General features: G+C 64.7%; 42 protein-coding genes and 2 pseudogenes (1 of these 44 running past the window's edge). 28 read left to right on the top strand and 16 right to left on the bottom strand.

All coding sequences use genetic code 11. The features are described from left to right. Positions 1-883 precede the first annotated feature (883 nt). Both HZB49_RS05140 and HZB49_RS05145 read left to right on the top strand, forming a co-directional pair. The gene (locus HZB49_RS05140; RefSeq protein ID WP_291611087.1) at positions 884-1,309 is read left to right on the top strand and encodes a cache domain-containing protein; all 426 of its coding nucleotides are present in this window, start codon (positions 884-886) and stop codon (positions 1,307-1,309) included. Between the two features lie 55 nt (positions 1,310-1,364). Beyond that, positions 1,365-3,065: a methyl-accepting chemotaxis protein gene (locus HZB49_RS05145; protein WP_291609433.1), complete on the top strand. Its 1,701-nt coding sequence runs from the start codon at positions 1,365-1,367 to the stop codon at positions 3,063-3,065. 237 nt (positions 3,066-3,302) lie between these two features. Here HZB49_RS05145 and HZB49_RS05150 read toward each other — a convergent pair whose 3' ends face one another. Continuing rightward, a complete protein-coding gene (locus HZB49_RS05150; protein WP_291609434.1) occupies positions 3,303-5,009 on the bottom strand; it encodes a methyl-accepting chemotaxis protein in 1,707 nt (568 codons plus the stop codon). A 363-nt stretch (positions 5,010-5,372) separates the two neighbouring features. Here HZB49_RS05150 and HZB49_RS05155 point away from each other — a divergent pair, with 363 nt between their 5' ends. The 4 genes from HZB49_RS05155 (at position 5,373) to HZB49_RS05170 (ending at position 11,865) form a co-directional block, all read left to right on the top strand. After that, positions 5,373-6,755, top strand: coding sequence for an ethanolamine ammonia-lyase subunit EutB (locus tag HZB49_RS05155; protein ID WP_291609435.1), 1,383 nt, complete (start codon positions 5,373-5,375; stop codon positions 6,753-6,755). Between the two features lie 151 nt (positions 6,756-6,906). Then, on the top strand, positions 6,907-8,502 hold the full coding sequence (locus HZB49_RS05160; protein ID WP_291609436.1) for a B12-binding domain-containing radical SAM protein: 1,596 nt from the start codon (positions 6,907-6,909) through the stop codon (positions 8,500-8,502). Positions 8,503-8,533: 31 nt separating this feature from the next. Further along, a complete protein-coding gene (eutC, locus tag HZB49_RS05165; RefSeq protein WP_291609437.1) occupies positions 8,534-9,271 on the top strand; it encodes an ethanolamine ammonia-lyase subunit EutC in 738 nt (245 codons plus the stop codon). A 218-nt stretch (positions 9,272-9,489) separates the two neighbouring features. Further along, positions 9,490-11,865: an MMPL family transporter gene (locus tag HZB49_RS05170; RefSeq protein WP_291609438.1), complete on the top strand. Its 2,376-nt coding sequence runs from the start codon at positions 9,490-9,492 to the stop codon at positions 11,863-11,865. Positions 11,866-11,889: 24 nt separating this feature from the next. Here the strand turns inward: HZB49_RS05170 and HZB49_RS05175 are convergent, their stop codons facing one another. Next, positions 11,890-12,393 carry a hypothetical protein gene (locus tag HZB49_RS05175; RefSeq protein WP_291609439.1) on the bottom strand — a complete coding sequence of 168 codons (504 nt, stop codon included), beginning with the start codon at positions 12,391-12,393 and terminating at the stop codon, positions 11,890-11,892. A gap of 372 nt (positions 12,394-12,765) precedes the next feature. Between HZB49_RS05175 and HZB49_RS05180 the strand changes: the two genes are divergently transcribed. The 6 genes from HZB49_RS05180 to HZB49_RS05205 all read left to right on the top strand — a co-directional run bounded on the left by HZB49_RS05180 (position 12,766) and on the right by HZB49_RS05205 (position 18,945). Further along, a complete protein-coding gene (locus HZB49_RS05180; RefSeq protein WP_291609440.1) occupies positions 12,766-13,011 on the top strand; it encodes a hypothetical protein in 246 nt (81 codons plus the stop codon). A gap of 177 nt (positions 13,012-13,188) precedes the next feature. Further along, positions 13,189-14,067 carry a squalene synthase HpnC gene (gene hpnC / locus HZB49_RS05185; protein WP_291609441.1) on the top strand — a complete coding sequence of 293 codons (879 nt, stop codon included), beginning with the start codon at positions 13,189-13,191 and terminating at the stop codon, positions 14,065-14,067. After that, on the top strand, positions 14,064-14,900 hold the full coding sequence (hpnD, locus tag HZB49_RS05190; RefSeq protein WP_291609442.1) for a presqualene diphosphate synthase HpnD: 837 nt from the start codon (positions 14,064-14,066) through the stop codon (positions 14,898-14,900). The genes hpnC and hpnD overlap by 4 nt, the downstream gene beginning before the upstream one ends. Continuing rightward, complete coding sequence (gene hpnE, locus HZB49_RS05195; RefSeq protein WP_291609443.1) at positions 14,900-16,153, top strand: hydroxysqualene dehydroxylase HpnE; 1,254 nt, start codon at positions 14,900-14,902, stop codon at positions 16,151-16,153. Before hpnD ends, hpnE begins: the two co-directional genes overlap by 1 nt. Before the next feature lie 63 nt (positions 16,154-16,216). Then, entirely contained in the window at positions 16,217-18,178 is a 1,962-nt protein-coding gene (shc, locus tag HZB49_RS05200) for a squalene--hopene cyclase (RefSeq protein ID WP_291611089.1), read from the top strand. A gap of 26 nt (positions 18,179-18,204) precedes the next feature. After that, positions 18,205-18,945, top strand: coding sequence for a phosphorylase (locus HZB49_RS05205; protein WP_291611091.1), 741 nt, complete (start codon positions 18,205-18,207; stop codon positions 18,943-18,945). 76 nt (positions 18,946-19,021) lie between these two features. Here HZB49_RS05205 and hpnH read toward each other — a convergent pair whose 3' ends face one another. After that, on the bottom strand, positions 19,022-20,194 hold the full coding sequence (hpnH, locus tag HZB49_RS05210; RefSeq protein WP_291609444.1) for an adenosyl-hopene transferase HpnH: 1,173 nt from the start codon (positions 20,192-20,194) through the stop codon (positions 19,022-19,024). Between the two features lie 41 nt (positions 20,195-20,235). Beyond that, positions 20,236-21,162, bottom strand: a complete 927-nt coding sequence (gene ispH, locus HZB49_RS05215) for a 4-hydroxy-3-methylbut-2-enyl diphosphate reductase (RefSeq protein WP_291609445.1) — start codon at positions 21,160-21,162, stop codon at positions 20,236-20,238. Between the two features lie 430 nt (positions 21,163-21,592). On the opposite strand from ispH, the gene HZB49_RS05220 reads away from it, so the two are divergent. Further along, a complete protein-coding gene (locus tag HZB49_RS05220) occupies positions 21,593-24,181 on the top strand; it encodes an MMPL family transporter (protein ID WP_291609446.1) in 2,589 nt (862 codons plus the stop codon). On the opposite strand, the gene HZB49_RS05225 is transcribed toward HZB49_RS05220, so the two are convergent. Beyond that, the gene (locus HZB49_RS05225) at positions 24,171-24,794 is read right to left on the bottom strand and encodes a DUF2147 domain-containing protein (protein ID WP_291609447.1); all 624 of its coding nucleotides are present in this window, start codon (positions 24,792-24,794) and stop codon (positions 24,171-24,173) included. The genes HZB49_RS05220 and HZB49_RS05225 overlap by 11 nt on opposite strands. Before the next feature lie 99 nt (positions 24,795-24,893). Between HZB49_RS05225 and hpnO the strand changes: the two genes are divergently transcribed. Both hpnO and HZB49_RS05235 read left to right on the top strand, forming a co-directional pair. Next, entirely contained in the window at positions 24,894-26,288 is a 1,395-nt protein-coding gene (gene hpnO / locus HZB49_RS05230) for an aminobacteriohopanetriol synthase HpnO (protein WP_291609448.1), read from the top strand. A gap of 196 nt (positions 26,289-26,484) precedes the next feature. After that, entirely contained in the window at positions 26,485-26,889 is a 405-nt protein-coding gene (locus tag HZB49_RS05235) for a GFA family protein (RefSeq protein ID WP_291609449.1), read from the top strand. A gap of 41 nt (positions 26,890-26,930) precedes the next feature. Here HZB49_RS05235 and HZB49_RS05240 read toward each other — a convergent pair whose 3' ends face one another. The 3 genes from HZB49_RS05240 to HZB49_RS05250 form a co-directional block, all read right to left on the bottom strand. After that, entirely contained in the window at positions 26,931-27,830 is a 900-nt protein-coding gene (locus tag HZB49_RS05240; protein ID WP_291609450.1) for an alpha/beta hydrolase, read from the bottom strand. Positions 27,831-27,832: 2 nt separating this feature from the next. After that, on the bottom strand, positions 27,833-29,452 hold the full coding sequence (locus HZB49_RS05245) for a GMC family oxidoreductase N-terminal domain-containing protein (protein ID WP_291609451.1): 1,620 nt from the start codon (positions 29,450-29,452) through the stop codon (positions 27,833-27,835). A gap of 177 nt (positions 29,453-29,629) precedes the next feature. After that, complete coding sequence (locus tag HZB49_RS05250) at positions 29,630-31,885, bottom strand: tetratricopeptide repeat protein (RefSeq protein ID WP_291609452.1); 2,256 nt, start codon at positions 31,883-31,885, stop codon at positions 29,630-29,632. A gap of 299 nt (positions 31,886-32,184) precedes the next feature. Between HZB49_RS05250 and HZB49_RS05255 the strand changes: the two genes are divergently transcribed. Genes HZB49_RS05255 through HZB49_RS05265 form a run of 3 tightly spaced genes read left to right on the top strand, consistent with a single transcriptional unit; the run spans position 32,185 to position 35,483 of the window. Further along, positions 32,185-33,357 carry a M20 aminoacylase family protein gene (locus HZB49_RS05255; RefSeq protein WP_291609453.1) on the top strand — a complete coding sequence of 391 codons (1,173 nt, stop codon included), beginning with the start codon at positions 32,185-32,187 and terminating at the stop codon, positions 33,355-33,357. 37 nt (positions 33,358-33,394) lie between these two features. After that, a complete protein-coding gene (locus tag HZB49_RS05260) occupies positions 33,395-34,333 on the top strand; it encodes a formylglycine-generating enzyme family protein (RefSeq protein WP_291609454.1) in 939 nt (312 codons plus the stop codon). Positions 34,334-34,358: 25 nt separating this feature from the next. Beyond that, positions 34,359-35,483, top strand: coding sequence for a hypothetical protein (locus HZB49_RS05265; RefSeq protein ID WP_291609455.1), 1,125 nt, complete (start codon positions 34,359-34,361; stop codon positions 35,481-35,483). Between the two features lie 325 nt (positions 35,484-35,808). On the opposite strand, the pseudogene HZB49_RS05270 reads toward HZB49_RS05265, so the two are convergent. Next, positions 35,809-36,450: pseudogene (locus HZB49_RS05270) on the bottom strand (UdgX family uracil-DNA binding protein); the annotation flags it as partial. A 194-nt stretch (positions 36,451-36,644) separates the two neighbouring features. Here HZB49_RS05270 and HZB49_RS05275 point away from each other — a divergent pair. From HZB49_RS05275 to HZB49_RS05290, 4 genes are all read left to right on the top strand, one after another. Next, a complete protein-coding gene (locus HZB49_RS05275) occupies positions 36,645-37,439 on the top strand; it encodes a DNA repair protein (protein WP_291609456.1) in 795 nt (264 codons plus the stop codon). A 349-nt stretch (positions 37,440-37,788) separates the two neighbouring features. After that, positions 37,789-39,318 carry a DNA polymerase Y family protein gene (locus tag HZB49_RS05280; RefSeq protein ID WP_291611092.1) on the top strand — a complete coding sequence of 510 codons (1,530 nt, stop codon included), beginning with the start codon at positions 37,789-37,791 and terminating at the stop codon, positions 39,316-39,318. Beyond that, a complete protein-coding gene (locus HZB49_RS05285) occupies positions 39,315-42,851 on the top strand; it encodes an error-prone DNA polymerase (protein WP_291609457.1) in 3,537 nt (1,178 codons plus the stop codon). The genes HZB49_RS05280 and HZB49_RS05285 overlap by 4 nt, the downstream gene beginning before the upstream one ends. A gap of 68 nt (positions 42,852-42,919) precedes the next feature. Beyond that, positions 42,920-43,453 carry a transposase gene (locus HZB49_RS05290; RefSeq protein ID WP_291609458.1) on the top strand — a complete coding sequence of 178 codons (534 nt, stop codon included), beginning with the start codon at positions 42,920-42,922 and terminating at the stop codon, positions 43,451-43,453. Positions 43,454-43,515: 62 nt separating this feature from the next. Here HZB49_RS05290 and HZB49_RS05295 read toward each other — a convergent pair whose 3' ends face one another. Beyond that, on the bottom strand, positions 43,516-43,803 hold the full coding sequence (locus HZB49_RS05295) for a hypothetical protein (RefSeq protein ID WP_291609459.1): 288 nt from the start codon (positions 43,801-43,803) through the stop codon (positions 43,516-43,518). A gap of 105 nt (positions 43,804-43,908) precedes the next feature. Between HZB49_RS05295 and HZB49_RS05300 the strand changes: the two are divergent. From HZB49_RS05300 to HZB49_RS05320, 5 genes and pseudogenes are all read left to right on the top strand, one after another. Then, positions 43,909-45,143, top strand: a pseudogene (locus HZB49_RS05300) (CoA transferase). A 134-nt stretch (positions 45,144-45,277) separates the two neighbouring features. After that, positions 45,278-46,522 (top strand): efflux RND transporter periplasmic adaptor subunit, encoded by a 1,245-nt coding sequence (locus HZB49_RS05305; protein WP_291609460.1) that lies wholly within the window; start codon positions 45,278-45,280, stop codon positions 46,520-46,522. A gap of 24 nt (positions 46,523-46,546) precedes the next feature. After that, entirely contained in the window at positions 46,547-49,672 is a 3,126-nt protein-coding gene (locus HZB49_RS05310; protein ID WP_291609461.1) for a CusA/CzcA family heavy metal efflux RND transporter, read from the top strand. 112 nt (positions 49,673-49,784) lie between these two features. Beyond that, positions 49,785-51,191, top strand: a complete 1,407-nt coding sequence (locus tag HZB49_RS05315) for a hypothetical protein (protein ID WP_291609462.1) — start codon at positions 49,785-49,787, stop codon at positions 51,189-51,191. A gap of 14 nt (positions 51,192-51,205) precedes the next feature. Next, positions 51,206-52,096, top strand: coding sequence for a methylenetetrahydrofolate reductase (locus HZB49_RS05320; RefSeq protein WP_291609463.1), 891 nt, complete (start codon positions 51,206-51,208; stop codon positions 52,094-52,096). On the opposite strand, the gene HZB49_RS05325 is transcribed toward HZB49_RS05320, so the two are convergent. Beyond that, positions 52,084-53,049: an amidohydrolase family protein gene (locus tag HZB49_RS05325; protein ID WP_291609464.1), complete on the bottom strand. Its 966-nt coding sequence runs from the start codon at positions 53,047-53,049 to the stop codon at positions 52,084-52,086. The genes HZB49_RS05320 and HZB49_RS05325 overlap by 13 nt on opposite strands. Positions 53,050-53,117: 68 nt before the next feature. Further along, complete coding sequence (locus HZB49_RS05330) at positions 53,118-53,831, bottom strand: 3-keto-5-aminohexanoate cleavage protein (RefSeq protein ID WP_291609465.1); 714 nt, start codon at positions 53,829-53,831, stop codon at positions 53,118-53,120. Between the two features lie 101 nt (positions 53,832-53,932). Between HZB49_RS05330 and HZB49_RS05335 the strand changes: the two genes are divergently transcribed. Then, complete coding sequence (locus HZB49_RS05335; RefSeq protein WP_291609466.1) at positions 53,933-55,528, top strand: FAD-binding oxidoreductase; 1,596 nt, start codon at positions 53,933-53,935, stop codon at positions 55,526-55,528. Positions 55,529-55,626: 98 nt separating this feature from the next. Here the strand turns inward: HZB49_RS05335 and HZB49_RS05340 are convergent, their stop codons facing one another. The 4 genes in view from HZB49_RS05340 to HZB49_RS05355 are tightly spaced (at most 30 nt apart) and all read right to left on the bottom strand, a layout consistent with a single transcriptional unit that may run on beyond the window. Further along, a complete protein-coding gene (locus HZB49_RS05340) occupies positions 55,627-55,959 on the bottom strand; it encodes a hypothetical protein (protein WP_291609467.1) in 333 nt (110 codons plus the stop codon). After that, a complete protein-coding gene (locus HZB49_RS05345) occupies positions 55,949-57,046 on the bottom strand; it encodes a hypothetical protein (RefSeq protein WP_291609468.1) in 1,098 nt (365 codons plus the stop codon). Before HZB49_RS05345 ends, HZB49_RS05340 begins: the two co-directional genes overlap by 11 nt. Further along, a complete protein-coding gene (locus HZB49_RS05350) occupies positions 57,039-57,461 on the bottom strand; it encodes a hypothetical protein (protein ID WP_291609469.1) in 423 nt (140 codons plus the stop codon). The genes HZB49_RS05345 and HZB49_RS05350 overlap by 8 nt, the downstream gene beginning before the upstream one ends. A 30-nt stretch (positions 57,462-57,491) precedes the next feature. After that, positions 57,492-57,671: the final stretch of an alpha/beta hydrolase gene (locus HZB49_RS05355; RefSeq protein ID WP_291609470.1), read on the bottom strand. Its footprint extends 789 nt past the window's final position; only the last 180 of its 969 coding nucleotides appear in the window; its start codon lies off the right edge, out of view; the stop codon is at positions 57,492-57,494.

Consider the following 57,671-nt stretch of genomic DNA (forward strand, 5'->3'; position numbering starts at 1 on the left):
CGATCAGCCAATCAGCTCGTTCCGCAACCCGAATGTCGCCGAAAGACATCTTGTGCCTCCGCCAAATAGGTCGAAAGCCCTTGAATCATATTTGCAAAATCCGGGGAATCACTTTTGGGGATCCCGTAGCTTCGTTGTAGAGGGCGCAGGGAAGGCCGGGTGCCGGCGGCACCCGCATCACCGTGTGCTGAAAGTAGCGAGAGAAGTGCACACGGGTTTGACAGGTACAGCCGGGACAACCCGGCCTTCCCCGCGCAATGGCTTTACGGCTTATGTCGCGCTCTCCCCGGGGAACGGCCTGTTTTGCCCCCGTTGCCCCGCCAGCACAGGCCGGCGGGGATAGACGCCAGGGTCGCGGCGCCAGGACCACACGATTTCACCGTACGTGACCAGCGTTTCGTCCGGCACTGCGAAATGCGTGCCGAGCGCCTGCCACGTCCATCGCATCCCGTGCCCAACGTTTCGTGACGACCGCGAAGCGCCCCTCTGGCGGGCTCGGGATGGACGCAAAGCTAATTCTGATTTACGTAATAGTCAAGAGGTCTCATTCGATTTTTTCGAATCGGCGGCGGGGTGAACCCGGACCGGCTTGAAATCGCTCCGGATTCAGCTTTCTCGAACCGAACCCCCATGTGCCTGTTGCGCCGGCACCGGCGGTTCGATCCTGCACTGACCGGTGCTGGCTCGTGCGCCAGGGGCCATTTGTGCAAGTGCGAAGGTTGCCCGCCTCATGGGCGGCCCCCGACCGGCATCTTAACGGATGATTTGCTGATTTGGCGCCATCATGGCGTGTAGCGGAGCTGCGTGCTCGCGCATCCTATTCAGCCGGGAGACAATCGTGAAGAAATCGTCAACAAGGACACTCGCTTTTGCTGTGGCAGCCATGCTCGCGGTTGGCGGCGCCGCCCAAGCCGGTGGCGGGGCCAACAAGGACGAAGCCATGGCAATGGTCAAAACGGCCGTTGCCTTCATCAAGGAGCAGGGCGCCGACAAGGCGTATCCGGAGATCACCAACAAGGCCAACGCCAAGTTCCACGATCGCGACCTCTATGTCGTGGTCTACCAGCTCGACGGCAAGGTGCTGGCCCACGGCGCCAACGAGAAGTTCGTCGGCAAGGATCTGATCGACGCGCAGGATGTCGACGGCAAGCTCTACGTCAAGGAGCGCGTCGAACTCGCCGTCAAGCAGCCGTCATTCTGGCAGGACTACAAGTTCGTCAATCCCGTGAGCAAGAAGGTCGAGCCCAAGGAGATGTACTGCGAGAAGCTGGACAACACGGCTGTCTGCGCCGGCATCTACAAGCTCTGACACCCAACAGGCGACACCGTGCGGCGTGCGCCGCGCACCGCAGCGAAGGGTTGATATGCTCGGTCGGATCAAGAACGTTGGTCTTTCGTGGAAGGTCCAACTCGCACCTGCATTCCTGATCATGGTCCTGATCGGGCTCGGCACCTATGCGTTGCAGACGTTGCGGTCGAACCAGGCCGCCGTCGATGCGCTGATGTCGGGTCCGGTCCGCCAGTCGGAAGTAGCGGGCGAGCTCACCACGACGGTATGGACGGCGCACGCCAAGCTGTACCGTCTTGCCGCCACTGCAGCCAACGAAAAGGATGAAAAGAAGATCGCGGAAGTCGCCAAGGAAGCTTCCGCAGCGGCCGCGAAGATCCCCGACGCGCTGAAGGACGTCGAGGCCATCAAGGACAAGTTCAGCCCGGAAACCTTCGACAAGCTGAAGGCGGCGGTCACCGGCTATCTCAAGCAGTCGAAGAATGCCATCGAGATGGCCGACGGCGACGCCGGATCGGCGCTGATCTTCATCAAGGGCGCGGAGCGCAACTTTGCCGTCATCGAAAAGCTCGCCGACGAGCTGATCACGCGCAGCAGCGAGAGCAAGGACCGCGCCATCGCCCAGGCGGGGATCAAGCTCGAGCAGCAGCAATGGTCGTTGACAGTGGCGCTTCTGATCGTTGCGCTTGCGGGCATCGTCGTTTCGTTCCTGATCGGTCGCGGCATCTCTCGCCCCGTCGTGGCGATGGCCCGCGCGATGCGCGAGCTGGCGGCGGGAAACTTCGAGGTTCAGTTGCCCGGCCTGAAGCGCGGCGACGAGGTCGGCCGGATGGCCAACGCGATCCAGGAATTCAAGGTGCAGGCCGTCGCCAAGGCCGAGCGCGACACTGCGGAGCGCGAGGAGAAGAGCCGCGAACTGGCTGCCGCCCGCCGCGCCGAGCTTCACAATCTGGCCGACAGTTTCGAGGTCACCGTCGGCAATATCGTCGAGAACGTCGGCTCGGCCTCGGCCGAACTGGAAAATTCCGCCTCCGTCCTGACCGGCAGCAGCAAGGCGGCGCAGGAACTCTCCACCGTCGTCGCCGCCGCTTCGGAGGAGACTTCCACCAACGTGCAATCGGTCGCCTCCGCGACGGAGGAGATGGCCAGCTCCGTCCACGAGATCGGAAGGCAGGTAGCCAATTCCACCAGGATCGCCAACGAAGCGGTCGCTCAGGCGCAGCAGACCGACGTGCGGATTACCCAGTTGTCGGAGGCGGCCAGCCGCATCGGCGATGTGACCAGGCTGATCACCACGATTGCCGAGCAGACCAACCTGCTGGCGCTCAATGCGACCATCGAGGCCGCTCGCGCCGGCGACGCCGGGCGGGGCTTTGCGGTGGTCGCGCAGGAGGTCAAGGCGCTCGCCACGCAGACCGCAAGGGCAACCAGCGAAATCTCCAGCCAGATTGCCGGCATGCAGGCGGCAACGCAGGATTCGGTGCTGGCCATCAAGGAGATCAGCGGCACCATCGGCAGGGTTTCCGAAATCGCCGCGGCGATCGCGGCGGCCGTCGAAGAGCAGGGGGCCGCGACCCAGGAGATCGCCCGCAACGTGCAGCAGGCCGCACTGGGCTCCACGCAGGTCGCCACCAGCATTGCCGACGTCAACCGCGGCGCTGGCGAGATCGGCACTGCGTCGTCGCAGGTTCTCGCCTCCGCGCAGCTATTGTCCGACGAAAACAGGCGCCTCAAGGCCGAGGTCGGCAAGTTCCTGGCCACCGTCCGGTCGGGCTAGAACCTGATCCGGAAAAGTGTGAAGCGGATTTCCCTGCGAAAAACGCGAAGCGTTTGCGCGGGGATCATGCTCAAACAATAACCCAAAGCGCGATGCCGATTGATCTCGATCTCATCGCGCTTCAGGGCGCGATCCCGGCCCGAAGGCCGCGTCCGGCTTTCGGCGAAAAGTCAGGCTGAGGCCATCAGTACCGGGCATGACGGCGGTTCGAAGCGCCGCCATCTCGCTCCTGCGCGATCAGGTTCCCGTCTTGCGCATCCCCTGATGCGGGTCGGCGCGCAGGTTCTGGAAGAATTTCTCCACCTCCCGCGACAGCGTCTCGGCGGTAGCGGCGAGCTCGCTGGAAGCCGAGAGCACGGATTCGGCCGCCGAAGACGCCGTGCCCATGGCGTCGCTGAGCGAGCCGATATTGTCCACCAGCGTCTGGTTGCCCTGGGCGGCGAGCTGCGCGTTCTGGGAGATTTCGCGGGTCGCCAGATCCTGCTGGCCGATGGCGTCGGCGATGATCGAGGTGACGTCGTTGATTTCGCGCACGGCGTTGCCGATCTCGCGCACCGCCTCGACCGAATTGCGCGTCGAGGTCTGGATCATGCCGACGTTCTCGCTGATCTCGGCGGTGGCCTTGGCGGTCTGGCCGGCCAGCGCCTTCACCTCATGCGCCACCACGGCAAAACCGCGGCCGGCTTCGCCGGCGCGCGCGGCCTCGATCGTGGCGTTGAGCGCGAGCAGGTTGGTCTGCGCGGCGATGGTCTGGATCAGCGCGACCACGCCGTCGATGCGCTGGGTGGCGGCGGCAAGACCCTCGATCTCGGCGACGGACTTGTCGGTGCGCTGGCCGGCCTGCTCCACGGCGGAGGCCGATTGGCGCACCTGGCGGCCGATCTCCTCGACGGAGGCCGAAAGCTCTTCGGCAGCGCCAGCGACGGCGGAGACGTTGGTGGAGGCTTGTTCGGTGGCGTCGGCCGCGGCGACCGCGCGACCGCTGGCGTCAGAGGCCACGCTGGCAATGCCTTGCGCCGTGCCGCGCATCGCGGCGGCGCTGTCATTGACGGTGCGTACCACGCCGCCGATGGCGTCGCGGAACGCCTCGACCGAGGCCTCGATATGCCGCGTTCGCTCGTCGCGCGCCTTCGAATCTTCAATCACCTGCGAATTGAGCCTGCGGTTGCGCTCCATCGATTCCTTGAAGATCTGGATGGCGCGGGCCAGCGAGCCGATCTCGTCGCCGCGGGCGGTGTGCGGCACCTCGACATTGTCCTCGCCGTCGGCGACGCGCTTGATGGTGTCGGTGATGACCGAAAGGGGGCGTGCGATGGAGCGGGCGATGATGAGCACGCCGATGACGACCACGAGCAGCGCAAAGGCGCCGAGGCAGGTCAGGATCCAGGCCAGCGTGTGATTTTCGTCGGTGGTCTGCGCCAGCTTCCTGCTGCGCTCGGCATAGACCCTGGAGAGCGCCTCGAGATCCTTGTTGAGCGCAGTGCGAACCTGGCGGTTGGCGTCGTTGTCGCCCCATTCGCGGCCCGCGGCCGGGCTGATCTCGTTGGCGCGGCGCACCAGTTCGGCGCGGAATTCGACGAACTGCTGGACGCGCTTCTTGAAGGTGGCGAACTGCTCGGCGTCGTCGGCCTGCACCAGCTTTTCCCAGTTCGTCGTCACCTCGAGGATGCGCTTGTTGAAGGCAAGCAGGCCCTCGCCGTATTTCTTCACCACCGCAGGATCGGTCGACATGTAGACGCCGCGGGATTCCATCACCACGGCATAGACCAGCGAGTTGATGCGCTCGACGTTCAGCGCCGCGCGACTGGCGGTCGATACCGCCTCGGTCAACTCGGTATTGCGGCGCGTGTTGTAGTCCGACAGCGCGGTGATGGCCGCGGTCAGCAAGGCGAACAGCCCGAAGATCGAATAGAGCTTGGCCGCGAGCGAGAGTTTGGAGGTCATGACGGACTACTTACTTGTTGGAATGGATTCACAAATCGCGCCCTTACGATCCTCGCAAACGAGGCAAACTGTGGCAGGGTCGGGCGTCCAAAAACTGTGGTGAATTTTCATGGATTTTTTATTAACGCGCGAGCTTTGTGTGACTGCAACTGTGACGTTCATTTGCTAGCAAAATCAAACGCTTGAGGATCGTTTCGGCATTCGCGCAGAAGAAATTGGGTAGGAATACTGCGACCATTGCGCGCATCTGGCATACCTTTGGCATACCAGCGCGTGTACCGGGCCTGTCTTGGCGGTGGCGGGGCGGTCATATGCAAATGGCGGGCTCGCGCTATCATCGGCGCGCCACTGTCCGGAGCCATCATGGCCTATCGCAAGGCGATCGACGCCACCTCCTACGTCTTCGACGACCTGCGCGACCTGCTTGCGAAGGCAACGCCGCCGCGCTCCGGCGACCGGCTGGCCGGCATCGCCGCCGGCAGCGCGGAAGAGACGATCGCCGCGCGGATGGCGCTGGCCGACCTGCCGCTGAAACAGTTCCTCAACGAAGCGGTCATCCCCTACGAGGACGACGAGGTCACGCGCCTGATCGTCGACGGCCATGAGGCCAAAGCCTTTGCGCCGGTGGCCTCGCTGACCGTCGGGGCCTTCCGCGACTGGCTGCTGTCGGACCCCGCGACCGGCGAGGTGCTGGCGCAGCTCGCGCCGGGGCTGATGCCGGAAATGGCCGCGGCCGTCTCGAAGCTGATGCGCAACCAGGACCTGATTCAGGTTGCGAAGAAGTGCGAGGTAACGACCCGTTTCCGCAACACGATCGGGCTGAGGGGGAGGATGAGCACGCGGCTGCAACCCAACCATCCCTTCGATGACATCGGCGGCATCACCGCCTCGATTCTCGACGGGTTGCTGCTCGGCTCGGGCGACGCCTGTATCGGCATCAATCCGGCCAGTGACGACCCGGCCGTGATCGGCGGGCTGCTGCGGCGGCTCGACGACATCATTGTGCGTTTCGACATTCCGACGCAGGGCTGCGTGCTCACCCATGTCACCACCACGCTGGCCCTGATCGGGCAGGGCTATCCCGTCGATCTGGTGTTCCAGTCCATTGCAGGCACCGAGGCGGCCAACCGCAGCTTCGGCGTCACGCTTGCGCTGCTGCGCGAGGCGCGCGAGGCCGGGCTGTCGCTCAAGCGCGGCACGGTGGGCAGCAACGTGATGTATTTCGAGACCGGGCAGGGCTCGGCGCTCTCGGCCAACGCGCATCACGGCGTCGACCAGCAGACCCTGGAGGCGCGTGCCTATGCGGTGGCCCGCGTCTTCGATCCGCTGCTGGTCAACAGCGTGGTCGGCTTCATCGGCCCGGAATATCTCTATGACGGCAAGGAAATCATCCGCGCCGGCCTCGAGGATCATTTCTGCGGCAAGCTGCTCGGCGCCCCGCTCGGCGTCGACGTCTGCTACACCAACCATGCCGAGGCCGACCAGGACGACATGGACAATCTGCTGACCCTGCTGGCGGCGGCCGGCGTCACCTTCATCATGGGGGTACCCGGCGCCGACGACGTCATGCTGAACTACCAGTCGACCTCGTTTCATGACGCGCTCTACCTGCGCGACCTCTTTGGCCTGGGGCGGGCGCCGGAGTTCGACGACTGGCTGGTGCGGATGGGACTTTCCGGCACCGATTTTCGTCTTTCCGGCAATGCCGGGCAGCTCCCCGATTTTGCCGCGAAATTGATCGCTTGAGAGGTGTTCCAGGCAGGTTTCTTGCAACCAACGGGCGGTGAGAGCGTTATGGGTCGCCTGCAATCCCAAGAGGAATGTGTAGCCGAGCCCTCAAGCTCGTGGTTAAATTCCTCATTGCCGGGCAAGTAACTTGAATGCTTGAGGAAGTTTGATGCGAGCAGAAGGCTTTCAGACGGTACGGCGGATCCTCTGCGTGTTTCCCCGCTACACGTCGTCTTTTGGCACGTTCGAGCACGCCTATCCGCTGACCGATGGCGTGAAGGGCTTCATGCCGCCGCAGGGATTGCTGCTGATCGCGGCATATCTTCCGGCCGACTGGCCGGTGCGCTTCGTCGACGAGAACCTCCAGCCGGCTGCGAAAGAGGATTTCGAGTGGGCCGAGGCGGTGCTGGTCAGCGGCATGCACATCCAGCGCACCCAGATGAACGACATCTGCCGCCGCGCCCATGCCCACGACCTGCCGGTCGCGCTCGGCGGCCCGTCCGTCAGCGCCTGCCCGGACTATTATCCCTCCTTCGACTACCTCCATGTCGGCGAACTCGGCGATGCTACCGACGAGCTGTTCCGCATTCTGTCGGCAGACTGCTCGCGCCCGGAGCGGCAGGTGGTGCTGACGACGAAGGATCGCCTCGCGATGAGCGAGTTCCCGATCCCCGCCTATGAGCTCGCCGACACGCGGAAATACCTGCTCGGCAGCATCCAGTATTCCAGCGGATGTCCCTACCAGTGCGAGTTCTGCGACATCCCGGGCCTCTACGGCCGCAACCCGCGCCTGAAGACGCCGCAGCAGATCATCGCCGAGCTCGACCGCCTGCGCGAATGCGGCATGAGCGACACCATCTACTTCGTCGACGACAATTTCATCGGCAACCGCAAGGCGGCGATGGATCTGCTGCCGCATCTGGTCGAGTGGCAGAAGCGCACCGGCTACATCACGCGGCTGGCCTGCGAGGCGACGCTCAACATCGCCAAGCGGCCGGAGATCCTGGAGAAGATGAAGGAGGCGATGTTCGTCACCGTGTTCTGCGGCATCGAGACGCCGGATCCGGACGCGCTGAAGGCGATGCACAAGGACCACAACATGATGGTCCCGATCCTCGAGGGCATACAGACCATCAATTCCTACGGCATGGAGGTGGTCTCCGGCATCATCATGGGGCTCGACACCGACAAGCCCGGAACCGCCGACGCGCTGCTCGACTTCGTCGAGCAGTCCCGCATTCCGCTGTTGACCATCAACCTGCTGCAGGCGCTGCCGAAGACGCCGCTGTGGGACCGCCTCGAGAAGGAAGGCAGGCTGATCAATGACGAGGTCGCCGAGGGCCGCGATTCCAACGTCGACTTCCTGATGCCCTATGACGAGGTGATCAGCAACTGGAAGCGCGCGATGGCGATCGCCTATGAGCCGGCCAGGCTGTTCGAGCGCTACCTCTACCAGTGCGAATACACCTACAACCAGCGCCTCAAGGTGCCGGTCGCCGACGAGTTGAAGACCTGGCCCAACATCCGCCGCGCGCTGATCATGCTGCGCAACATCTTCTGGAAGGTCGGCGTGCTCGGCGACTACAAGCGCGTGTTCTGGAAGTTCGCGCTCGGCCGGTTGCGCAAGGGCGATATCGAGGGCCTGATCGGCTCGACGCTGATCGCCCACCACCTGATCGAGTTCGCGCGCGCGGCGACCAGCGGCCGGCAGAACGCCTCGAACTACTCGATCCGGCTGCGCGAGGCCGCCGTCCCTGCCGAGTGAGCCGAAAACCACGCCGCGGCCGCTCGGCGATTTGCGCGCGCTGACGCCGGCGCGCGTCGGGCTCGGCCGGACCGGCGCGGGGCTGCCGACCGAGGCGCTGCTCGACTTCACGCTCGACCATGCCCGCGCCCGCGACGCCGTGCATGCCGCCTTCGATACGGCCGGCCTGATCGCGTCGCTCCATGCCCTCGGCCTCGATCCCCTGCAGGTGTCGAGCCGCGCGCCGGTGCGGCGCGATTATCTGCGCCGGCCCGATCTTGGCCGCATGCTGGACGCCGATTCCCGGCGGGCGCTGGCCGGCAGGGCTGAGGGCGCATGCGGCCTCGTCCTCGTCATCGCCGACGGCCTGTCGCCGGCCGCGGTCAATCTCCACGCCGCCGGCGTCACCGGCCAACTGCTGCCGCTGCTGTCGGAGGCGGGCATCGCGGCCGGGCATGTCGTGATTGCCTCGGGCGCGCGCGTCGCGCTCGGCGACGAGATCGGCGAAATCCTCAAGAGCCGGATGGTGGCCGTCCTGATCGGCGAGCGGCCGGGCCTGTCGGCGCCCGATAGCCTCGGCGCCTATCTGACCCACGATCCCCGGGTCGGGCGCAGCGATGCGGAGCGCAATTGCGTCTCCAACATTCACGGTTCCGGGCTGAGTTCCGCGGAGGCCGCGTTCAAGATTGCGTGGCTGATCCGCGAGTCGCTCGCCCGAGGTATCAGCGGCGTTGCGCTCAAGGATGAGAGCAGCGAGGCGATGGCCGCGCGCCTTGCAAAACCGGTGTGACAAATCAGACACTTAACGGACCCATTTGATGTGGGCCCGCGGCCTTGCCAAGCCACCTAACCTTGCGATTCAGGTCCCGGACCTGCTACATGAGGTCCGCCGAATTTGCCGTATTTTTTCAAGGGTTAACGCCATTCTCAAGAGGCCGACAGAGCCGCTTTGTGCGTTGCCCGAAAGCTCAAGCGACATCGTCAGGCGATGTGAGGACTGGACAGGTCATGCTCGATAAGTACAGCGAAAGCGAAGTTCATGTCGACGTCGCAGAGACGCGGCCGACTTCGAGCATCGCCTTCGGACTGGAACGGATGGGGCTGATCGCAGTCAAGGCGCCGGTGCTGTCTCTCATCGTGCTCTTCGTGCTGATGGTCGCCGCCGTGTTCGGCGTCTATCGCATCAAGATCGACGACTCCTTGAGCCAGCTGTTCCGCTCGGACTCCAAGGACTACAAGCAATATGAGGCGGTGACCAAGCGCTTCCCGGCGACCGAGTTCGACGTGCTGGTCGTGGTCGAGGGCAAGACGCTGCTGGCGCGCGAAAACCTCGAGAAGGTCCGCGACCTGGTCACGGACATGCAGCTCGTCGAGGGCGTGCGCGGGCTGGTGTCGCTGTTCTCGGCGCGGCAGGCGCCGGAAAAGGGCAGGCTGCCGGCGGCGCTGTTCCCGCCGGATCTGCCGGAAGGCCCCGCTTACGACAAGTTCATCGAGACGGTGAAGGCCAACGAGATCATCCGCGGCAAGCTGTTGTCGGAAGACGGCACGCTGGCGCTGGTGGTGATGTCGCTGGAGCCGGCGATCGTCTCCTCCAACAAGCTCAAGCAGGTGGTCGGCGAGATCAGGAAGATCATGGCCGACGACCTCGCCGGCAGCGGACTCAATGCGCAGCTCTCCGGCGTTCCCGTGATGCAGCTCGAGATCCGCAACGCGGTCGAGCGCGACGGGCTCACCTACAACATCCTCGGCATCCTCGCCGGCTGCATCATCGCAATCATCTTCTTCCGCAAGATATCCTTCATGGTGGCGGCGGCGTTCCCGCCGATGATCGCGATCCTGCTCGCGCTCGGCGGCCTCGGCTGGGCCAACTTCAATCTCAACATGTTCCTCAACGTGATGACGCCCCTCATCATGGTGATCAGCTTTTCCGACTCGATGCAGCTAACCTTCGCGGCGCGCGACCGGCTGATCGCGGGGCAGGACAAGTACACGGCCTTCAAGAATGCCGTGCTGGTCGTGGGACCCGCCTGCGTGCTCACCCACGGCACCGCGGGCATTTCCTTCATCGCGCTGCAGTTCTCCGATTCCGACCTGATCCGCAAGTTCGGCGAGGCGGGGCTGGCCGCCACCATCATCGCGCTGATCGCGGTGCTCAGCCTGGTGCCGGTGTTCGGCGTGCTGCTGGTGCGCAACGAAAAGATCTTTGCCGTGAAATTCCAGGGCGCGGATGCCGGCGTGCAGATGCTGCGCAATTTCTGCTACTGGATCGCGGTGCGCATGGTGAACCGCCCCGGGCTGTACAGCCTGATCGCGCTGATCGTGGTCGGCGGCCTCGGCGTCATCTATGCCAGCCTCGAGCCGCGCTATCGCCTCGCCGACCAGGTGCCGGACAAGCGGCAGGCGGTGGAGGCGAGCGGGAGGCTCGACGCCAAGCTCACCGGCGCCAATCCGATCGATGTGCTGATCGAATTCCCCAAGGGCGCCGACCTCTACGCGCCGGAGACGCTGAACGTGATCGCCCAGGTGCACTCCACGGTGGAGGGCGCGGCGGGCGTCGGTAACGTCTGGTCGCTGGAAACGCTGCGCCGCTGGCTGGCGGAGAAGGCCGGCACCACCGACGTCGAGACGCTGAAGCAGTATGTCAGCGTGATCCCCGAACACCTGGTGCGCCGCTTCATCTCGGCCGAGCAGGATGCGGTGGTGGTGTCCGGCCGCGTGCCGGATCACGATTCGAGCCAGATCCTGCCGGTGGTGGAAAAGCTCGATCGCGCGCTCGACAAGGTGCGCAAGGCGCATCCCGGCTTCGAGATCGCGGTGACCGGCCTGTCGGCGATCGCGGCGCGCAACAGCGCCAACATGATCGAGAAGCTCAACCACGGCCTGACGATCGAATTCATCCTGGTGGCGGTCTTCATCGGTCTCGCCTTCCGTTCGGTCGTCGTGATGTTCTCCTGCATCCTGCCGGGCATCTTCCCGGTGGTGCTGTCGGGCACGGTGCTGTGGCTGCTCGGGGAGGGGCTGCAATTCGCCAGCGTGGTGGCGCTGACGGTGTCGTTCGGCCTCGGCCTGTCGGCGACCATCCACTTCCTCAACCGCCTGCGTCTGGAGAGCAAGCCCGGCGTCTCGTCGGAGCTGGCGGTGGAGCGCGCTACCGTGCTGGTGGGACCGGCGCTGATCCTGACCACGGTGGTGCTGGCCTGCGGCCTGATCGTGACCGTGTTCTCCGACCTGCCGTCGCTGCGCCTGTTCGGCTGGCTCAGCGCATTCTCGATGGTGGCAGCCCTCGTCGCCGACCTCTTCATCCTGCGGCCGACGTCGATGTGGCTGATCAACCTGGCGCAAAAAATCCGCGGGTCGGCCGGCCAGCCGAAGCCCGCGGAGTGATGCCTCGCAGCTCGAAGGGCTGCCTCAGCCCTTCGTCATCGTGATGTTGACGCCGCGGATCTCGCCCTTGGATTCGATCTGCACGACCTGCTTGGTGCCGTTGGTGCGCAGGTTCAGCGTGGCGGCGAAACCGGAGGCCTCGACGAAGACGTCGATGGCGCCATTGCCGGCGGTGCCCTGCAGGTTGCCGAAGATGTTGCGGCTCTTCTCGCTCCAGCTGCCGGAGATGCGGTCGCCCTGGCTGGTGACGTCGCTGATGAGATCGAACTTGTAGCTGTCGCTCGCGCAGTGTAGCGCCTGCTTCAGGCCCATCCCGGTGGAGTTGACCTTGTAGTCGGCCTTGCAACGGATGCGCTCGGTGGTGCCGTTGGACAGCGCGACCGTGCCGGTACCCGACCATGAACCGTCAAAGCCGGCAAAGGGGCCGCCCGCCTGGGTGTTGCCCGCCGAGACCGACAGCAACAGCGCAGCGCCGACGCCGGCCGCCGTGAGAGCCCGACCGAACAGGCTGGAAGCAAACAAGTTCATGGTGAGTTTTCCCATCTCAATAGACGCTTCCGAACGAGAGGCGTCTCGCCACATCGAAGACTTAGTGTCACCGCGACAGGCGAGGTTCAAATCGCGGTGAACTGCCCGCTTCGGGCGGGGTTCCGGCGTGCATCATGTAGCGGTCCCGGCGGTTGTCCTGCAACCGCCATTTTTCAACACGGCTAACTGGTAAATATGAGCCATATTTCAAGCGGTTACAAACAGTGAACGCTTGCCGTTAATTTAGCCGCATTTGCCATGCTTGTGCTGGAGGCGCCGCTGCGATACGCGGCCTCTGCCACTCACGAATCATGCCGACCACCGAAGCGTCATTCGGGGGCCGCGGATTTCTGCCGTCGAATGAAGGATCACATGCGCAAGTTTGTTCTGGCCCTCGCCTTCCTGTCGTCCACGTCCGCCGCCTTCGCCCAGCAGCAGGCGGTGCAGCCGCAGCGCAGCGGCACGGCGGAAGAGCAGGCGGCCTGTAACCGCGACGTCCAGCGCCACTGCCGCAGCGTCATCAACCAGGGCGACTTCGTGATCCTTGCCTGCCTTCAGCAGAACCGCCCGCAGATTTCGGCCGCCTGCAACCAGGTGCTGAAGAACCACGGCCAGTAAGCGCCGTTTCCGCGGGTCGGCGGCCGGGCGGAAACCTTGCCGCCGGCCCCCTGCGAAACGTCGGCTGCATCCGCTTTGCAGCCTGCGAAAGCATTGGTTTTGCCTGCATATTCCCCTATATGGGGGCGCGAGTTCCGCAAGCGCCCCCGGGCGCAAAACCGGTGACGATGTAATTCGATGAGCAGCGCTGGCGACCTCAGGTCGGGCAAGACGCACCGTGACGAGAATTTTCCGGTCGCCTCGTGGATCATCCATCCGCGGCACCGGGCGCCGATTCTCGCCTTCTACAATTTCGTCCGCACCGCCGACGACATTGCCGATCATTCGCAACTGCCGGCGGACGAGAAGCTGCGCTATCTCGACGTTCTGGAAGCGGAACTGCTCGGCAAGGGCGACACGCAGGCGGAGGCCGTGCGGCTGCGCAACGCGCTCGCCGAACGCGGCATGCCGCCGCGCCATGCGCTCGACCTGCTCACCGCCTTCCGCATGGACGTGACCAAGCTGCGTTACGAGAACTGGGATGAGGTGATCCACTATTGCCGCTATTCGGCGATGCCGGTCGGCCGCTTCGTGCTCGACGTCCATGGCGAGAGCACCTCGACCTGGCCGGCTTCCGATGCGCTTTGCGCGGGCCTGCAGGTCAACAACCACCTGCAGGATTGCGGCAAGGATTTTCGCGAGCTCAACCGCGTGTACCTGCCGCGTGACGCGCTGGCCGCGAGCGGCGCTTCCGTCGAGGAGCTTGGCGCCCGGAAATCGTCGCCGCAGATGCTGCAATGCCTGCACGCCCTGGCCGTGAAGACGGAGGCGCTGCTCGATGAAGGCAGGGCGCTCGCGCCGCAGGTCAGGGATTTCCGGCTCGGGCTCGAGGTCTCCGTCATCCAGGCGTTCGCCGACAAGATCGTGGCGATGCTCAGGGTGCGCGACCCCCTGAGCGAGCGCGTGCATCTGTCGCCGCTCGAACTGCTCGCCTACAGTTTTGGCGGGATGGCCGGCGAAATCGCGCGGCGCGCGACCGGCCGCGGACCGCAATCGAAGACGGCGGCCGGCGCATGAGCGTGCAGACGGCCGACAACGCGAACTACGGTTCGACCGCCTCCGGCAGTTCGTTCTACGCGGCGATGCGCATCCTGCCGCCGGCGCAGCGCGAGGCGATGTTCCGGATCTACAGTTTCTGCCGCCAGGTCGACGACATCGCCGATTCCGACGGTCCGCGCGCGGAGCGCCTCGCCGCGCTCCAGCAATGGCGCGACGACATCGATGCGCTCTATCGCGGTCAGCCGCCGGCGCGGCTGAAGGACTATGTCGCCTCGGTGAAGGCCTTCGGCCTGAAGCGCGAGGATTTCCTCGCTATCGTCGACGGCATGGAAATGGACGTGCCGGCCGACATCCGCGCGCCCGACATGGCGACCCTCGATCTCTATTGCGACCGCGTCGCCAGCGCCGTCGGGCGGCTGTCGGTGCGGGTGTTCGGCATGGGGGAGGAGGACGGCGTCGCGCTCGCCCATCATCTCGGCCGCGCGTTGCAGCTCACCAACATCCTGCGCGACCTCGACGAGGATGCCGGCCTCGGCCGGCTCTATCTGCCGCGCGAAGGCCTGCTGCATGCCGGGATCACCGGCGACGATCCCGCGAAAGTCACCGCCGACAAGGCGCTGCCGAAAGTATGCGCGCCGCTGGCGCAGCGCGCGGCCATGCATTTCGCCAAGGCCGACGAGATCATGGCGCGCTGCCCGCGCCGCACGGTGCGCGCGCCCCGCATAATGTCGAAATACTACCGCGCCATCCTCGACCTGCTGCTGGCGCGGGGTTTCGCCGCCCCGCGCGAACCGGTGCGTGTGACAAAACTCACGAAGCTCGCCATCCTCTTCCGTTACGCTTTCATCTGATGCCCAAAACCGTCCACATCATCGGCGCCGGGATTTCCGGCCTTTCCGCGGCCGTGCGGCTGAGCAATGCCGGCGTGCCCGTGCACGTCCACGAAGCGACGCAGCAGGCCGGCGGCCGCTGCCGCTCCTATTTCGACGCCGTCACCAATCTCACCATCGACAACGGCAATCACCTGCTGCTGTCGGGCAATCGTCACGCCCTCGACTATGCGCGCACCATCGGCACCGAGGCGGGGCTGGTGGGGCCGGCGCGCGCGCAGTTTCCATTCGTGGATGTTTCCACCGGCCAGCGCTGGCAGCTCGACCTCGGCGACAGCCGCTGGCCCACCTGGGTGTTCGACGAGTCGCGCCGCGTCCCCGATACCGGGCTGTTCGACTATCTGAAGCTTGCGCCGATCATCTGGGCCGGCGCGGACACGCTGGTCGGCAACGCCATTCCCTGCGACGGCACGCTGTATGAGCGGCTGGTGCAGCCGCTGTTGCTGGCCGCGCTCAATTGCGATCCGCCGGAGGGCTCGGCCGGCCTTGCCGGGGCCATCGTGCGGGAGACGCTGCTGGCGGGCGGCCAGGCCTGCCGTCCATTGATCGCGCGCGACGGGCTCAGCGCCGTGCTGGTCGATCCCGCCGTCAAGCTGCTCGAGGGCCGCGGCGCCAGCGTGCGCCTCAGCCACGAGTTGCGCGCGCTTGAGACCTCGGGCGATCGCGTCAACGAACTGAACTTCGGCGACGACAGGATCGCCATCGGCCCCGACGACGCCGTCATTCTCGCAGTGCCGCCGCGGCCCGCTTCTGCGCTGCTGCCGGGCCTGAAGACGCCGACCAGGTTCCGCGCCATCGTGAACGCGCATTTCCGCTTCGATCCGCCGCGGGACGCTGCGCCCATTCTCGGCGTGGTCGGGGGGCTCGTGGAATGGCTGTTCGCCTTCCCGCAGCGGCTCTCCGTCACTATCAGCAATGGCGACCGGCTGGTCGACATGCCGCGCGAGGAGCTGGCGCAGGCGATCTGGCGGGATGTCTGCAAGGCCGGCGGCGTTTCCGGCGAATTGCCGCCCTGGCAGATCGTACGCGAGCGCCGCGCCACATTTGAGGCCACGCCGGAACAGAATGCGCTGCGGCCGGGGCCGGTGACGGCATTCAAAAACCTGTTCCTTGCCGGCGACTGGACTGCTACGGGATTGCCTGCGACCATCGAGGGATCGGTGCGGTCGGGCGATCGCGCCGCCGATCTGGTCCTCGGAAAGGCAAACGCCTGATCCTCAATCCGCGCGCGGTGCGCAATTCGCACCGGAGCGCGAACACAGGGCAAGTCAGTGAATATGCATTCCGGAAACCCCACCGCCACCGTCGATCCCGCCGCGCTGGAAAAGAGCATCGCTTCGGCCACCGAGGCGCTGCTCGGCTGTCGCCAGGCCGACGGCCACTGGGTGTTCGAGCTGGAAGCGGATGCCACCATCCCGTCCGAATATGTGCTGCTGCGGCACTATCTCGCCGAGCCGGTCGACGCGGTACTCGAAGCCAAGATCGCCAACTATCTGCGGCGCATCCAGGGCGCCCATGGCGGCTGGCCGCTGGTGCACGACGGCCCGTTCGACATGAGCGCGAGCGTGAAGGCCTATTTCGCGCTGAAGATGATCGGCGATTCCGTGGACGCGCCGCACATGGCGCGGGCGCGCGAGGCGATCCGCTCGCGCGGGGGCGCCGCTAACGTCAACGTGTTCACCCGCTTCCTGCTCGCCTTCTATGGCGTCGTGACCTGGCGCGCGGTGCCGGTGCTGCCGATCGAGATCATGCTGCTGCCGACGTGGTCGCCGTTCCACCTCAACAAGATCTCCTACTGGGCCCGCACCACCATCGTGCCGCTGATGGTGCTGGCGGCGCTGAAGCCGCGCGCGAAAAATCCGAAGGGGGTCGGCATCGACGAACTGTTCCTGCAGGATCCGAAGAGCGTCGGCATGACGTCGAAGGCGCCGCACCAGAGCTGGGGCTGGTTCCTGCTGTTCCGCTCGCTCGACAAGATCCTGCGCGCGATCGAGCCGCTGTTTCCGAAGGGTTTGCGCGCCCGCGCGGTCGAGAGCGCGCTCGCCTTCACCGAGGAGCGGCTCAACGGCGAAGACGGCCTGGGCGCGATCTATCCGCCGATGGCCAACGTCGTGATGATGTACGAGGCGCTCGGCAAGGATGAGAATTTTCCGCCGCGCGCGATTACGCGCCGGGGCATCGAGAAGCTGCTGGTGATCGGCGAGCACGAGGCCTACTGCCAGCCCTGTGTGTCGCCGGTGTGGGACACCGCGCTGACCTGCCACGCGCTGCAGGAGGCCGGCGGCGAAGAGGCGACGGCGAGGGCCAAACAGGGCCTCGACTGGCTGCAGCCGCGCCAGGTGCTGGACCTCAAGGGCGACTGGGCCGCGAAGGCCCCCGATACGCGGCCCGGCGGCTGGGCATTCCAGTACAACAACGCGCACTATCCGGACCTCGACGACACCGCCGTGGTGGTCATGGCGATGGACCGCGCCCAGCGCAACGCCGGCAGCAACGAGTATGACACCGCGATCGCCCGCGGCCGCGAATGGATCGAGGGCATGCAGAGCCGCGACGGCGGCTGGGCTGCCTTCGACGTGAACAATCTCGAATATTATTTGAACAATATCCCGTTCTCCGACCACGGCGCGCTGCTCGATCCCCCGACCGAGGACGTCACGGCGCGCTGCGTTTCGATGCTGGCCCAGCTTGGCGAGACCGCCCGGAGCAGCAAGGCGGTCGCCGACGGGATTGACTATCTGCGCCGCACCCAGCTGCCGGAGGGCTCGTGGTACGGCCGCTGGGGCCTGAACTACGTCTACGGCACCTGGTCGGTGCTCTGCGCGCTAAATGTCGCAGGGGTAGACCATCACGATCCCATGGTCCGGAAGGCGGTGGATTGGCTAGTCTCGATCCAGAATCGGGACGGCGGCTGGGGGGAAGATGCCGTCAGCTACCGGCTCGACTACAGGGGATATGAGCAGGCGCCCTCCACGTCGTCGCAAACGGCATGGGCCTTGCTTGGGTTGATGGCGGCCGGCGCAGTGGAGCATCCGGCCGTCGTGAAAGGGGTGGAGTACCTAAAAAGCACACAGACGGAAAAAGGCCTGTGGGATGAGCAGCGCTACACGGCAACGGGTTTTCCGCGCGTGTTTTATTTGCGATATCACGGCTACTCGAAGTTCTTCCCGCTCTGGGCATTGGCGCGGTACCGGAACTTGAGCAGCACCAACAGCAGGATGGTAGGGGTCGGGATGTGAGTTTGGAGGCGGGGGCCGCCGTGACCGTGCGTCAGTCGATTGGGGAAGGTTCGATTGATCCGCGGCCGGTGTTGATCGTGACGGGATTGGTGCAGGAGGCCCGCATCGCGGCCGGGCCCGGCATGATCGTCATCTGCAGTTCGAGCGATCCGCAACAGCTTCGTGCGCTGCTGGCAACGCTCGATTCCTCCACTTTCCGCGGCGTCGTCAGCTTTGGCGTGGCCGGCGGCCTCGACCCCTCATTGAAGACCGGCGATGTGGTGGTGGCGACCGAAGTCATGGCCGGCGATACCAAATTCCTCGCCGACATGGCGCTGAACGAAGAGATGATCGCGAGCGCCACGCTCAAGCGCAGCCGCGTGACGCGCCGCCGTCGCCGCGTGGTGCGCGGCGGGCTCGCCGGCGTCGAGCGGGTCGTTGCGGCAAGCTCCTGCAAGGCCGCGCTGCACTCCGAGACGGGCGCGGCCGCCGTCGACATGGAAAGCCACATCGCCGCCGCCTACGCCGCGAGCGCAGGCATTCCCTTCGCGGCGCTGCGCGTGATCAGCGATCCCGCCCACCGCGCGCTGCCCGAGCTGGCGCAGAACGCGATCAAGCCCAATGGCGATATCTGCGTGCGCACCATCGTGCGCGGCGTGGTGCGAAATCCCAAGACGCTCAGCGCGCTGGTCTCCACCGGCATCGACTTCAACCGCGCGCTGCGCTCGTTGCGCGGCTGCCGCGGCTTCCTGATGGGCGGCGAAAGCCTCGTCGCGGGTCACGCCTGAGCGCTTCCCTGATGTCGACGAAAAAGGCCCGGGCAGCGCCCGGGCCTTTTTGGTTTCTGACGGGATACCGCGGCGATCAGGCAGCTGTGGAGGCCTTCTGCTGGGCGAGCTTGTCGGCCTTCTGCCGGGCGGCGAGCGCCTCGTCGTGGCGGATCTCCGAGAGCCTCTTCTCGACCTGCTCGGCGAACACGTACTGTGCCGGGCGCTGCCTGGAGAGATCGATCTCCGGCGCCATGGGGCCTTCGGTCTTGATGCCGCGCAGCGCCACCCAGGCCGCCTTGAGCGGGTTGTTGAATGCGGCGGTCGCAGCGGTCGGCTCGTAGCCGCAATGCGCCATGCAGTTGGCGCACTTTTCGTACTTGCCGGTGCCGTAGGAATCCCAGTCGGTGGTTTCCATCAGCTCCTTGAAGGTCTTGGCGTAGCCTTCGCCGAGCAGATAGCAGGGCTTCTGCCAGCCGAAGATATTGCGCGCCGGCATGCCCCACGGCGTGCACTCGTACTCCTGGTTGCCGGCGAGGAAATCGAGGAACAGGCTGGAGTGCATGAAATTCCACTTCTTGCCCTTGCCGAGCGCGAAGACGTCGCGGAACAGCTTCTTGGTCTTGGTGCGGTTGAGGAAGTGTTCTTGGTCGGGCGCGCGCTCATAGGCGTAGCCCGGCGACATCGACACGCCGACGCCGAGCTCGGTGGTGAGGTCGAGGAATTTCGCGATCTCTTCCGCCGGATGGCCATCGAAGATGGTGGCGTTGACGTTGACCGTGAAGCCGCGATCCTTCGCCGCCTTGATGGCGGACACCGCGCGGTCGAACACGCCCTTCTGCGACACCGCCTTGTCGTGATGGTCCTTCAGGCCGTCGAGATGCACCGAGAAGAACAGATAGGGCGAGGGCTCGAACAGGTCGAGCTTCTTCTCCAGCAGCAGCGCATTGGTGCAGAGCGAGACGAACTTCTTGCGTGCGACGAGGCCGCGCACGATCTCGCCGATCTCCTTGTGGATCAGCGGCTCGCCGCCGGGGATCGCCACCATCGGTGCGCCGCATTCCTCGGCCGCATCCCAGCACTCCTGCGCCGTCATGCGGCGGTTGAGGATGGCGTCGGGATAATCGATCTTGCCGCAGCCGACGCAGGCGAGGTTGCAGCGGAACAGCGGCTCCAGCATCAGCACGAGGGGATAGCGCTTGCGGCCAAGCAGCTTCTGCTTGAGCAAATAACCGCCGATACGCATTTCCTTGAAGAAGGGTATTGCCATTTCGAAGCGTTCTTTCTTGCACTTAAGTCGTCAGAGTTGAATCAGCCCGCAGTCAGTTCGGCCGGAAGCCGGAACTCGATATTCTCTTCCCGCCCGGGCAGCACCGACACCGTCACCGGCCCGATGCGCCGCAAGGCCTCGATCACGTCGTCCACCAGCACCTCGGGCGCCGAGGCGCCGGCGGTGATGCCGACAGCTTTGGCGTCCTTCAGCCACTCCGCGTTGAGCTCGCTGCCGTCGGCAATCAGGTAGCTCGGAACGCCGACCTCGGTGCCGATCTCGCGCAGACGGTTGGAGTTGGAACTGTTGGCGGCGCCCACCACCAGGATAACGTCGACGAGCTTGCTCAGGTCCCTTACCGCGGATTGGCGGTTCTGTGTCGCATAGCAGATATCCCGGGTATCCGGGCCTTGAATGTCTGTAAAGCGTGCGTGAAGGGCGGCGATGATGTCCCTGGTGTCGTCCACGCTGAGGGTGGTCTGGGTGATGTAGGCGACCGGGGTATCCTTCGGCAGGGTGAGCGCGGCGACCTCGTCGACGTTCTGGACCAGCAGCACGGGCCCCGGGACCTGGCCCATGGTGCCCTCGACCTCGGGATGGCCGGCGTGGCCGATCAGGATCAGCGAGCGCCCCTTGGACACGTAGCGCTTGCCCTGATTGTGAACTTTCGTGACCAGCGGGCAGGTGGCGTTGAGCACCGGCAGGTTGCGGGCGGCGGCTTCTTCCTCGACGCTGCGGGCCACGCCATGGGCGGAAAATACGGTCACCGCGAGCGGCGGAACTTCGGACAGATCCTCGACGAAGATCGCGCCCTTGTTCTTGAGGCTCTCGACCACGTATTTGTTGTGCACGATCTCGTGCCGGACATAGACCGGCGGGCCGTATTTTTCGAGTGCGCGTTCTACGATCTCGATGGCGCGCACGACACCGGCGCAAAAGCCGCGGGGCTGCGCAAGATACACCTGCATCGAACTGCCGTTACGCAAATTGCACCACATCCATCTTGAAGCCTCCATGCGGGCGGACCTTGCAGTTATCGGCTGCAATATCCGCACCATACGGTTCCCGCGCCCAATCCCTGGTTCCAAGCGCATGGAAGCACACGGCTTTGTGTCAAAAAATACGGCTCGGGGAAAGGCGGATTGCGAAATGGTCGCAGCTGGAATGGAAATTGGAGGTATAATAGTAAAGCCAGATTAGCTCCATCCTCTCCGGATCGTCACTTTTACGCCGGGAGGGGTGAGCTATATCAACTCGCTCGATGCGATTTGGGTCTGTTTCGCAACCACGCTGACGTTCCCGCGCGGAAGTAACCAAAACAAGCAATAGGCCGGTCGATGGAACTCCGCTAGATAGCGGGCGTTTCCGGCAGGCCTCCTGAGATCAGAAAGAAACGATGTGCTGACCAATACCGTTGTCTCGATTGTAAAGGCTTGCACGCGCTTCGCTCCCTTGGTCCTTGCTCTCTCGCTCCTGCTCTCGGTGGCGTCGAGCATCTATGCGGCCCGGCATTTTGCCATCAACACCGACATCAACACGCTGATCTCGCCCGATCTCGACTGGCGCAAGCGCGACATCCAGTTCGAGCGCGCCTTCGATCGCGAAAAACTGATCCTCGCCGTGGTCGAGGCGCCGACGCCGGAACTCGCCGGCTCCGCCGCCAATGCGCTGGCCGAAAAGCTCAAGGCCGACACCCGGAATTTAGAGGCGGTGCAGCCGCTCGGTTCCGGCGAGTTCTTCGCCAGGAACGGCCTCTTGTTCCTGCCGACCGAGGACGTTGCCAGGACGACGGGCCAGATGGAGGCATCCGCGCCGCTGATCGAGATCATGGCGGGCGATCCCTCGATCCGCGGCCTCACCGGCGCGCTGGAGACGGGACTGGCCGGCGTCAAGCGCGGTCAGGCCAATCTCGACAATGCGGCGCGGCCCTTCACCTACATTTCGGAGACGGTCGAGAAGGTCCTGGCCAAGGACAATCCGGCGTTCTCCTGGCGCGAGCTGGTGAGTCCGAAGCCGCTCACCGACGCCGACAAGCGTTCCTTCATCGAGGTCAAGCCGATCATCGACTATGAAGCACTGGAGCCGGGCAAGAACGCCACCGACGCGATCCGCAAAGCCGCCTCCGAGCTGAAATTCGCCGAGGACTATCACGCCCGCGTCCGCCTGACCGGGCCGATCCCGATCGCCAACGAGGAATATTCGACGGTCCAGGAGGGCGCCATCATCAACGGGATCGGCACGGTTCTCATCGTGCTGGTGATCCTGTGGCTGGCGCTGCATTCGACGAAGATCATCTTCGCCGTTTTCGTGAACCTGTTCATCGGGCTCGCCGTCACCACCGCCGTCGGCCTGTGGCTGGTGGGATCGCTGAACCTGCTGTCGATCGCGTTCGCGGTGCTGTTCGTCGGCCTCGGCGTTGATTTCGGCATCCAGTTCAGCGTGCGCTACCGCTCCGAGCGCTTCAAGAACGACGATCTGGCCGAGGCGCTGGCGGAAGGCGCGCGGCGTTCCGCGGTGCCGCTGTCGCTGGCGGCGATGGCGACCGCTGCCGGCTTCCTCTGCTTCCTGCCGACCGACTACCGGGGCATTGCCGAACTCGGCAAGATCGCCGGCGCCGGCATGCTGGTCGCCTTCATCTCCAGCATCACCGCGCTGCCGGCGCTGCTGAAGCTGCTCAACCCGCCCGGCGAAGACGATCCGGTCGGCTATGCCTTCCTCGCGCCGGTCGACAAGTTCCTGGAAGACTATCGCGTGCCGATCATCGTCGGCACGCTGCTGGTCGCGGTCGCCGGCCTGCCGCTGCTCTACTTCATGAAGTTCGACTTCAACCCGATCAACCTGCGCAATCCCCATGTCGAGTCGATCGGCACCTTCCTCGATTTGCGCAAGGATCCCAACACCGGCGCCAACGCCGTCAACGTGCTGACCCATTCGGAAGCCGACGCCAAGAAGATCGAGGCCAAGCTCGAGAAGCTGCCGGAAGTCGCCAGCGTGCGCTCGCTCGACAGCTTCGTGCCGGCGGACCAGCCGGCAAAGCTCAAGCTGATCGAGAAGGCGGCAAAAGTCCTGATGCCGGTGCTCAACCCGGATTCGGTCGATGCTGCGCCGTCGGATCAGGAAAACGTGGAGTCGCTGAAGAGCTCGGTCGATGCGCTCCGCAAGACCGCGGGCGACGGCAAGGGACCGGGCGCGGTCGCCTCGCGCCGCCTGGCGGACGCCCTGCAAAAGCTCGCCGACGCCGATCAGGCGACGCGCGACAAGGCACAGAACATATTTGTCGAACCGCTAAAGACGACGCTGGACGGGCTTAAGAGCCTGTTGTCGGCGCAGCCGGTCACGCTGAAGGACCTGCCGCACGAGCTGGTGGACGCCTGGAAGGCCAAGGACGGCCTGATCCGCGTCGAGGCGCTGCCGAAGGGCGACCCCAACGACAATGACAATCTGCGCAGGTTCGCCGATGCGGTGCTGGCGGCCGAGCCGACCGCGATCGGCGGCCCGGTGTCGATCCTGAAATCCGGCGACACCATCGTGAAGGCGTTCATCCACGCCGGCATCTGGTCGCTGGTGGTGATCAGCGTGCTGCTCTGGATCACCTTGCGCCGCTTCACCGACGTGCTGATGACGCTGGTGCCGCTGCTGGTGGCCGGCGCGGTAACGCTGGAAATCTGCGTGCTGATCGGCCTGCCGCTCAACTTCGCCAATATCGTCGCGCTGCCGCTGCTGCTCGGCATCGGCGTCGCCTTCAAGATCTACTATGTGGTGGCGTGGCGCTCGGGCAGGACCAACCTGCTGCAGACGTCGCTGACGCGCGCGATCTTCTTCAGTGCGCTGACCACGGCCACTGCGTTCGGCAGCCTGTGGCTTTCCAGCCATCCCGGCACCGCGAGCATGGGCAAGCTGCTTGCGCTATCGCTCGTGACCACGCTCGCGGCGGTGCTGTTGTTCCAGCCTGCGCTGATGGGCAAGCCGCGCGATATCAGCGAGTAGACCCCGCCACGTCGGCGAGCAGGCAGATGTCGCCGACGCTGTCCTTTGGCTGTACGGCCGCCTGCTTTTGTGCCGGCGCAGTCGAGCCGGTGGTTTTCGGGGCGGGGGCCGCGGCTTGCGGCTGTGCAGGCGAGGCCTTCGTACCCTTGGCCATGCTGTTGGCGGGGCTCGAGGGGATCGGCGGACCGACGCGTGCCCAGGTCTCGCCGCCGCAGAGAAAGCCGAGCACGCAGCCCTGAATCTCGAGCTGGTCGGTGCCGACCGGCTTGATGGTTGAAGAGTAGGTCTGGCCGTCCTTGGCGTTGTAGACTTGGCCTTCCCAGGCATCGACGCCCGGCTTCTTCTTCATGGCAAGCAGGATCGGCATGCCGAGCGTCGGCCGGTTCTGCCGGGCCGGATCGGGATTGTTCGAGTCGCGCCCGCCCGGGGTCTTCTCCCAGGACACCACGCCCCACATGTTGCCGTTGCACTGGGCGACGCGAATGTTGGCGACGCCGTCGGCGACCCGCCAGTCGCCGGTGGGGTCGGCCGCGAGGGCCGAGCATGTGCCTGTCGCGAGAATTAATCCTGCTTGGGCTATTGTGCGCGCGAGCGATCTTGGGCAGTGCAACATGGTCCGAACCTATGCTTATGTGGCTGGTCTAGCGGGGTCAAAACGCCGCATTTGGTGTTTTCAGTTGACGAAACAGCCATCAACCGAAGTAAGTAGCCAATGGCCTTAGATTCCAATTTTGACGTTTCCGAGATGTTTGCGGCGCGCGAGTCGCAGCGCAGCGCCATGCATACACGGCACCTCAACGAGCAGTTCGTGCGCGTGCTGAAGACGATCGGCTATGACGTCGGATTCCAGAAGGGCCAGGGCCAGTACCTCTATGACCGGGCCGGCGACAAATATCTCGATTTGCTGAGCGGATTCGGCGTTTTCGCGATCGGCCGCAACCATCCGGCGCTGCGCCAGGCCCTCAAGAGCGTGCTCGACGCGGACATGCCCAATCTGGTGCAGTTCGACGTCTCCACGCTCGCCGGCATCCTGGCCGAGCGGCTGCTGGAATATGTGCCATATCTGGACAAGGTGTTTTTCGCCAATTCCGGCGCCGAAACGGTCGAGGCGGCGATCAAGTTTGCGCGCGGCGCGACAGGGCGTCCCGGCATCGTCTATTGCAGCCATGCGTTCCACGGCCTGTCCTATGGCGCGCTGTCGCTGACGGACGATCCCAACTTCCGCCTCGGCTTCGAGCCGCTGCTGCCGGGCTGCACGCCTGTTCCCTTCAACGACCTTGCAGCGCTGGAGCGCGCGCTGTCGTCGAAGCAGGTAGCGGCCTTCATCGTCGAACCGATCCAGGGCAAGGGCGTCAATCTTCCGAGCGACGAGTTCCTGCCCGGCGCGCTGGCGCTGTGCCGCAAATACGGCACGCTGTTCGTCGCCGATGAGATCCAGACCGGTATCGGCCGCACCGGCAAGTTCCTCGCGGTGGAACACTGGAACGTCGAGCCCGACATGGTGCTGCTCGCAAAGGCGCTGTCGGGCGGCCACGTTCCCGTCGGCGCGCTGCTGACGCGCAAGAACATCTTCGACAAGATCTTCAATCAAATGGACCGCGCCGTCGTGCACGGCTCGACCTTCGCAAAGAACGATCTAGCGATGGCCGCCGGCATTGCCACGCTGGAGGTGATCAAGGCAGAGAACCTGATCGAGAAGGCCGCCAGGCGCGGCGCCGAGCTGCAGATGGCGCTGACGCGGCTGGTGCCGGGCTACGAGCTGTTGAAGGAAGTTCGCGGCAAGGGATTGATGCTCGGCGTCGAGTTCGGCGCGCCGAAATCGCTGCGGCTGAAGGCGTCGTGGAACGTGCTGGAGACCGCCAACAAGGGCCTGTTCTGCCAGCTCATCACCGTGCCGCTGTTCAAGGACCACAAGATCCTCACGCAAGTCGCCGGCCACGGCAGCCACACCATCAAGCTCTTGCCGCCGCTCGTGATCACGGAAGAGGACTGCAACTGGATCGCCACCTCGTTCGACGAGGTGATCGCCGCCAGCCACAAGGTGCCCGGCGCAATCTGGTCGCTCGGCAAGACGCTGGTCGACAACGCCGTGCGGAAGTCGGCGTAGGGCCTCTCGTAGGGCGGATTAGCGAAGCGTAATCCGCCGCCCGCCTCACAATTCGTCATCGGCGGATTACGCCTTGCACCTTCGCTTGTTGAGCCAGAGTGCATGGGATCGGCTAATCCGCCCTACGATGTTCGGCCGCAGTTTCGACGGATCCGCTCGATATTGCTTTCGCTGAACGAACAATGAGGAGCATCCCATGCGCATTACCGGCGGCTGTCATTGCGGGGCGATCCGCTACCAGGTGGAAGGCGATCTGATCGTGCATGCGCTGTGTCATTGCAGCGATTGCCGCCGCCACGCCGGCGCGCCGATGGTGGGCTGGACGATGTATGCCGAGGACTCGGTCAAGGTGACGCAGGGCGAGCCGAAGATTTATGCGTCTTCCGAGCACGGCCGCCGGCATTTTTGCGCCAATTGCGGCACCGGTCTCTTCTACAGCAATGCGAACATGCTGCCGGGGATCATCGACGTGCAGAGCGCGACCTACGACGATCCCGATGCCGTTCCGGCAGCGGTGCATATCCAGATTGCCGAGCGCATCGGCTGGATGGAACGCGCGCACGAATTGCCGGCATTCGAGCGGTATCCGCCGCAGGCGTAGCCGCGCCATCGCACGGCGCATCAGGGCATCCTCAGAATAGCTCAGCCTACCGCACCGCCGTCGAACTCGCACAGCGCCCGCAGCACCAGCTGCGGCGCTTCCTGCACCACGCAATGGTCGAAGCCATCGAACTGCAACTCGCTGACATCGGGAATCAGCGAAACGGCGCGCGAGGCCATATCCTTGTAGACGCGCCAGGATTTCTCGGAGGTCGTGACGCGCACGGGGCAATCGATTCCGGCGAGCCACATGAAGGGGTTGCCGCGCGCGTCCCCCTTGTAGACCTGCTCCATCGTCTCGATGATCGGCCGCAGCACCGCCGACTCGATTTCCGGCGTGCAACGCAGCCGCACCCGGCCGTTTTCGACCGGCGCAAAGCCGCTCCGGATGAAGGCCCACAGCGAAGTCTCGGTCCAGTTCGCAAAGGCGGGGGCGGCGCGGAAGCGCGCGAAGGCGGCGTCGAAACTGTCGAATTCGGCCTGGCGGCGCAGCACGCCCTCGACGGAGAAGCGGCCGCCTTCGCTCAATTCGCCGTCGCGCGCCGCGCGCGGATCCATCGCCGTCGGCTCCATCACGAACAGCCGCCTGAAGCGATCCGGCAAGAGCTTTGCCGACAACAGCAGGTCGGTGGCGCCGGCGCTGTGCCCGATGCCGTAGATGTCGCGCAGGCCGAGCGCGTCGACGATCCGGCAGACGTCGTCGGCGTAGTCGATGAAGTGATAGCGATCCGCCGCCGGCTTGTGGCTCTCGCCATGACCGCGGCGATCGACGCCGTATACGGTGTAGTCCGAAGCGAGATCGCGCGCGAGCTCGTCCCAGACGTCGGCGCAGAAGCCGGTGCCGTGCAGCAGCAGCGCAGGCGGCTTGCCTGCGTCGCCCCATTGCACCAGCGCAATGCGGTCCTCGGCGGACCCGATCGAAAAGCGGCGCTTGGGCATCATGGCTACCGGCGGGAATCTTCCAGGATCATCGCCGCAGCCTTTTCCGCGATCATCGCGGTCGGCGTGTTGGTATTGCCCGAGGTGATGGTCGGCATCACGGAGGCGTCTGCGATGCGCAAGCCGCCGAGCCCGAAGAAGCGCAGGCGCTCGTCGACCACGGCGGACGGATCGCTCGCCAGTCCCATCTTCGCCGTGCCGACGGGATGGAAGATGGTGGTGCCGATATCGCCTGCCGCCCTGGCCAGCGACGCGTCGTCGTCGCCGACGGAGGGGCCGGGGAGATATTCGCTCGGTGCGTATTTCTGCAGAACCGGCTGTTTCATCAATTTTCGCGTGGTGCGGATGGCGTCCGCGGCGACGCGGCGGTCCTCGTCGGTCGCGAGATAATTCGGCGCGATCATTGGTGCTTCATCGAGCTTCGCCGAACGGAGCCGCACGGTGCCGCGCGAGGTCGGCCGCAGATTGCAGGCGCTGACGGTGATGGCAGGGAAGCGGTGCAGGGGATCGCCGAACTTGTCGAGCGACAGCGGCTGCACGTGGAACTGGATATTGGCCCGCTCGAAGGCAGGGTCGGAACGCGTGAAGATGCCGAGCTGCGACGGCGCCATGGTCAGCGGCCCGCGACGGCGGAAGGCGTAGTCGAGCCCCATCAGGCCGCGGCGGAACAGCGACCAGTAGGTCTCGTTCAGGGTGCGCACGTTGGACACTTTGTAGATCGCGCGCTGCTGCAGATGGTCCTGCAGATTGCGCCCGACGCCTTGCTTGTCGAGCACGATGTCGATGCCGAGCGGCGACAGCCAATCCGCCGGTCCGATGCCGGAGCGGTGCAGCACCTGGATCGAGCCGATCGATCCGGCGGTGAGGATCACTTCGCCCCTGGTGCGCGCCTCCACCATCTCGCCGTTCTGCATGAAGCGGACGCCGGTCACCCGGCCCTGCTCGACCACGAGGCGATCAACCAGCACCTTGGTTTCCAGCCGCAAATTCGGCCGCGTCATCGCCGGCTTCAGAAAGCCGCGCGCGGCGGACCAGCGCCGCCCGCGCTTCTGGTTGACGTGGAAATAGCTGATGCCCTCGTTGTCGCCGGTGTTGAAGTCGGCAATCTTGCGGATGCCCATTTCTGCGGCGGCATCGCCCACGGCGTCCAGAATGGCCCAGGACAGCCGCGGCGCCTCGATGCGCCAGCCGCCGCCGGCGCCGTGGTGCTCGCTGGCGCCGAGGAAATGATCCTCCAGCCGCTTGAACGCCGGCAACACGTCGTCATAGCCCCAGCCGGAAAGCCCGAGCTGCCGCCAGTGGTCGTAATCGGCGGCCTGGCCGCGCATCGAGATCATCGCATTGATAGCGGAGCAGCCGCCGATCACCTTGCCGCGGGGATAGGCCAGCGAGCGGCCGTTCAGGCCGGGCTCGGCCTCGGTACGGAACATCCAGTCGGAGCGGGGATTGCCGATGGCGAAGAGATAGCCGACCGGGATGTGAAACCAGATCCAGTTGTCGTTGCCGCCGGCTTCCAGCACCAGCACGCGCATGGCCGGATCGGCCGACAGGCGGTTGGCCATGATGCAGCCCGCGGTACCCGCACCGACCACGATATAGTCGAAATCGCCCTCGAGCCGTCGCATGCTCCTCCTCCGCACTTACGAGTCGTTGCCCGGCGCGGCAAGGACCACAGAAGCGTGACGCCGCTTTCTGAAGTAATCCAGCCAAGTAGGCAAGCCTGTGAAGTGCCCGACCCATCGCGGGGAATTGCTGTGCAGGCAGAGACACGCTTCGGCGCCCGTTGCACGCATCGGGGCCGGTCACCTCAGGAAAAAGAAATCCTCGCTGCCCGACAACGAACCATAGGAGAACGGCTGTTGTTTCTTGCTGGTCGAGATCATCACATCGTCTCTTACCGAGTCGAACAGCCGGCGTATTTCCAGGGCGGGTTTCTGCTGAATTCGCTTCACCACAGCTTCCGCAAAGGGGCTGTTGTTGCCTTCTCCATCGAGCGCCGTTTCCCCGTGCTTGGCAGCATAGACGACCAGTGTTCCCGCCTCGGGTTCGATGCGGGCGAGTCCTCTGCCCATCGACCTCGATGCCATCGTTCGCTTCATCTGATTTGCGAATGGATTGTCCCTGCATGCATCGAGAATAATGAGCCGCAGGCGCTTGGCTCCCTCGATGGTGTTCATCACCTGTCCGACATTGATGGCTTCGAGGTCGATGTCGCGGTCGGCCTTGAGCTGGACATCGATCGGTATCATGTAGTTCGCGCCGCCGAATTCGATGCCGTGTCCCGCATAGTAGACGACGGCCCAATCCGAGCCGTCGGCAATGGTGGCAAATTCGCGTAGCGCCTGTATCATTCCTTCCCGTGTCAGATCGGTTTTCAGCAACACCGACTGAAAGCCGACGCCTCGCAACGCGGATGCAAGCAGGCGAGCGTCGCGCGGCGGGTTCGCCAGCGGCGGACCGTATCTGTATTGCCCGTTCCCGATGATGAGAGCCGAGCGCTTTCCGCCGGATGACCGCGAGTCCGCGGATGGTTGGGCTGACGGCTGGGCGGGCGGCGGGACCGCGGCCTGCTGCATCTGTTGCGGAGAAGCGGGGACCGGTTGCGGCTGGCGGGTCTTGGCGGTTAACGCGACCTTGAGATTGTTTTTCGCCTGGTCATAGTTCGGATCGGCCTTTGTCGCCTCGCCATAGTCGGCGATCGCCTTGTCGAATTCTCCCTTCTTGTACCAGATATAGCCTCGGTTGTTGTATGCGACGGCGCTCCTGGAATTTGCCTTGATCGCATCGGTGAAATCCGAAATCGCCCTGTCGTGGTCTCCCTTGTCTGCCCAGGAGTTGCCTCGGTTGATGAAGGCTGTCGATGATTTTGGATCGATCCGGATCGCCTCGGTGTAGTCGGCGATAGCCTTGTCATGCTCCTTCTTGTCGCTCCAGGCGATGCCGCGCCTGTTGTAGGCGGTCGAAGACTTGGGGTCGAATCGAATGACTTCGCTGAAGTCTGCAATCGCCTTGTCGTATTCGCGTCTCTCAGCCCATGCAGTGCCGCGGTCAAGGAAACTTCTCGTGTTATCGGAATTCAGCCGTATTGCGTCGCCGTAGTCAGCAATGGCCTTTTCAAGGTCGCGCTTGTCTTGCCAGCTCTTGCCCCGAAAATAGTATGCTTCGGCATATTGTGGATTGACGCGGATGGCATCGGTGTAATCTGCAATCGCCTTGTCGTATTCCCGCTTGCTGTTCCAGGCGAAACCCCGGTTGACGTAGGCGCTGGCCGAGCGAGGCGACAACCTTATCGCTTCCGTATAGTCGGCAATTGCCTTGTCATGGTCGCCCTTGCGCTCCCAGGCTCTGCCGCGGCTCAGATAGGCCTCCGAGAATTTTGGATCCGTGCGAATTGCGGCGTCATAGTCCAATATCGCCTTGTCGTAGTCCTGCTTGTTGTGCCAGGCCAAGCCGCGGCTTCTGTAGGTTCCTGCATATTTCGGAGACAGCGCTATCGCCGCGGAATAGTCCGCGATGGCCTTGTCGTGCTCCTTTCGGTCTTCCCAGGCGCTGCCTCGGTTGTCGTAGGGAGACCAGTACTTCGGATCGAGGCGGATAGCCTCGCTGAAATCTGAGATGGCCCGGTCGTAATTGCGCTTGGCGCGCCAGCTCATGCCCCGATTGTTGTAGGCGATCGCATAGTTGGGGTCTCTTCGTATCGCCTCGTCGAAGTCCGCAATCGCCATGTCGTATTCGCGTTGCATTCTCAGGACATTGCCGCGGTTGTTGTAGGCGCGCGATGATTGCGGATCGACGAATATGGCTTCGTCGTAGTCGGCAATGGCCTTGGCGTACTCGCCCTTGTTGAACCACGCCAGCCCGCGATTGAGATAGGCCGAGGCGGGCGGGTTTCCTTTCTTGATGACTTCAGTGCAGGCAGCAATTGCGGCGTCGCCGGTCTGCTTGTCGCAGGACTCAGCAATCGATTGGGCACTCGCCATTCCCGCGGCCAGCATCGATGCCAGCACGACTGCTGCAACCGCGATCGACGAGGTCGATGGGAGAGAAACTGCCTTCATTCTGCGCCCGCCCTCGCGGGATGTTTTTCAACACCCCAAAACAAGATTGGCAGCTGAGGCAAGCCGGACGTTGCGGCAGATCAACGATCTGGTGGCGGCGAGGTCAGGTGGATGGGTCGCTGTTGCCATCGGAGGAGCGGCGCCGGCACGGGTTCCGATGGCGAAAGGCCCCGCGATACTGCTCCGGCTGAGTTTGGCGGCAGATTTCTGGGGCATTCGGCGTGTCGCCGGGGATGTTGGGCTGGACGGCCATCCCGTGCTAGACATGGCAAAACAACCGAAACGGACCCGAAACTGTCATGCCCATCGTGAACCGCGTCGCCGACCTGCAGCCCGATATTCAAGCCTGGCGCCGGGACATCCACCAGCATCCAGAACTGCTCTATGACGTCCACCGCACCGCGGCATTCGTGGCCGACAGGTTGCGCGAATTCGGCTGCGACGAGGTCGTCACCGGCATCGGCAAGACCGGCGTGGTCGGCGTCATCAAGGGCAAGAGGCCGGCCGGCAACGGCGACCTCAAGGTGATCGGCCTGCGCGCCGACATGGACGCGCTGCCGATCGAGGAGGAGACCGATCTGCCCTATGCGTCGAAGACGCCGGGCAAGATGCACGCCTGCGGCCATGACGGCCACACTGCCATGCTGCTCGGCGCAGCGCGCTATCTCTCCGAGACCCGCAACTTTGCCGGCACCGCGGTCGTGATCTTCCAGCCCGCCGAAGAGGGCGGCGCGGGCGCAGCCGCGATGATCAAGGACGGGCTGATGGACCGCTTCGGCATCGAGCAGGTCTACGGCATGCACAACGGCCCCGGCATTCCGGTCGGCCAGTTCGCGATCCGCACCGGTCCGATCATGGCGGCAACCGATTCCCTCGACATCAAGATCGAGGGCCTCGGCGGCCACGCCGCGCGGCCGCACAAGTGCATCGATTCCGTGCTGGTCGGCGCACAGCTGATCAACGGCCTGCAGTCGATCGTCTCGCGCACCGTCGATCCGCTGGAGTCGGCCGTGATCTCGGTCTGCGAATTCCACGCCGGCAACGCCCGCAACGTCATCCCGCAGACCGCGGAGCTGCGCGGCACGATCCGCACCCTGACCGAGGAGGTGCGCAGCCTCGTCGAGCAGCGCGTGCGCGAGGTGGTCAGCGGCGTGGCGCAAATGACCGGCGCCAAGATCGATCTCGTCTATGAGCGCGGCTATCCGGTGACGGTCAACCACGCGGCGCAAACCGAGGTCGCGACGCGTGTCGCAATGGAAGTGGGCGGCGAGGGCGCCGTCGGCGAGGCACCGCCGATGATGGGTGCGGAAGATTTCGCCTACATGCTGGAAGCGCGTCCCGGCGCCTTCATCTTCTGCGGCAACGGCAACAGCGCTGGCCTGCATCACCCCGCCTATAATTTCAACGACGAGGCGATCGTCTACGGCACGTCCTATTGGATCCGCCTGGTGGAGAATTCGCTGGCCGCATGAGGCCGGCTCGCCGCCACGCGCAAGCTTGGGGGCCATCATGACTGGCTCGCGCGGGAGTACGTTGGCAATTGCGCTGGCGATATTCAGCTCGTTCGCCGGAGGCGACGCGTCGGCGCAAACCTGCCAGGGCATTCGCATCGAGATCGGCGCCGGAGAACCGCGCTGCCTCCAGCCCGGGGCGGGCGAAGCGTTCAGGGATTGTCCCGACTGCCCCGAGATGGTGGCCGTGCCCGCGGGCCGCTTCACGATGGGGGCCGGCCCGAAGGAGCTGGTGGCGACCGTTCCCGAGGACCAGGTTCCGGTGACCATCGCGCGGCCGTTTGCGGTCGGGAGGTTTGCGGTTACGCGGGGCGAGTTCGCCGCGTTCGTTGCGGCGACAGGTCACAATGTGGATGGAAATTGCTATCGCATCGGCGAACCCAGGCGGAGCCAGCAACGCGACTGGCGGTCGCCGGGCTTCGCGCAGGACGACCGCCATCCCGTGGTCTGCGTGAGCTGGCATGATGCCAAGGCCTATGTCTCATGGCTCGCGTCGAGCACGGGCAAGCGCTACAGGCTGCTGTCCGAGGCCGAACGGGAGTTCGTCACACGTGCGGGCACGGCCACGGCGTTCTGGTGGGGCAGCACGATTTCGACCGGGCAGGCCAATTACGATGGACGCATCGCCTATGCCGGTGCGCCCACCGGCGAGGTGAGGCATGCGACCGTTGCGGTGGACGGCTTTCTTCCGAACCCCTGGGGTCTCTACAACGTGCACGGCAACGTGTGGGAGTGGACGGAAGATTGCTGGAACGAGATGAACGCAGGTAACCCCGGCGACGGGACTGCGAGGTCGAGCGGCGATTGCAGTGTTCGCGTCGTGCGGGGAGCTTCCTTCTACAATTATCCTCACACCCTGCGCGCAGCACGGCGCGAGCGGGAGCCGGCGGACAGCCGCGTGATCACCTTCGGATTCCGCGTCGCCAGAACCTTGTGATTGCGAGGGAAGGCCCGCATTTCGGATGCGGGCCTTCCCTGCTTGCTGCTTCGAGTTCTATCGGCTCGTCGGATTGGTCAGCGCCGGTTCGTTGGCCGGGCGTTTCGGGAAGTTGGGTTGTCCGGGCGGCGGCGGTTCGGCGGACGGCTTGAGCTTCACCTTCGGCTTGAACTCGCTGGCGGGAACGCCGGCCATGCTGGGCTTGTTCGCCGTATCCGCCTTCACCGCGCCGTCCGCCGGCGGCTCGCTCTGGATACGGTTCTTCGTCTTGTCTGTCTGCGTCGGCGCGGCCGCCGTTGTCGTGGCGGGTTTTGTGGTCGTCGTGGTGGTTGGATTGGTCAGCGCCGGTTCGTTGGCCGGGCGTTTCGGGAAGTTGGGTTGTCCGGGCGGCGGCGGTTCGGCGGATGGCTTGAGCTTCACCTTCGGCTTGAACTCGCTGGCGGAAACCCCGGCCATGCTGGGCTTGTTCGCCGTATCCGCCTTCACCGCGCTGTCCGCCGGCAGCTCGCTCTGGATACGGTTCCTCGCCTTGTCCATCTGCGTCGGTGCGGTCGCCGTTGTCGTGGCGGGCTTTGCCGTCGTCGTGGTGGCCGGCTTGGCCGCGGTCGTCGTGACCGGTTTCACCGAAGCCGTGGTCGCGGGCTTGTTGGTCGTTGTCGTGGTGGCGGGTCTGGCCGCGACACTGGTCGTGGCCGGTTTGGTGCTTGCCGTGGTCGCGGGCTTGGCCGCGGTCGTGTTCGCGGGCCTTGCAGTTGTCGTGGTCGCGGGTCTGGCCGTTGTCGTGGCCGCGGGTTTGGTTGCCACCGTCGCGGCCGGTTTGCTCGGCGCCGGCGTTGCCGGTCTTGCTGCTGTCGTCGTCGCGGGCGCGCGAACTACGGGGGCTGGCGCGGTGCGAGCGACAGGCGCGGGCCGCACTACCGGTGCAGGCGCGGCGCGAACGACGGGCGCGGGCGCCGGGGCCGGCGCTGAGCTGGTGGTTTTCCTGGTCTCCGCGAATGCCGGCTGCGACAATGCAAGCGCCGCCAGCAGCACGGCAGCGCGTGCCATTCCCGTCTCGAATGTCATGACATTCCCCCAAAGAAACGGATGCGAATCCGAACGGCGCTTGGCGCCGGATTGTTCTTGGCAATTCTTTGAAGTTGCCCGTTAGCTATAGACCCAAACGGCCGGGATACGCAGCGCTATTCGCTCGCCGCGGGGATTAATCCTACCGCAGCGCAAAAGAGATTACGGCAGCGGCCGGGCCGGATCGCGGTGGTTGCCCGATGCGGGAAAAAGGAGTCGGCGCGCCGCGAAGTCCCGGGGCTGGATGGAGCCGCGCAGCGCGCCGACCTCAATGGGAACGTCCAGGCGTCCGGGACGACCCAATGGTGCTGAGAATGCGATGATAGCATTTATCAATTAAAGGTTGTACGTGGAATTGCGGAAATTTTTCGCCGATCACAGGATTTTGCATCCCGCGTCGATGGAACCCGTCAGGCCGCGTCTGTGGAACTTCCGAGCAATTTGGCCGCGAGCTTGAGATCGCCGACAAAGCGGCGGTATTCGCGCGCTTTCGTTTCCTCGTCCGGCAGCCGCAGCAGGTAGGACGGGTGCACGGTCACCAGTGCCTGCATTGTGTGATCGAGTGTGACCGGCTTGCCGCGGTTCTTGTTGATCGGCGTGATCCTGCCGAACACGCATTGCGCGGCGGTGGCGCCCATCGCGACCACGAGATCGGGTTCGATCGCCGCGAGCTCGCGCTCATACCATTGCCGGCACGCCTTGATCTCCGGTGTCGACGGCTTCTGGTGCAGGCGGATCTTGCCGCGGGCCACGAATTTGAAATGCTTCACGGCATTGGTGATGTAGATTTTATCGCGATCGATGCCGGCTTCCTCCAGCGCGCGATCGAGCATGTTGCCGGCGGGTCCCACAAAAGGTTTTCCGGCGAGGTCCTCCTTGTCGCCGGGCTGCTCACCGACCAGCATCAGCCGCGCGCGGGCAGGGCCTTCGCCGAACACGGTCTGCGTCGCGTCTTTCCAGAGCGGGCAGGCGCGGCAATCGGCGGCTTCCGCGCGCAAGGCGGCGATGCTGTCGGCGCTCGCTGGTTTGCGGTCCATGGATGGCTCCTGTGGTTCAGCTGCCGGCTCAGGCGGCCTGCCGGCGAGTATTTTATCAGATTGATTTATTTCATGAATCTGAAGAGTCGTAATCGCGATTGACTCTTCGGGCCCTGTTAGCTTTATATTAGAACATATCATGAACAAATAAGCCGGCTTCTGGTTCTCTCAGACCCACGGCGGTCCACCACTTCGAGGAGCGGCGACCTATGAACGGCGCACGCATGAGCACGCTTGCGTCCCTGCGCGGCAGCATCGAGCGCATGGAAACCCATGGCGATGTGCATGGGCCGGACAGGGTCGCGCTCGGGCATCGCTCTGCCGATGAGATGCTGCGCGGCGGGCTGGCGCTGGCCGCCGTGCATGAAGTGTTTGCCGAAGGGCATCAGGGCGCAGCCGCTACCGGTTTCATTGCCGGCATCGCCGGGCGGATTGCGCCGCGCAAGCCGCTGGTCTGGGTGCGGCAGGATTTTGCGGAAATTGAATCCGGCGCGCTGTCGCCGGGCGGGCTAGCCGAACTCGGCCTCGATCCGCGCCTGCTCGTCACCGTGCGCGCCGCCGATGTCGAGGCGGCACTGCGCACCACGGCCGATGCGCTGGCCTGCGATGCGCTGGGCGCCGTCGTGCTGGAGACTTTTGGCGAGGCGCGCCAGCTCGATCTCGTTGCCAGCCGAAAACTCACGCTGGCCGCGCAAGCCTCAGGGGTCACTGCGCTGCTGCTGCGCGTTGCGGCGCAACCGGCGCCTTCCACGGCGGAGACGCGCTGGATCGTGCGCGCGGCGCATTCGCCGCCGGCAGCACCCTGGAGTGCGTGGGGCGCGCCGGTGTTCGACGCGCAACTGGTGCGCAACCGTCATGGCCCGGTCGGGCGGTGGATCATGGAATGGAAGTGTGATGAGTGCCAATTCAGCGAGCCGGCGTCGTATCCTCAGCCTGTGGCTGCCATACCTGCCCATCGACCGCATCAAGCGGCTGCGCGCGCAGGGCACCGTCTCGCGAGTTGAGCTTGTTACAACAAGTGAGCTGGATGGGCTCGCATGTGAGGCAGGCACATTGGCAGGGCTCTCTCCCCCCTTGCGGGGGAGAGTTGGAGAGAGGGGTAATCACGAGCACCGCCCGAGCGGCTCACCCCTCTCCCTAACCTCGAGAGCGAGCTTCGCTCGCCTCGGACCCCGCAAGGGGGGAGGGAACCCATCCGCCGGTGCGTCCCTTACTGTCAGAAATGCCGAGACGCATTGTGAGGTGAGCACAGTGCGAGGGCTCCCTCTCCCGCTTGCGGGGGAGGGTTGGGGTGGGGGTATCGCCGCGAGTCCGACTGCTCGTGTGGAGAGAGCCCCCACCCGTATCGCATCTATCGATGCGATACGGCCTCCCTCGCAAGCGGGGGAGGCGAAGGGAAACTTCCCGCAAGTCGTCGTCGCCAAGGAACACAACGCGCTGCTGCTCTATGCCATCGATGAGGCGGCCGCCCGCGCCGGGCTTTCGATCGGCCTGCCGCTCGCCAATGCCCGCGCCATCTGTCCTGAACTGACGGTGCATGACGCGGATGAAACCGCCGACCGCAAGACGCTGGAAGATATCGCCGACTGGTGCGACCGCTTCACGCCGCTGGTGGCGCTCGATCCGCCGCACGGGTTGTTCCTCGACATCACCGGCTGCGCCCATCTGTTCGGCGGCGAGGCGGCGCTGTTGCGCACGCTGTGCAACGCGCTGGCACGGCAGGATTTTGCCGTCAGCGCGGCGATTGCCGCCACCTCGATCTGCGCCCGCACGCTGAGCCGCTGCGTCTGCGGCACCATCGTGGCCGATGGCGAGGAGGCCGACGCCGTCGCGCCGCTGCCGGTGGCCGCGCTCGGCGCCGATGATGCCATCACGGGCGGGCTGCGCCGCGCCGGGCTGAAAACCATCGGCGACGTTGCCGCGCGCGGCCGTCACGAAATCTCGGCGCGGTTCGGTGCGCGCTTCACCACGCAGCTCGCACATGCGCTGGGCGAGGGCGATGCGCCGATCAGCCCGCGCAAGCCGCCGCCGGATTACATCGTCGAAAAGCGCTTTGCCGAACCGGTTGCGACCGAAAGCACCATCTCGATCACGCTGTCGAGTCTCGCCGCCATGCTGGTGTCCGCCATGGACAGGCAGGGCAAGGGCGCGCGGCGGCTGGAGGCGGCGTTCTTCCGCACCGACGGCGCGGTGCGCGTCATCGCAGTCGATACCGGCCGCCCGGTGACGCGCGCCGAAGCGGTCGACCGCCTGTTCCGCGAGCGGCTGGAGGCGCTGAGCGATCCCCTCGATCCCGGTTTCGGCTTCGATCTCATCCGTCTCTCGGCCGGCCGTACCGAAATCGTGGTGCAGGAGCAGCGCGATCTCGATGCCACCACCCATGACAATGACGAACTGTCCGCGCTGGTCGACCGCATCGCCGCGCGCATCGGCGGAAAACGCGTGGTCGTGCACCTGCCTGAGGATACGCACATCCCCGAGCGCGCCGCGCTGGCCGCGCCCGCGCAGCATCATCTGGCAGCCGCCACGCAAGCCATCTGGCCCGCGCGCGCCGAGGGCGAGCCGCCGCTGCGGCCGCTGCGGCTGTTCGAAAGGCCCGAGCCGATCAAGGTGCCGTTCGCCACCGTCCCCGACGGCCCGCCGCATCATTTCACCTGGCGCCGTGTCACCCATGCGGTGGTGCGCGTCGAAGGCCCCGAGCGCATCGCCATGGAATGGTGGAAGAGGAGCGGCCACGCGCTGACCCGCGACTATTTCCGCGTCGAGGACGAGGAGGGCCGCCGCTTCTGGATCTTTCGCGACGGGCTTTACGAGCGCGAGCTCAGGGATGAGGAGGGCGAGCCGGTGCCCGCCAGCTGGTACCTGCACGGGCTGTTCGCATGAGCGCGCCCGCTTATGCCGAGATCGGCATCACCACCAACTTCTCCTTCCTGCGCGGCGGCTCGGATCCGCGCGCCTATGTGCATGAAGCAAGCCGCCTGCAAATCCCCGTCATCGGGGTTGCCGATCGCAACACGCTGGCCGGTGTGGTGCGTGCGCACAGCGAGCTCGACAATCCCGCGGTCGAATCCAGGCCAAAGCTCCTGATCGGCTCGCGCATCGTCTTCATCGACGGCACGCCCGATATCCTGGTCTATCCGCGCGACCGCGCCGCCTATGGGAGGCTGTGCCGGCTACTCACCCGCGGCAAGCGCGGCAACGATATCGAGCGGATCGAGAAGGGCGAGTGTCATCTGAAGCTTTCCGATCTCCTCGACTTCGCCGAAGGCCAGCTTCTCATCCTCTCCCTGCCGCATCGCTTCGACACCGCGCAGGCGCAAAAAGTGCTGGCGCAATTGCGCGACAGCGGCGCCGACGGCGTGTGGCTGGCGGCAAGCCTGCTCTATCGCGGCGACGACAGGCGCCGTCTCGCCCGGCTGCATCGTCTTGCGGTTGCCGCCAAGGTGCCGCTGCTCGCCACCAACGAGGTGCTCTATCACAACCCCGCGCGCCGTCCGCTGCAGGATGTGCTGACCTGCATCCGCGAGAAGACGACGATCGAGGCGATCGGCAGGAAGCTCGAGGCCAATGCCGAGCGCTATTTGAAGCCCGCCCATGAAATGGCGCGGCTGTTCCGCGATCTCCCGGAAGCCATCGCGGAGACCATGCGCTTCGCTTCCCGCATCTCCTTCTCCCTCGACCAGCTCAAATATCAATATCCCGACGAGCCGGTGCCGCCGGGCAAGACCGCGCAACAACATCTGGAAGACCTCACCTGGGCCGGCGTCGCCAGATATTTCGGCGGCGTCATCGACGACACGCTGCGCGCCACGCTCAACAAGGAGCTGGCGCTGATCGCCGAGCTGAAATACGCGCATTACTTCCTGACCGTGCACGACATCGTGCATTACGCGCGCAGCCAGAATATCCTGTGCCAGGGCAGGGGATCGGCGGCGAATTCGGCGGTCTGTTACGTGCTCGGCATCACCTCGGTCGATCCGACCAAGGTCGATCTCCTGTTCGAGCGCTTCATCTCGAAGGAGCGGCTGGAGCCGCCCGACATCGACGTCGATTTCGAGCATTCGCGGCGCGAGGAGGTGATGCAGTATGTCTATCGCCGCTATGGCCGCCACCGCGCCGCGATCATCGCCACCGTCATCCATTATCGCCCGCGCAGCGCCATCCGCGACGTCGGCAAGGCCCTGGGCCTGACCGAGGACGTCACTGCAGCGCTCGCCGACACCGTGTGGGGCAGCTGGGGCAAGGGCCTCAACGAGACGCAGGTGCGCCAGGCCGGGCTCGATCCGCAGAATGCAATGATCGGGCTGGCAGTGGAGCTCGCCAGCGAGTTGATCGAGTTCCCGCGGCATTTGTCGCAGCATGTCGGCGGCTATGTGCTGACGCAGGACCGGCTCGACACTTACGTGCCGATCGGCAATGCCGCGATGGACGACCGCACCTTCATCGAATGGGACAAGGACGACGTCGATGCCTTGAACATGATGAAGGTCGACGTGCTGGCGCTGGGCATGCTGACCTGCATCCGCAAATGCTTCGACCTGATCGATTTGCACAAGGGCAAACGCTGGGAACTTGCCACCATTCCACAGGACGATGCGCCGGTTTACGACATGCTGTGCCGCGGCGAGTCGCTCGGCGTGTTCCAGGTCGAGAGCCGCGCGCAGATGAACATGCTGCCGCGCCTGAAGCCGCGCACCTTCTACGACCTCGTCATCGAGGTTGCGATCGTGCGCCCGGGGCCGATCCAGGGCGACATGGTGCATCCATACTTGCGCCGGCGAAACGGCGTCGAGAAGGAGATTTATCCGTCGCCTTCGCCCGGGCACGGCCCGCCGGACGAACTCTACAAGGTGCTGCACAAGACGCTCGGCGTGCCGCTGTTCCAGGAGCAGGCGATGCGCATCGCCATCGAGGCCGCAAAGTTCACGCCGGAGGAGGCCAACGGCCTGCGCCGCTCGATGGCGACCTTCCGCAATGTCGGCACCATCGGCAAGTTCGAAGACAAGATGATCGGCAACATGATCGCGCGCGGCTATGCGCCGGAATTCGCCAAAAACTGTTTTGAGCAGATCAAGGGTTTCGGCTCCTACGGTTTTCCGGAGAGCCATGCCGCAAGCTTCGCCCAGCTCGTCTATGTATCGTCATGGCTGAAGCATTATCACCCCGACGCCTTCTGCTGCGGGCTGCTCAACTCCCAGCCGATGGGCTTTTACGCCCCTGCGCAGATCGTCGGCGATGCCCGCAAGAACGGCGTCGAGGTGCGCGAGATCGATGTGTCCTTCAGCTTCGCGCAGAACATGCTGGAGGAGGGGAGCGGGAAGTATTGCGCCGTCCGCCTCGGCTTCCGCCAAATCGACGGCTTTCACTGGGGGGACCCGGATGAGGAGCGGTTGAAGCGTAGCCAGACATTCTTCAAAGGTGAATCCGGGACGTTGCCAGAGGCTCCCACCTCTCCCCAACGGGGAGAGGTCGATTTGCACGACCAGTGCAAATCGGGTGAGGGGGGGCAGGTCCCACGAGAGACCGTACCCCTCACCCGCGCCTTCGGCGCGACCTCTCCCTATGGGAGAGGTGAGCCACTGCCGGTGTCGCAAGAAATAGACGACTGGGCCTCCCGCATCGTCGCCGCGCGAACGCGCCGCCCCTTCACCTCGCTGGAAGACTTCGCCCGCGACACGGCCTTGCCCAAGCGCGCGCTGATCCTGCTGGCCGATGCCGACGCCTTCCGCTCCATCTGCCTCGATCGCCGTGCCGCGCTATGGGCGGTGCGCCGCCTGCCCGACGACGTGCCGCTGCCGCTGTTCGAGGCCGCCATCGCCCGCGAGCAGCCCGACGAGAACGCAAAGCCCTTGCCCGCTATGCCGTTGCCGGAGCAGGTCGTTGCCGACTACCAGACCATCCGCCTTTCGCTAAAGGGCCATCCGATGGAATTCCTGCGGGAGAAATTTTCGCGTGAGCGCGTCGCCGCCTGCAGGGACGTCAATCACAAGAACGACAAGCGCAGGGTGAGCTGCGCCGGCGTGGTGCTGGTGCGCCAGCGCCCGGGCAGCGCCAAGGGCGTGGTATTCATGACGCTGGAGGACGAGACCGGGATTGCCAACATCGTGGTGTGGCCGAAGGTGATGGAGAAGTACCGCAAGGAGGTGATGGGCGCCCGGCTGATCCTGGTCGAGGGCTACATCCAGAGCAGCCCCGAGGAAGTGACGCATCTGGTGGCGCAACGGCTCACCGACCGCTCGCACGATCTCATCGGGCTCGCCAACGATGTGTTATCCAAAAAGCCCGCGCTGCCCACCGGCCCGGCGCTGATCGAGCCCCTACACGACGACCGCCGCCAGCACCCGGAAAACCCCGCCCAGAAAATCCGCCACCCCCGCAACGTCCGCATCCTGCCGGCATCAAGGGATTTTCATTAGGAGAGCCGACTTGTAGGGCGGATTAGCCGAAGGCGTAATCCGCCACCAACTGCAGCAAATGAAAGCCCATGCCCAACTACCGTCGTGCATTCGTTCCGGGTGGCTGCTGGTTCTTCACGGTCAACTTGCGCGACCGTCGCAAGACCCTGCTGGTTGACCACATCGAGACCTTGCGCGAAGCGATCTCCGTAACCCGTCAAAGCTATCCATTTGCAATCGATGCATTCGTCGTGCTGCCTGATCATTTGCACGCGGTGTGGAGTCTCCCGCCGGACGACTTCGACTTTTCTACGAGATGGCGATTGATCAAGAGCCGCTTTGCGAAAGCGCTGCCCAAGGAAGAACCATTCGACGCCGTCCGGCTTCGACCCAATGAACGGGGCGTATGGCAGCGCCGGTTCTGGGAGCATTTGATCCGCGATGAAGCCGATTTCGCGCGCCACGTCGAATATTGTTATATCAACCCCATGAAGCATGGCCTCGTCAGCCGGGTCTCCGATTGGCGGTATTCCTCGTTTCATCGAGATGTTCGAGCCGGATTATTCCCGCAAGATTGGGGCGGCGATGTCGAAGCGACCGGCAATTTCGGCGAACGCGGCTGAACGGCGGATTACGCCTTTGGCTAATCCGCCCTACGGCATTTCACTAGGTTGTTCCCACCTCCTCACTCCACCGCTGCCCCCACCGGCGGGCCGCCGGGCGGGCGGTGCAGGAAGGTGATGGTGAGATACGCCCCGACCCACGAGCCGAGCGCTGCGAACGCCACATAGATCCAGTTTTCGGTGTAGCTGATCACCGCATAGGACGACAGCACATACCAGATGCTGCTCCAGGTCGCCGCCGGCACGCGCTTCTTCGCCACCACCGCCGAGGTGAACATGACATAGACCGCATCGGTGAGCGCAGTAGCGAGCAGGACGCCGCCCGCGGTGAGGGGATCGATGGCAGCCATTGCAACTCCTTCAGTGGTGGGACATCGTTCGAAACCGTTAGAGCATGGCCGCTGGAAGCGAGCACCTTTCTTCGAAGCAATCATGCACAAAATCGAGTGATGGCAATGCAAAGTCCCCGCGAGATTCTCGGCCATGTCTGGAATTCGGCCGGCGGCGATCCCGCCGCGCTCGATGTGGTGACGTTGACCGGCGAGGAGCCGCAGCTGCCGTCGTCGTTTCGCGTCGCCGCGGCTGCGCAAGTCAGCATCGCTGCATCGGCGCTTGCCGCCGCCGAAATCTGGAAGCAGCGCTCCGGCGAGGCGCAGGACGTCAATGTCGACATGCGCCACGCCACGGTCGAATGCCGTTCCGAGCGTTACCTGCGCGTCGCCGGCAAGCCGCCGCCGCCCGCATGGGACGCCATCGCCGGAATCTACCGGACCGGCGACAGGAGGTTCGTGCGGCTGCATACGAACTTCCCGCATCACCGCGCCGCCGTCTGCAAGGTGCTCGACTGCAAGGCCGAGCGCGAGGATGTGCAGGCTGCACTGATGCAATGGGAAGCGGAAGCCTTCGAGACGGCGGCATCCGCGTGCTCGATCTGTCGCGCGTGATCGCCGGTCCGGTCGCCGGCCGCACGCTTGCCGCGCACGGCGCCGACGTGATGCTGGTCTCCGGCCCCGATCTGCCGGCGATCCCGTGGCTCACCATCGACAACGGCCGCGGCAAGCTGTCGAGCTTCGTCGAATTGAAGAGCGAACAGGGGCGGGCCGCGTTGCGCGAGCTGCTGGCCGAGGCCGACATCTTCTCGCAAGGCTACCGGCCGCGCGCACTCGCCGCACTCGGCTTTGCGCCCGAGGATGCGGCGCGGATCAGTCCGGGTATCGTCCTTGTGACGCTGTCGGCCTATGGCCATGCCGGCCCGTGGGCGGAGCGGCGCGGCTTCGACTCGCTGGTGCAGACCGCAACCGGCTTCAACCACGCCGAGGGCGAGGCGGCAGGCGTGGACGGACCGAAAGAACTGCCGGCGCAGATGCTCGATCATGCCACCGGCTACTTCATGGCGTTCGGCGCCATGATGGCGAAGTCACGCCAGGCGCGCGAGGGCGGCAGCTGGCACGTCCGGGTATCGCTGGCGCAGACCGGGCGATGGCTGTGGAATCTCGGCCGGCTTGCCGACGGCCTGAAAACCCCGGATTTTCCCGGTGATGCGGTGAAGCCGTTTATCGAGGAGCTTGCATCCGGCTTCGGGCAGCTGAGCTCCGTCAAGCCGTCTGCGATCCTGTCGAAGACGCCAGCATCCTGGGCGCGGCCTTCGATGCCGCTCGGCAGTCACCCGCCGCAATGGCCGTCACGTTAGCCCTGTACAAAATTTGACGACCGATTCCGGGGCCATCTGCACTTTTTTTGGTTGTCTGGATCAGGATTTGGGCACTATTAGCGGACCGGTGAGACATTTCGTCGCTGCTGGCTTCGAGGAAACGACCGGACTGCATGCGGAACGAAATAACAAAGAAGATACAAGGACTTAGTCGGCAGCAGCAGGTCGTCGGCGTGGTATTGGCCGTGTTCGGCGCGGCCGGCCTCTATGGATTCCTGCATTTTTCCGGCCCGACGCGCGGGCATTCCGACGTCTCGAGCCAGTCGCGCAAGGGCCCGGCCCGCTATGTGCCGACCCCTGCCGAATGGGCGGCCATGACCATCCAGCCCGCGATCGAAATGCCCTTCCGCGCCGAGCACGTCACCGAAGGCAAGATCGCCATCGACGAGGATCGCTCGACGCCGGTGTTCTCGCCCTATGCCGGCCGGGTCACCAGGCTGCTGGTGCGGCCGGGCGATGCCGTCACCAAAGGCCAGCCGCTGTTCACCATCGAAGCCGCCGACACCGTGCAGGCGCAAAACGATTACATCACCGCGATGACGGCGATGAACAAGGCGAAGTCCGCGCTCGGCATGGCCGAAATCCAGGACAAGCGCGCGCGCGATCTGTTCGAGGGCAAGGCGGTGCCGCTGAAGGACTTCCAGCAGGCACAGGCCAATCTGATCCAGGCGCAAAACGACATGCGCTCGTCGCAAACGGCGCTGGAAGCTTCGCGCAACAAGCTGAAGATCCTCGGCTTCAACGAGGAAGACATCGACAATTTCCGGCAGAAGGGCGGCATCAATCCGGAAGTCACGATCTTCGCGCCGATTGCGGGCACCGTGGTCCAGCGCAAGGTCGGTCCCGGACAATATGTCAGCGCCGGCGCCAGCGATCCCGTCTATGTGATCGGCGATCTCTCCAGCGTCTGGCTCACCGCCTTCGTGCGCGAGACCGATGCCACTGCGGTCGCGATCGGGCAGGAAATCGCCTTCACCGTGCTGGCGCTGCCGGGACGGTCGCTGTTTGCCCGCATCAATTACGTTGCCACTGCGATCGATCCGGGCACGCGCCGCCTGCTGGTGCGCGCCACCATCGACAACAAGGAAGGCCTGCTGAAGCCCGAAATGTTCGCCAACGTCACGATCTATTCGCCGAGCGATCATGCCGCGGTCGGCGTGCCGAAAACGGCCCTGATCTACGAAGCCGACCAGGTCCGGGTCTGGGTCGCGCGCGAAGACAAGTCGATCGAGCTGCGCCAGATCAAGCCCGGCCTCACCAATGGCGATCTCGTCGAGGTGCTCGGCAATCTCAAGCCCGGCGAGATGATCGTCACCAAGGGCAGCCTGTTCATCGACCGCGCCGCTTCCGGCAGCTGATCATAGCCGAAAGCTCCGGTCTGAATGGATCGCCTTGTCGCCCTAGCAGTCCACCGCCGCTACCTGGTGGTCGGGATGTTCGTCGCCGTCTTCATCGGCGGCCTGCTGGCGTTCCGGCAGCTCAACATCGAGGCCTATCCCGATCCGACCCCGCCGATGGTCGACATCGTGACGCAAAGTCCGGGCCTGTCGGCGGAGGAGATCGAGCGCTACATCACGATCCCGATCGAGGCCGGCGTCTCCGGCATCAAGAACCTGCGCACCATCCGCACCATCTCGCTGTACGGCCTTTCCGACGTCAAGCTGCAGTTCTCCTTCGACTACACCTATGAGGAAGCGCTGCAGCAGGTGTTGAACCGCCTGGCCCAGTTGCCGCCGCTGCCGGGCAGCGTGCAGCCCACCATCTCGCCGCTCAGCCCGGTCGGTGAAATCTTCCGCTACCGCCTTGTGGGTCCGCCGAACTACAGCGTGCTCGACCTCAAGACGCTGCAGGACTGGGTGCTGCAGCGGCGTTTCCGCGCCGTGCCGGGCGTCATCGACGTCGTCGGCTGGGGCGGCAAGACCAAGACCTACGAGTTGCAGGTCGACTTCAACAAGCTGGTCGCCAACGGGCTGACGCTGCCGCAGGTGCTGCAGGCCGTCGGCAATTCCAACATCAATGTCGGCGGCAACACCGTCAATATCGGCCCGCAATCCGCCGTGGTGCGCGGCGTCGGGCTGATCCGTTCCATCGAGGATCTCTCCCACACGATGGTGTCGCAGAGCGGCGGCAATCCCGTGCTGGTCAAGGACATCGCCACCGTGACCGTCGGCGAGAAGCCGCGGCTCGGCATTGCCGGGATGGACGATGCCGACGACATCGTGCAGGGCATCGTCCTGATGCGGCGCGGCGAGCAGTCGTCGCCGACGATCGCGCGCGTCGAAAAGCTGGTCAACCAGATCAACAATTCCTCGATCCTGCCGCCGGGCGTGAAGATCGAGCGCATCTACGACCGCAAGGACCTGATCGACCTCACCACCCACACCGTGCTGCACAACATGGTGGTCGGCATCCTGCTGATCGTGCTGCTGCAATGGGTCTTCCTCGGCGATCTCCGCAGCGCGCTGATCGTCGGCGCCACGATTCCGTTCGCGCTGTTCTTTGCCGTGATCATCCTGGTGCTGCGCGGCGAGTCCGCCAACCTGCTGTCGGTCGGCGCGATCGATTTCGGCCTGATCGTGGACGCCACCGTGATCATGGTGGAGGCGATCTTCCGCCGGCTGTCGCAGACCACCGAATTGTCGGCGGCGGAGGAAAGCCACATTTCGCCGGAGACGGCGATGGGAATGAAGAACCACGCCATCCTGTCGGCTGCGGCCGACGTGTCGCGTTCCATCTTCTTCGCCGCCGCCATCATCATCGCCGCCTTCCTGCCGCTGTTCACGCTGAGCGGCGTCGAGGGCAACATCTTCGGCCCGATGGCGCGCACCTATGCCTATGCGCTGGCCGGCGGGTTGCTTGCGACCTTTACGGTGACGCCGGCGCTGAGCGCGATCATCCTGCCCGTGCACATCCGCGAAACCGAGACGCGGATCGTGAAATGGCTCGACCGCATCTACGTGCCGGTGCTGGGCTGGGCGATCGCCAACCGCAAGATCGTGATGGGCGGCGCGGTGGGACTCGTGGTCACGACGATTGCCTTGACGCGGCTGCTGGGCCTTGAATTCCTGCCCAAGCTCGAAGAGGGCAACCTCTGGATCCGCGCCACGCTGCCGCCGACCATCTCGCTGCAGGAGGGCAACACCTACGTCAACGAGATACGCAGGGTCATCCGCGCGCGCCCCGAGGTGGAATCGGTGGTGTCGCAGCACGGCCGCCCCGACGACGGCACCGACGCCGCCGGCCAGTTCAACGCCGAATTCTTCGCCCCGCTCAAGCCGGTCGGCCAGTGGCCCGGCACCCATGAAAAGGAAGAGCTGACGGCGCAGTTGCTGGTGCAGCTGCACGAGAAATTTCCCGGCGTCGAGTTCAACTTCTCGCAATACCTGCAGGACAACGTCTCCGAGGCCGTGTCCGGCGTGAAGGGCGAGAACTCGATCAAGCTTTACGGCAACGATCTTCGTTCGCTCACCGACACCGCCAACAAGATCAAGCAGGTGCTCGCGACCGTGCAGGGCGTCACCGATCTCGCGGTGTTTACCTCGCTCGGACAGCCGACCATCCAGATCGACATCGACCGCGCCCGCGCCGCGCGCTACGGGCTGACGCCGGGCGACATCAACGCCACCATCAGGGTGGCGATCGGCGGCGATTCCGCCGGCGACCTTTACGAGCCCGGCAGCGACCGGCATTTTCCGATCATCGTCCGGCTGGCGCCGGAATATCGCAAGAGCGCGGAGGCGATCCAGAATCTGCGCATCGGCGTCGCCGGGCAGGGCGGCACGATCACGCAGATTCCGCTGAGCGAAGTCGCCTCGATCAACCTGGTGTCGGGCGCGGCCTATATCTATCGCGAGCAACAGGAACGCTACCTGCCGATCAAGTTCTCGGTGCGCGAGCGCGACCTCGGCAGCGCCATCAAGGAGGCGCAGGACAAGATCGTCGCGCAGGTGGAATTGCCGCCGGGATCGCGTCTCGAATGGGTCGGCGAGTTCGGCAATTTGCAGGACGCCATCCGCCGGCTGTCGATCGTGGTGCCGATCAGCCTGGCGCTGATTGCGGTGCTGCTCTGGTTCAATTTCGGCTCCATGATCGACACCATGCTCGCCATGAGCGTGATCCCGATGGCGATCTTCGGCGGCGTGCTCGGGCTCCTGGTCTTCGACATCCCGTTCAGCGTCTCCGCCGCGATCGGCTTCATCGCGCTGTTCGGCATCGCCGTGATGGACGGCATCATCATCCTGTCGCAGTACAACCAGCTCATCGAGGAGGGCATGGAGCGGATGCAGGCGGTGATCCGTACCGGCGAATTGCAGCTGCGGCCGGTGCTGATGACCTGCGTCGTCGCCGGCGTCGGTCTGTTGCCCGCCGCGCTGTCGGAGGGCATCGGCTCGCAGGTGCAAAAACCGCTCGCCGTCGTCGTCGTCACCGGCATGATGCTGGCGCCGCTGGTGATCCTGGTGACCCTGCCGGTCCTGATTTCCTGCTTCTCGCGGCGTACGGCGCGCTGATCCACTCGATTCCGCTTGGGCGAATGCCCACAAATCCTGCCCACTCGGTTTGTGGTTGACGATCCTCCCCAGACATTCCTTGATTGCGCAAGGGAAACCGCGGGAGAAAACCATGCGGATCGAGGAACGCCAGCCCACCGCCACTGCCGAGCAGATTCTCGGCGAAATCCGCGAATTCTGCCGCGCGACGCAGACCGCGGAATCGACCTTCGGGCGGCTGGTGGTCAACGACGGCAAGCTGGTGTCGCGGCTGCGTGACGGAGCGAAGATTACCACCGGCACCCTCGACAAGGTGCGCGCCTATCTCACCTCGCACCGGCCCGATCTGCCCGCCACCAACGGCTCGGCGCTGCACAGGCCGGGCAACGGCGCAGCTCCTGCCGCAGCCGTGGCGCCGCCGGGCTTCCGGTTCTTCGACAACCGGCAGAAATACCTGCTGTTCGTCTCGACCTGCAGCGAGAAGACCGAAATCGCCAACCGCGTCTCGCTGGAACTGACCAATCTGCAGCCGGTGCCGCCGGCCTTGCGGATTTTCGATGCCGGCGTCGGCGACGGCACGGTGCTGTCGCGGGTGATGCGCGCCGTGCACGCGCGCTTCCCCACCATGCCGCTCTACGTCGTGGCGAAGGAAATCTCCTACGAAGACGTCCGCCTGATGCTGGAGAAGATGGCCGACCGCCTGTTCGAGCATCCTGCAACGGTGCTGGTCGTGACCAATCTCTATTATGGCGAAGCGCCGTGGCTGACCCCGCGTTCCGCCACTGCCGCGCAGGGGCTGATCTGGAAGGACGTCACCCTGTCGGGCAACACCGCGCACGGCTTTGCCGAGCAGATCGGCGAGCTGGAAGGGTTTCTCGCCGAGAACTGGCGGGCGGGGATCAGCCCGACCTCGGGCAACCCGGTCTATACGCGGCCGATCGTGCTGACGATCCGGCGCGAGGATCATTCCTTCCTGCTCGATCCCATCATGCCGCGGCCGGGCAGGGTGATGGCGGATTACGATCTCGTCATTGCCTCGCAGCCTTACCGCGCGCGGGTCAGCGTCGAGTTCAAGGCCTCGAAGGTGATTACACCGCTGGTGAAGTCGCTGCGGCCCGGCGGGCGGCTGATCGGCATCCACTCCCACGGCAAGGACCCCGGCATCGAGATCATCGACCAGGTCTGGCCCGACGACGATCCCTTCAACACGGACCGCTACGCCATCCTGCGCCAGGTGAAACATGAATTGGGCGGCTTGGCGCGGCACTACAATTTCAACGCTTCGTCCGACGCACGCGCGATCTTCCGCTACCACATGCATACGCTGCCCGACGAGGTGAGCGGCCCGATCGGCACGTCGACGCTGTTCGCCGCCTGGAACGCCGCGATCTACGTGGCGCAGATCGAGGACGACCGGCTGTCGGAAGTCGTGCGAGACGGCCGCTATCTCGAGGCCACCGACCGCGTGGTGCGCAAGCATGGCGGGCTGTGGTTCAACGACGAGACCTATGTGATTTCGCGCCGCCGTGCGCCGGGTTGAGTGGGGAGCTGGCCATGAGCTCTCGTCTCGCCGAACTGCTCACTTCCGCTTCGGTCGAGGTTTCCTCGAGCGGAAACCAGCTGCAGGAGCTGGCCGGCCGGTTCGCCGCCGGCACCAATGTGTCGATCACGTTCCTGCCGGGCGACAACTACCGGCACAATTTGGAGACCGCGGCGGCGCTGCGCCGCGCGGCCTTCAACCCTGTGCCACATGTCGCCGCGCGCGAAATGCCGTCGCGCGAGGCGCTCAACGATTTTCTGGTGCGGGCACGGCGCGAAGCGGATGTCAGGCGTGTCGTTCTGGTCGCCGGCGATGTCGCCGCCGCGAAAGGGCCTTTCAAGTCGAGCCGCGACGTCGCGGCCAGCGGATTGATCGAGGCGCACGGCATCACGACGGTAAGCGTGGCCGGCTATCCCGAGGGCCATCCCTATCTCGAGGGCGCGCATGCCTTTGAGGCGCTGGCCGCATGGCGCGATTGGGGAGCAAGCAGCGGCGTCCGCGTCGACGTCGTGACACAGTTCTGCTTCGAGGCGGCGCCGATCCTGAACTTCATGGGCGAGCTGCAAACCCGCGGCATCGATCTGCCCGTCAACGTCGGCCTTGCGGGGCCTGCGACGCTGGCGACGCTGACGAAATTCGGGCTGCGCTGCGGTGTCGGCAATTCGATGCGCGCGCTGCGCGGGCAGATCGGCCGGTTCGGCCGGCTGCTGACCGACAACGGGCCCGACGACGTCGTGCGCGGCCTGCTCGCCGCGCCGCAAGCTGCGACCGCGCCGATTTCCGGCTTCCACCTGTTTCCGTTCGGCGGCTTGCGCAAGTCGGCCGAATGGCTGCGCAATTTCGGGCTGGAGATGCAGGTGGCGGCGACGCGAATGGCGTCACAGAATGCAGCTCAGAACCCGTAGAGCCGCGCCGGATTGTCGACGAGGATTTTCTTGCGCACGGCCGCATCAGGCTCCCACACCGGAAGCTGGTTCAGCAGCCGGCCGTCGTCGATCTGGAACATCGCCGTGACCTCGGTCGGCTTGCGTCCGGGCGGCGTCACCGAATTCGGATGCGGCCAGTCGGTGCCCCAGACGATGCGGTCGGCATTGGCTGCGATCAGCGCCTTCGCAAGGGGAACGCAGTCCTGGTAGTCCGGCGCCAGTTTCGAGGCGCGATAGGCGCCGGAAATCTTCACATAGGCCTTGCCGGATTTCACGAGTTCGACGAGGTCGGAAAATCCCGGCTGCTCCACGCCAAGCTCGGCCTTCGCCCCGCCGAAATGGTCGAACACGACCGGCAACGGAGCTGAGAGAACCAGCTCCTTGATCGCGCTGATCATGGCAAGGCTGGTGTAGAGCTGGACATGCCAGCCGCGCGCCTTCATGCGCTCGACGGCGGCGGTGAAGCGGGCGCGGCCGACATTGGGATCGTTGGTGCCGCCGGTTGCGAGATTGAGGCGGATGCCGCGGAAACCGGCCTTGTGCATGGCATCGAGACCGCTCTCCGGCGTCTTGTCGTCGATCACGCCAACGCCGCGCGCGGTGGCGCCGCGGGCCATCATGCCGAACTGCGAGGCGGAATTGTCGGTGCCGTAGACGCTCGGCGTCACGATCACCACCCGCTCCATGTGCAGCGCCTTGTGCAGCTCGCTCATTTCCTGGGGCGAGGCCGGCCCCGGGGTGTAGACGCGGCCGGCGAAGAACGGGAACCTCTCCACATCGCCATGGATGTGGGTGTGACAATCGCAGGCATGTTCAGGGATGTCGAAATTGACCGGCGTGGCGGGTTGTACCGCCTTTGCCAGGACGTCTCGGTTCTGCATGAGGGCCCCGGCGGCGATGGAAGCGAGCAGCAAATTGCGTCGCGTCAGCATGGGTTTTCTCCCCTGGCGGGTTCTTCGCGGCGCTTGTCGGGTGCGCGCTTGGGGCGGAGAATAGCAGGTTATGCAGCCAGTGTACGCGCCGCGCGGATCAATGCGGCGTTGTCTTCCGCTACAGCGCCGGTGGGCAGGTGCTTGCCGTCCTCGAGCCCGATCCGGCCATCGAGCCCGCTGGTGAGCGCTGCGCGATAGAAATCCCACATGGTGGCATCGAGTCCGTGCAACAGGCGCGGCAGGCGGATGCCGGCGCGGTCGAGGATGGCCGTGATGCCGCGACAGGCTTCCATGCCGACCGCCAGATCCTGCTCGTTGATCTCGATCAGCACGCGCAGGCAGCGGCCAGCGTTGCGATCGGCGACGAATTTTTCGGCGTCGGCTGGCGACCAGATGCCGGCCTCCACGCCGATTCCTTTCGCTAGCGCCAGCTCGATCACCTCGGTGGAATCCTCCTCGATCAGGTTGATCGAGACATAGTCGGGCAGGGCCCGCCATGCCCGGATCTGATCCTGCCGCGCGCGGCCTCTTGGCGGAATCCACCAGCCGGTGGAAAGGCCGAGCGGCACGCCGGGCACGGCTGCCCGCACCGCGGCGAGCGTAGGCGCGACATCGTCGGGATGCAGGCTCTCCCTGCCGTCTGCGCTGCGGACATGAAGGTGGATCTGCTCGGCACCGGCTGCGATGACGGCCCGGGCATCGGCCGCAAGTTCATCGGCCGACAGCGGAAGCGCGGGATGGAAATCCCGCTTCCGGCCGCCATTGAGACAGGCTTGCAGCATGATGGAAACTCCGCATTTACGCTTGTTTCGAACCTGAAGCGCGCGGAATTGACTAATGACCTGCGCGCCCGGATGATCCCGCACTCACCTGGAATCAATTTATGCAGAAATTTTCCTCGAAATTCAAAGCGGGCGTCTCTGCCGTCGCCGTTCTCGCCGTGCTGTTCGGGGTCTATGGTTTTCGCAAGCTGCAGGCGCTGGCGGCCGATCCCGACGGCGAGAAGAATTGCCGAACGGCCAACAGCGAAGACCAGGGCAAGGCCGACCTGGAGAAGATCAAGGCGATTGCGCCGCTCAAGGGCGTGAAGTGGTCGCAGCTCGGCGGCGCCATCAACGATGCGAGCTGCCTCAACAAGACCGAGATCTATGGTGTCGTCGAGGTGCACAGCGTCGATGACATCGCTAAGACGCTGGCTTTTGCGCGCGACAACAAGCTGTCGGTAACGACGGCCGGCGTCCGTCACAGCATGGGCGGGCAAGCGTTCCGCAACGGCGGTATCGTGCTCGACATGCGCACCTTCAACCGCATCGTCCTGAACGAAGCTTCGCGTTCCGTGACGGTGCAGCCCGGCGCGACCTGGCACGACATCCAGAACGCGCTGCATCCGCGCTTTGCGGTCCGCGCCATGCAGTCGACCGACATCTTCACCGTCGGCGGCTCGATCTCGGTCAATGCCCACGGCATGGATCACCAGGCCGGGGCGCTGGCGAAGTCGGTCAAGTCGATGAAGGTAATGCTGGCGGACGGCACGGTGAAGACGGTCTCATCCGGCGAGAACAGGGAGCTGTTCGATCTCGTGGTCGGCGGCTACGGTCTGTTCGGCGTCATCGTCGAAGCCGAGCTCGATATCGCCGACAACCTGGTCTACCAGACCGGGCGGCGCATGCTGGACTACAGGGAATTTCCTGCATTGTTTGCCGGAGAGATCGACAAGGACAAGAATATCGGCCTGATGTACGGCCACCTCTCGACTGCGCCGAGCAGTTTTCTGAAGGAGATGCTGCTCTATACCTACACCAGGGTCGACGGCAGCGACTTCAATCGCAAGCCGCTCGGCGAGGTCTCCGGCATCAAGCTGCGGCGGCTCACCGTCAATCTCTCCAAGCAGGGGGCGCTGTTTCAGGAGATGAAGTGGTTCTCCGAAAAGCACATCGAGCACCGCATGGAGAATTGCACGGTGACGCGGGCGCAGGCGATCGGCTCGGCCGAGGCGTGCCTGGTCAGCCGCAACGATCCGATGCACGACTCCGTGCCGTATTTGCGCAACGCGTTGCCTGAGGATACCGACATCCTGCACGAATACTTCATCCCGCGCAGCCAGTTCGTCTCCTTTGTCGACGGCCTGCGCAAGATCATGACCGACAACAGGACCAATCTGCTGAACGCCTCCGTGCGCGTGGTGCATCAGGAGAAGAACTTCCTGACCTATTCGCCGGAGCCGGCCTTCTCGCTGGTGCTCTACATCAACCAGGCGACGGATGATGAAGGCAACCGGCAGATGAAGAAGACGACGGAACAGTTGATCGACCTTACCATCGCGCACAAGGGCCGGTTCTTCCTGCCATACCAGCTCTACTATTCGCGCGAGCAGCTGAAGCAGTCCTATCCGCAGATCGATGCGTTCTTCGCGGCAAAGCGGAAGTACGATCCGGACGGGATGTTCACCAACACGTTCTATCAGAAGTACGGGGCGTGAGGATTGTAGGATGGGTAGAGCGCAGCGAAACCCATCGCGATCACCATCTTGGCGAAAGGTGATGGGTTTCGCTACGCTCTACCCATCCTACGAATGAGCTACAACTTCGCCACCGCCCGCTTCGGCGGCAGGCCGCTGCAGCCGCCGGCCTGGTCGGCGTCCAGCACCAGCAATGCGCCGGCGGCGTAGAGGCGGCCGACGAAGCCTGTTTCCTCGGAGCGGGCGATGGTGACGTAGTCGTAGGCCACGAGGATATGGCCTTTCGCCTGCACGACGGCGGCAATGGCCTGCGCCTGCGGGCCGACGACGGCGATCGTCTTTTGCGGGCCCGCGAAAGTGAGCACGACCAATAGCGTCAGCCAGCCGCAGGCGACCAGTGCAGCGCTGCCGGCGAGCCGCAGCGGCGAGCGCCGCCGGGCGCTAGTAGTCATAGAAGTGCTCAATGTTGGCACCCCTGGCTTTCAGCTCGCGTTTGATATCGACGAGACGGTCGATCCTAGCCTTCATCCCGGCCCGGCGGAAGCCGGGTCTTGCGTCGAGATCGAGCGAGAACAGTTCGGTGGCGTCCTTGACGTCGAGCGTCGCGGATTTCGGCGCGATCACCGTGATCATGATCTCGCGATTCCCCGCGATTTCCGCAAGGCCAATGCCGCGGTCGAGCAGGCCCTGCACGATCTCGGTAAAATCCTTGTAGCGCGGTGTCTGCACCAGCTGCCATTGCGGCGAGAGCGTGCGGAGCGGCTTGATGCGCGGCTCGGCCGCCAGCACCTCCGGCGGCAAGGTTGCGACCACGAACATGATGTCGCGCGGCTCGGCGTCGCTGGACGCGTCCAGTCCCTTCTGGATCAGCCAGGCGTAGCCGATCTTGATCAAATACTCGCTGCCGAGGGCGAAGCCGCGCTCGATCGTGCGGGCCGTGCTCGGCGTTGGCGTCGATATCGCCATAAAGCCATCGAGCTTTTCGCGGAATGGGTATTTGTACCAGGGGATGGTGTAGAGGAAGGCGGCATAATCCTGCAGCACGGCGCGGGCGTATTCGTCCTGCGGCGTGCGACTCTCGCCCCTGATCCATTCGAAGAGGCGGCCGATCGTGTTCTCGTAGGCCCCCTTGATGGCGTATTCGATCGAGTAGCTGACGCCGATGATGTAGATCATCGTCTTCACTTCGGTGCGGGATTCGGTGGCCGGCACCGCACGGTTGATGGTGCAGAAGCTGCGCCAGAAGCCGAGAATATGGCCGAGATAGTTGAAATGGCTTTCGCTCGAAGTGTCGAGGAAGCGGCCGAAGTCCTCGAAGGAATAGACGATGTACCATTCGGGGAACGTGAAAAAGGTGTTGTCGAGCTTGCGGCGATAGCCCTTTTCGTCGATGGCGGGCAGGGCGGCGGCAGGTGTCACCGCCGATGCCGCGTTTTCCGTCGGACCGCAGGTGCCTTCGACATAGGCGAGCGGCAGCACGACGGCGAGCGCAATGAAGATGATGAGCGCCCGCAGCAGGCGACGCAAGCACCTAAGCATGGGCGGCCGCGCGCGTCCGCGGCGCCAGCAGATAGCCGATCAGGATCGCGACGCTGCCAAGCCCGAGATGCGGAGCGTTGGCGAAGAACCGTGTCGAGAGCGGCAGGTTGAGCACGCCGTTGATGAGGATGCCGAAATCGAGATAGCCGCTGCCGGTGAGCAGCCCGAGCACGCCGTCGGCAAAATAGAACACGCCGAACAGCTGGAAGAACAGTTCCGATGCGCGCCGCGAGGTGAAGGCGGCGGCCGCCGCCCACAACGCGGAGACGAGATGCAGGCCGTCGGCATACCAGGTGCGGCGAAACAGGCCGAAGATCATGTCATTCTGGTCGATGAAGGCGGGGATGTAGCCGGTCAGGATCACGAAGCCGAGCAGCGCAGCGTAACCCCAGGCGCACAGTCTGATGATGTCCATGTTGTCAGCCTCGTCGAATCTGTCCGAAGTCTAGAGCTTTCCAAGCGCCTTGAGCAGGGCGTCGTTGAACGCGGCAGGGTCTTCAATCTGCGGGATATGGCCCAGTCCAGGCAGGATTGTCAGCGTCGCCTGCGGCAGCAGGCGCTTGAGGTCATTGGCCTGTTCCAGCGGCGTCACCGTGTCCTTGTCGCCCCAGAGGATCGTGACCGG

The sequence above is a fragment of the Bradyrhizobium sp. genome, from assembly GCF_016219575.1.
Classification (GTDB): Bacteria; Pseudomonadota; Alphaproteobacteria; order Rhizobiales; family Xanthobacteraceae; genus Bradyrhizobium.

What these genes read in the sequence shown, in the direction of transcription:
- HZB49_RS05335 (WP_291609466.1), top strand. Translation starts at nt 53,933, where the DNA reads ATGCAGAAATTTTCCTCGAAATTCAAAGCGGGCGTCTCTGCCGTCGCC.
- HZB49_RS05350 (WP_291609469.1), bottom strand. Translation starts at nt 57,461, where the DNA reads ATGGACATCATCAGACTGTGCGCCTGGGGTTACGCTGCGCTGCTCGGC.
- HZB49_RS05180 (WP_291609440.1), top strand. Translation starts at nt 12,766, where the DNA reads ATGCGCAAGTTTGTTCTGGCCCTCGCCTTCCTGTCGTCCACGTCCGCC.
- ispH (WP_291609445.1), bottom strand. Translation starts at nt 21,162, where the DNA reads ATGCAGGTGTATCTTGCGCAGCCCCGCGGCTTTTGCGCCGGTGTCGTG.
- HZB49_RS05285 (WP_291609457.1), top strand. Translation starts at nt 39,315, where the DNA reads ATGAGCGCGCCCGCTTATGCCGAGATCGGCATCACCACCAACTTCTCC.
- shc (WP_291611089.1), top strand. Translation starts at nt 16,217, where the DNA reads ATGCATTCCGGAAACCCCACCGCCACCGTCGATCCCGCCGCGCTGGAA.
- hpnO (WP_291609448.1), top strand. Translation starts at nt 24,894, where the DNA reads ATGGCCTTAGATTCCAATTTTGACGTTTCCGAGATGTTTGCGGCGCGC.
- hpnE (WP_291609443.1), top strand. Translation starts at nt 14,900, where the DNA reads ATGCCCAAAACCGTCCACATCATCGGCGCCGGGATTTCCGGCCTTTCC.
- hpnD (WP_291609442.1), top strand. Translation starts at nt 14,064, where the DNA reads ATGAGCGTGCAGACGGCCGACAACGCGAACTACGGTTCGACCGCCTCC.
- HZB49_RS05225 (WP_291609447.1), bottom strand. Translation starts at nt 24,794, where the DNA reads ATGTTGCACTGCCCAAGATCGCTCGCGCGCACAATAGCCCAAGCAGGA.
- HZB49_RS05240 (WP_291609450.1), bottom strand. Translation starts at nt 27,830, where the DNA reads ATGATGCCCAAGCGCCGCTTTTCGATCGGGTCCGCCGAGGACCGCATT.
- HZB49_RS05265 (WP_291609455.1), top strand. Translation starts at nt 34,359, where the DNA reads ATGCGGGCCTTCCCTGCTTGCTGCTTCGAGTTCTATCGGCTCGTCGGA.
- hpnC (WP_291609441.1), top strand. Translation starts at nt 13,189, where the DNA reads ATGAGCAGCGCTGGCGACCTCAGGTCGGGCAAGACGCACCGTGACGAG.
- HZB49_RS05145 (WP_291609433.1), top strand. Translation starts at nt 1,365, where the DNA reads ATGCTCGGTCGGATCAAGAACGTTGGTCTTTCGTGGAAGGTCCAACTC.
- HZB49_RS05170 (WP_291609438.1), top strand. Translation starts at nt 9,490, where the DNA reads ATGCTCGATAAGTACAGCGAAAGCGAAGTTCATGTCGACGTCGCAGAG.
- HZB49_RS05260 (WP_291609454.1), top strand. Translation starts at nt 33,395, where the DNA reads ATGACTGGCTCGCGCGGGAGTACGTTGGCAATTGCGCTGGCGATATTC.
- HZB49_RS05305 (WP_291609460.1), top strand. Translation starts at nt 45,278, where the DNA reads ATGCGGAACGAAATAACAAAGAAGATACAAGGACTTAGTCGGCAGCAG.
- HZB49_RS05295 (WP_291609459.1), bottom strand. Translation starts at nt 43,803, where the DNA reads ATGGCTGCCATCGATCCCCTCACCGCGGGCGGCGTCCTGCTCGCTACT.
- HZB49_RS05155 (WP_291609435.1), top strand. Translation starts at nt 5,373, where the DNA reads ATGGCCTATCGCAAGGCGATCGACGCCACCTCCTACGTCTTCGACGAC.
- HZB49_RS05245 (WP_291609451.1), bottom strand. Translation starts at nt 29,452, where the DNA reads ATGCGACGGCTCGAGGGCGATTTCGACTATATCGTGGTCGGTGCGGGT.
- HZB49_RS05250 (WP_291609452.1), bottom strand. Translation starts at nt 31,885, where the DNA reads ATGAAGGCAGTTTCTCTCCCATCGACCTCGTCGATCGCGGTTGCAGCA.
- HZB49_RS05140 (WP_291611087.1), top strand. Translation starts at nt 884, where the DNA reads ATGCTCGCGGTTGGCGGCGCCGCCCAAGCCGGTGGCGGGGCCAACAAG.
- HZB49_RS05275 (WP_291609456.1), top strand. Translation starts at nt 36,645, where the DNA reads ATGAACGGCGCACGCATGAGCACGCTTGCGTCCCTGCGCGGCAGCATC.
- HZB49_RS05310 (WP_291609461.1), top strand. Translation starts at nt 46,547, where the DNA reads ATGGATCGCCTTGTCGCCCTAGCAGTCCACCGCCGCTACCTGGTGGTC.
- HZB49_RS05160 (WP_291609436.1), top strand. Translation starts at nt 6,907, where the DNA reads ATGCGAGCAGAAGGCTTTCAGACGGTACGGCGGATCCTCTGCGTGTTT.
- HZB49_RS05315 (WP_291609462.1), top strand. Translation starts at nt 49,785, where the DNA reads ATGCGGATCGAGGAACGCCAGCCCACCGCCACTGCCGAGCAGATTCTC.
- HZB49_RS05325 (WP_291609464.1), bottom strand. Translation starts at nt 53,049, where the DNA reads ATGCTGACGCGACGCAATTTGCTGCTCGCTTCCATCGCCGCCGGGGCC.
- HZB49_RS05290 (WP_291609458.1), top strand. Translation starts at nt 42,920, where the DNA reads ATGCCCAACTACCGTCGTGCATTCGTTCCGGGTGGCTGCTGGTTCTTC.
- HZB49_RS05150 (WP_291609434.1), bottom strand. Translation starts at nt 5,009, where the DNA reads ATGACCTCCAAACTCTCGCTCGCGGCCAAGCTCTATTCGATCTTCGGG.
- HZB49_RS05345 (WP_291609468.1), bottom strand. Translation starts at nt 57,046, where the DNA reads ATGCTTAGGTGCTTGCGTCGCCTGCTGCGGGCGCTCATCATCTTCATT.
- HZB49_RS05255 (WP_291609453.1), top strand. Translation starts at nt 32,185, where the DNA reads ATGCCCATCGTGAACCGCGTCGCCGACCTGCAGCCCGATATTCAAGCC.
- HZB49_RS05235 (WP_291609449.1), top strand. Translation starts at nt 26,485, where the DNA reads ATGCGCATTACCGGCGGCTGTCATTGCGGGGCGATCCGCTACCAGGTG.
- hpnH (WP_291609444.1), bottom strand. Translation starts at nt 20,194, where the DNA reads ATGGCAATACCCTTCTTCAAGGAAATGCGTATCGGCGGTTATTTGCTC.
- HZB49_RS05340 (WP_291609467.1), bottom strand. Translation starts at nt 55,959, where the DNA reads ATGACTACTAGCGCCCGGCGGCGCTCGCCGCTGCGGCTCGCCGGCAGC.
- HZB49_RS05320 (WP_291609463.1), top strand. Translation starts at nt 51,206, where the DNA reads ATGAGCTCTCGTCTCGCCGAACTGCTCACTTCCGCTTCGGTCGAGGTT.
- HZB49_RS05175 (WP_291609439.1), bottom strand. Translation starts at nt 12,393, where the DNA reads ATGAACTTGTTTGCTTCCAGCCTGTTCGGTCGGGCTCTCACGGCGGCC.
- HZB49_RS05330 (WP_291609465.1), bottom strand. Translation starts at nt 53,831, where the DNA reads ATGCTGCAAGCCTGTCTCAATGGCGGCCGGAAGCGGGATTTCCATCCC.